Source organism: Shouchella shacheensis, assembly GCF_001484965.1.
Lineage (GTDB): Bacteria > Bacillota > Bacilli > Bacillales > Bacillaceae_D > Shouchella > Shouchella shacheensis.
In genome coordinates, this window is record NZ_LLYY01000025.1 from 1 (window position 1) to 57671 (window position 57671).

55 protein-coding genes and 1 riboswitch (1 of these 56 running past the window's edge) are annotated in these 57671 nt (G+C 48.2%); of the genes, 19 read left to right on the plus strand and 36 right to left on the minus strand.

What is annotated here, in order from left to right; genetic code table 11:
* Positions 1-264 (plus strand): hypothetical protein (locus AVZ68_RS20600; protein ID WP_218970849.1); only part of this gene is annotated, 264 nt, incomplete at its 5' end.
* 211 nt (positions 265-475) lie between these two features.
* Here the strand turns inward: AVZ68_RS20600 and AVZ68_RS14805 are convergent.
* From AVZ68_RS14805 to AVZ68_RS14840, 8 genes are all read right to left on the minus strand, one after another.
* On the minus strand, positions 476-1777 hold the full coding sequence (locus AVZ68_RS14805; RefSeq protein ID WP_059105348.1) for an NCS2 family permease: 1302 nt from the start codon (positions 1775-1777) through the stop codon (positions 476-478).
* A 230-nt stretch (positions 1778-2007) separates the two neighbouring features.
* A riboswitch (purine riboswitch) is annotated at positions 2008-2109 on the minus strand.
* A 253-nt stretch (positions 2110-2362) separates the two neighbouring features.
* A complete protein-coding gene (locus tag AVZ68_RS14810) occupies positions 2363-3211 on the minus strand; it encodes an SDR family oxidoreductase (protein ID WP_059105349.1) in 849 nt (282 codons plus the stop codon).
* 1 nt (position 3212) lies between these two features.
* Positions 3213-4283 (minus strand): mannonate dehydratase, encoded by a 1071-nt coding sequence (uxuA, locus tag AVZ68_RS14815; protein WP_059105350.1) that lies wholly within the window; start codon positions 4281-4283, stop codon positions 3213-3215.
* Positions 4284-4304: 21 nt separating this feature from the next.
* A complete protein-coding gene (locus AVZ68_RS14820; RefSeq protein WP_059105351.1) occupies positions 4305-5324 on the minus strand; it encodes a zinc-binding alcohol dehydrogenase family protein in 1020 nt (339 codons plus the stop codon).
* A gap of 13 nt (positions 5325-5337) precedes the next feature.
* A complete protein-coding gene (locus AVZ68_RS14825) occupies positions 5338-6612 on the minus strand; it encodes a TRAP transporter large permease (RefSeq protein ID WP_059105352.1) in 1275 nt (424 codons plus the stop codon).
* Positions 6609-7091 (minus strand): TRAP transporter small permease, encoded by a 483-nt coding sequence (locus AVZ68_RS14830; RefSeq protein ID WP_059105353.1) that lies wholly within the window; start codon positions 7089-7091, stop codon positions 6609-6611. Before AVZ68_RS14830 ends, AVZ68_RS14825 begins: the two co-directional genes overlap by 4 nt.
* Positions 7088-8095, minus strand: a complete 1008-nt coding sequence (locus AVZ68_RS14835) for a TRAP transporter substrate-binding protein (protein WP_059105354.1) — start codon at positions 8093-8095, stop codon at positions 7088-7090. The genes AVZ68_RS14830 and AVZ68_RS14835 overlap by 4 nt, the downstream gene beginning before the upstream one ends.
* 57 nt (positions 8096-8152) lie before the next feature.
* Positions 8153-8839: a GntR family transcriptional regulator gene (locus AVZ68_RS14840; protein WP_059105355.1), complete on the minus strand. Its 687-nt coding sequence runs from the start codon at positions 8837-8839 to the stop codon at positions 8153-8155.
* Between the two features lie 104 nt (positions 8840-8943).
* On the opposite strand from AVZ68_RS14840, the gene allD reads away from it, so the two are divergent.
* Positions 8944-9957, plus strand: a complete 1014-nt coding sequence (gene allD, locus AVZ68_RS14845; RefSeq protein WP_496196939.1) for an ureidoglycolate dehydrogenase — start codon at positions 8944-8946, stop codon at positions 9955-9957.
* Between the two features lie 431 nt (positions 9958-10388).
* Here allD and pdxA read toward each other — a convergent pair whose 3' ends face one another.
* The 4 genes from pdxA to AVZ68_RS14865 form a co-directional block, all read right to left on the minus strand.
* The gene (gene pdxA / locus AVZ68_RS14850) at positions 10389-11387 is read right to left on the minus strand and encodes a 4-hydroxythreonine-4-phosphate dehydrogenase PdxA (RefSeq protein ID WP_059105357.1); all 999 of its coding nucleotides are present in this window, start codon (positions 11385-11387) and stop codon (positions 10389-10391) included.
* A 3-nt stretch (positions 11388-11390) separates the two neighbouring features.
* The gene (locus AVZ68_RS14855; RefSeq protein WP_059105358.1) at positions 11391-12680 is read right to left on the minus strand and encodes a four-carbon acid sugar kinase family protein; all 1290 of its coding nucleotides are present in this window, start codon (positions 12678-12680) and stop codon (positions 11391-11393) included.
* A gap of 14 nt (positions 12681-12694) precedes the next feature.
* A complete protein-coding gene (locus AVZ68_RS14860; RefSeq protein ID WP_059105359.1) occupies positions 12695-13669 on the minus strand; it encodes a 2-keto-3-deoxygluconate permease in 975 nt (324 codons plus the stop codon).
* 137 nt (positions 13670-13806) lie between these two features.
* Complete coding sequence (locus AVZ68_RS14865) at positions 13807-15399, minus strand: sigma-54-dependent transcriptional regulator (RefSeq protein WP_059105360.1); 1593 nt, start codon at positions 15397-15399, stop codon at positions 13807-13809.
* 235 nt (positions 15400-15634) lie between these two features.
* Here AVZ68_RS14865 and AVZ68_RS14870 point away from each other — a divergent pair, with 235 nt between their 5' ends.
* Both AVZ68_RS14870 and AVZ68_RS14875 read left to right on the plus strand, forming a co-directional pair.
* Positions 15635-16225 carry a Uma2 family endonuclease gene (locus AVZ68_RS14870; protein ID WP_059105361.1) on the plus strand — a complete coding sequence of 197 codons (591 nt, stop codon included), beginning with the start codon at positions 15635-15637 and terminating at the stop codon, positions 16223-16225.
* A 152-nt stretch (positions 16226-16377) separates the two neighbouring features.
* Entirely contained in the window at positions 16378-17490 is a 1113-nt protein-coding gene (locus AVZ68_RS14875; RefSeq protein ID WP_281176631.1) for a CAP domain-containing protein, read from the plus strand.
* 181 nt (positions 17491-17671) lie between these two features.
* Here AVZ68_RS14875 and AVZ68_RS14880 read toward each other — a convergent pair whose 3' ends face one another.
* The 6 genes from AVZ68_RS14880 to AVZ68_RS14905 form a co-directional block, all read right to left on the minus strand.
* The gene (locus tag AVZ68_RS14880; RefSeq protein ID WP_059105363.1) at positions 17672-18958 is read right to left on the minus strand and encodes an MFS transporter; all 1287 of its coding nucleotides are present in this window, start codon (positions 18956-18958) and stop codon (positions 17672-17674) included.
* A 329-nt stretch (positions 18959-19287) separates the two neighbouring features.
* Complete coding sequence (gene guaA, locus AVZ68_RS14885; RefSeq protein WP_059105364.1) at positions 19288-20838, minus strand: glutamine-hydrolyzing GMP synthase; 1551 nt, start codon at positions 20836-20838, stop codon at positions 19288-19290.
* Between the two features lie 196 nt (positions 20839-21034).
* On the minus strand, positions 21035-23227 hold the full coding sequence (locus tag AVZ68_RS14890) for a DUF4129 domain-containing transglutaminase family protein (RefSeq protein ID WP_059105365.1): 2193 nt from the start codon (positions 23225-23227) through the stop codon (positions 21035-21037).
* Positions 23220-24269 (minus strand): DUF58 domain-containing protein, encoded by a 1050-nt coding sequence (locus tag AVZ68_RS14895; RefSeq protein ID WP_180316714.1) that lies wholly within the window; start codon positions 24267-24269, stop codon positions 23220-23222. The genes AVZ68_RS14890 and AVZ68_RS14895 overlap by 8 nt, the downstream gene beginning before the upstream one ends.
* Before the next feature lie 77 nt (positions 24270-24346).
* Positions 24347-25300: an AAA family ATPase gene (locus tag AVZ68_RS14900; protein ID WP_059105367.1), complete on the minus strand. Its 954-nt coding sequence runs from the start codon at positions 25298-25300 to the stop codon at positions 24347-24349.
* 84 nt (positions 25301-25384) lie between these two features.
* A complete protein-coding gene (locus tag AVZ68_RS14905) occupies positions 25385-25948 on the minus strand; it encodes a thioredoxin family protein (protein ID WP_245628153.1) in 564 nt (187 codons plus the stop codon).
* Positions 25949-26083: 135 nt separating this feature from the next.
* Here AVZ68_RS14905 and AVZ68_RS14910 point away from each other — a divergent pair, with 135 nt between their 5' ends.
* On the plus strand, positions 26084-27028 hold the full coding sequence (locus tag AVZ68_RS14910) for a metallophosphoesterase (protein ID WP_059105368.1): 945 nt from the start codon (positions 26084-26086) through the stop codon (positions 27026-27028).
* Here the strand turns inward: AVZ68_RS14910 and AVZ68_RS14915 are convergent.
* Positions 27006-27605 (minus strand): YdcF family protein, encoded by a 600-nt coding sequence (locus AVZ68_RS14915; protein WP_180316715.1) that lies wholly within the window; start codon positions 27603-27605, stop codon positions 27006-27008. The two genes, AVZ68_RS14910 and AVZ68_RS14915, sit on opposite strands and share 23 nt — an antisense overlap.
* A gap of 147 nt (positions 27606-27752) precedes the next feature.
* Between AVZ68_RS14915 and AVZ68_RS20940 the strand changes: the two genes are divergently transcribed.
* On the plus strand, positions 27753-28025 hold the full coding sequence (locus AVZ68_RS20940; RefSeq protein WP_082676663.1) for a hypothetical protein: 273 nt from the start codon (positions 27753-27755) through the stop codon (positions 28023-28025).
* Between the two features lie 174 nt (positions 28026-28199).
* On the opposite strand, the gene AVZ68_RS14925 is transcribed toward AVZ68_RS20940, so the two are convergent.
* The 5 genes from AVZ68_RS14925 to AVZ68_RS14950 form a co-directional block, all read right to left on the minus strand.
* Positions 28200-28511 (minus strand): hypothetical protein, encoded by a 312-nt coding sequence (locus AVZ68_RS14925; RefSeq protein WP_059105371.1) that lies wholly within the window; start codon positions 28509-28511, stop codon positions 28200-28202.
* 68 nt (positions 28512-28579) lie between these two features.
* Positions 28580-30595: a penicillin-binding transpeptidase domain-containing protein gene (locus AVZ68_RS14930; protein WP_059105372.1), complete on the minus strand. Its 2016-nt coding sequence runs from the start codon at positions 30593-30595 to the stop codon at positions 28580-28582.
* 135 nt (positions 30596-30730) lie between these two features.
* Positions 30731-31303 carry a nitroreductase family protein gene (locus AVZ68_RS14935; protein WP_059105404.1) on the minus strand — a complete coding sequence of 191 codons (573 nt, stop codon included), beginning with the start codon at positions 31301-31303 and terminating at the stop codon, positions 30731-30733.
* 140 nt (positions 31304-31443) lie between these two features.
* Complete coding sequence (locus AVZ68_RS14940) at positions 31444-31659, minus strand: hypothetical protein (RefSeq protein ID WP_157404680.1); 216 nt, start codon at positions 31657-31659, stop codon at positions 31444-31446.
* A 413-nt stretch (positions 31660-32072) separates the two neighbouring features.
* The gene (locus AVZ68_RS14950) at positions 32073-32885 is read right to left on the minus strand and encodes an HAD family hydrolase (RefSeq protein WP_059105375.1); all 813 of its coding nucleotides are present in this window, start codon (positions 32883-32885) and stop codon (positions 32073-32075) included.
* Positions 32886-32973: 88 nt separating this feature from the next.
* Here AVZ68_RS14950 and AVZ68_RS14955 point away from each other — a divergent pair, with 88 nt between their 5' ends.
* The 6 genes from AVZ68_RS14955 (at position 32974) to AVZ68_RS20515 (ending at position 39877) form a co-directional block, all read left to right on the plus strand.
* Positions 32974-34641, plus strand: coding sequence for an ABC-ATPase domain-containing protein (locus AVZ68_RS14955; RefSeq protein WP_059105376.1), 1668 nt, complete (start codon positions 32974-32976; stop codon positions 34639-34641).
* A 480-nt stretch (positions 34642-35121) separates the two neighbouring features.
* Positions 35122-36078, plus strand: coding sequence for a glycosyltransferase family 2 protein (locus AVZ68_RS14960; protein WP_059105377.1), 957 nt, complete (start codon positions 35122-35124; stop codon positions 36076-36078).
* Positions 36062-36469 carry a GtrA family protein gene (locus tag AVZ68_RS14965; protein WP_059105378.1) on the plus strand — a complete coding sequence of 136 codons (408 nt, stop codon included), beginning with the start codon at positions 36062-36064 and terminating at the stop codon, positions 36467-36469. Before AVZ68_RS14960 ends, AVZ68_RS14965 begins: the two co-directional genes overlap by 17 nt.
* Positions 36459-39062, plus strand: coding sequence for a YfhO family protein (locus tag AVZ68_RS14970; RefSeq protein WP_180316716.1), 2604 nt, complete (start codon positions 36459-36461; stop codon positions 39060-39062). Before AVZ68_RS14965 ends, AVZ68_RS14970 begins: the two co-directional genes overlap by 11 nt.
* A gap of 370 nt (positions 39063-39432) precedes the next feature.
* Entirely contained in the window at positions 39433-39603 is a 171-nt protein-coding gene (locus tag AVZ68_RS20325; RefSeq protein WP_157404681.1) for a hypothetical protein, read from the plus strand.
* Positions 39604-39703: 100 nt separating this feature from the next.
* Positions 39704-39877, plus strand: coding sequence for a glycine zipper domain-containing protein (locus AVZ68_RS20515; RefSeq protein ID WP_180316717.1), 174 nt, complete (start codon positions 39704-39706; stop codon positions 39875-39877).
* Between the two features lie 104 nt (positions 39878-39981).
* Here the strand turns inward: AVZ68_RS20515 and AVZ68_RS14975 are convergent, their stop codons facing one another.
* Positions 39982-41409: a 4-hydroxyphenylacetate 3-hydroxylase family protein gene (locus AVZ68_RS14975; RefSeq protein WP_059105380.1), complete on the minus strand. Its 1428-nt coding sequence runs from the start codon at positions 41407-41409 to the stop codon at positions 39982-39984.
* A 652-nt stretch (positions 41410-42061) separates the two neighbouring features.
* On the opposite strand from AVZ68_RS14975, the gene AVZ68_RS14985 reads away from it, so the two are divergent.
* Positions 42062-42871: an Fpg/Nei family DNA glycosylase gene (locus AVZ68_RS14985; RefSeq protein ID WP_059105382.1), complete on the plus strand. Its 810-nt coding sequence runs from the start codon at positions 42062-42064 to the stop codon at positions 42869-42871.
* Between the two features lie 74 nt (positions 42872-42945).
* A complete protein-coding gene (locus tag AVZ68_RS14990; protein ID WP_059105383.1) occupies positions 42946-43752 on the plus strand; it encodes an alpha/beta fold hydrolase in 807 nt (268 codons plus the stop codon).
* 40 nt (positions 43753-43792) lie between these two features.
* Here the strand turns inward: AVZ68_RS14990 and AVZ68_RS14995 are convergent, their stop codons facing one another.
* Positions 43793-44041 (minus strand): hypothetical protein, encoded by a 249-nt coding sequence (locus AVZ68_RS14995; protein ID WP_059105384.1) that lies wholly within the window; start codon positions 44039-44041, stop codon positions 43793-43795.
* Between the two features lie 118 nt (positions 44042-44159).
* Here AVZ68_RS14995 and AVZ68_RS15000 point away from each other — a divergent pair, with 118 nt between their 5' ends.
* Complete coding sequence (locus AVZ68_RS15000; RefSeq protein ID WP_059105385.1) at positions 44160-44846, plus strand: queuosine precursor transporter; 687 nt, start codon at positions 44160-44162, stop codon at positions 44844-44846.
* A 257-nt stretch (positions 44847-45103) separates the two neighbouring features.
* Here AVZ68_RS15000 and AVZ68_RS15005 read toward each other — a convergent pair whose 3' ends face one another.
* Positions 45104-45487, minus strand: coding sequence for a VOC family protein (locus AVZ68_RS15005; protein ID WP_059105386.1), 384 nt, complete (start codon positions 45485-45487; stop codon positions 45104-45106).
* 359 nt (positions 45488-45846) lie between these two features.
* Between AVZ68_RS15005 and AVZ68_RS15010 the strand changes: the two genes are divergently transcribed.
* Positions 45847-46476, plus strand: a complete 630-nt coding sequence (locus AVZ68_RS15010) for an N-acetylmuramoyl-L-alanine amidase family protein (RefSeq protein ID WP_059105387.1) — start codon at positions 45847-45849, stop codon at positions 46474-46476.
* 563 nt (positions 46477-47039) lie between these two features.
* On the opposite strand, the gene AVZ68_RS15015 is transcribed toward AVZ68_RS15010, so the two are convergent.
* The 4 genes from AVZ68_RS15015 to groES form a co-directional block, all read right to left on the minus strand.
* A complete protein-coding gene (locus AVZ68_RS15015) occupies positions 47040-47894 on the minus strand; it encodes a manganese catalase family protein (protein WP_059105388.1) in 855 nt (284 codons plus the stop codon).
* Between the two features lie 346 nt (positions 47895-48240).
* Entirely contained in the window at positions 48241-48546 is a 306-nt protein-coding gene (locus AVZ68_RS15020) for a C-type lectin-like domain-containing protein (RefSeq protein ID WP_059105389.1), read from the minus strand.
* 601 nt (positions 48547-49147) lie between these two features.
* A complete protein-coding gene (gene groL / locus AVZ68_RS15025; RefSeq protein ID WP_059105390.1) occupies positions 49148-50788 on the minus strand; it encodes a chaperonin GroEL in 1641 nt (546 codons plus the stop codon).
* A 50-nt stretch (positions 50789-50838) separates the two neighbouring features.
* Positions 50839-51123, minus strand: coding sequence for a co-chaperone GroES (gene groES, locus AVZ68_RS15030; protein ID WP_059105391.1), 285 nt, complete (start codon positions 51121-51123; stop codon positions 50839-50841).
* Between the two features lie 229 nt (positions 51124-51352).
* Between groES and AVZ68_RS15035 the strand changes: the two genes are divergently transcribed.
* The gene (locus AVZ68_RS15035; RefSeq protein WP_059105392.1) at positions 51353-52069 is read left to right on the plus strand and encodes a CPBP family intramembrane glutamic endopeptidase; all 717 of its coding nucleotides are present in this window, start codon (positions 51353-51355) and stop codon (positions 52067-52069) included.
* 1 nt (position 52070) lies between these two features.
* Positions 52071-52274, plus strand: coding sequence for a DUF4305 domain-containing protein (locus tag AVZ68_RS15040; RefSeq protein ID WP_059105393.1), 204 nt, complete (start codon positions 52071-52073; stop codon positions 52272-52274).
* A gap of 139 nt (positions 52275-52413) precedes the next feature.
* Here the strand turns inward: AVZ68_RS15040 and AVZ68_RS15045 are convergent, their stop codons facing one another.
* The 4 genes from AVZ68_RS15045 to AVZ68_RS15060 are packed head-to-tail and all read right to left on the minus strand — an operon-like array spanning position 52414 to position 54886.
* Positions 52414-53223: an STAS domain-containing protein gene (locus AVZ68_RS15045; protein ID WP_180316718.1), complete on the minus strand. Its 810-nt coding sequence runs from the start codon at positions 53221-53223 to the stop codon at positions 52414-52416.
* Between the two features lie 59 nt (positions 53224-53282).
* On the minus strand, positions 53283-54011 hold the full coding sequence (tatC, locus tag AVZ68_RS15050; protein WP_059105406.1) for a twin-arginine translocase subunit TatC: 729 nt from the start codon (positions 54009-54011) through the stop codon (positions 53283-53285).
* A gap of 31 nt (positions 54012-54042) precedes the next feature.
* Entirely contained in the window at positions 54043-54228 is a 186-nt protein-coding gene (locus AVZ68_RS15055) for a twin-arginine translocase TatA/TatE family subunit (RefSeq protein ID WP_059105394.1), read from the minus strand.
* A 19-nt stretch (positions 54229-54247) separates the two neighbouring features.
* Positions 54248-54886, minus strand: a complete 639-nt coding sequence (locus tag AVZ68_RS15060) for a redox-sensing transcriptional repressor Rex (protein WP_059105395.1) — start codon at positions 54884-54886, stop codon at positions 54248-54250.
* Between the two features lie 169 nt (positions 54887-55055).
* Here AVZ68_RS15060 and AVZ68_RS15065 point away from each other — a divergent pair, with 169 nt between their 5' ends.
* A complete protein-coding gene (locus AVZ68_RS15065) occupies positions 55056-56972 on the plus strand; it encodes an ABC-F family ATP-binding cassette domain-containing protein (RefSeq protein ID WP_059105407.1) in 1917 nt (638 codons plus the stop codon).
* Positions 56973-57055: 83 nt separating this feature from the next.
* Here AVZ68_RS15065 and AVZ68_RS15070 read toward each other — a convergent pair whose 3' ends face one another.
* Positions 57056-57671, minus strand: the 3' end of a protein-coding gene (locus AVZ68_RS15070) for a hypothetical protein (RefSeq protein WP_059105396.1). 1445 nt of this gene lie beyond the right edge of the window; the window shows 616 of its 2061 coding nt (coding positions 1446-2061); its start codon lies beyond the right edge, outside the window — the gene reads right to left on this strand; it ends in the stop codon at positions 57056-57058.

Consider the following 57671-nt stretch of genomic DNA (forward strand, 5'->3'; position numbering starts at 1 on the left):
GTATCTCTTTTTTACGCTTGGCTTTTGTTCAGTTTTCAAAGAACTCGTTCTTGCTTGTTGTTTGTGTCGTTTGTTGGCGACTTAGATATAATAACAGGGATTGAAGCAGAACGTCAATGCTTTTTTAAAAGTTTTTTTCGCAAAGCAGATTGGGCATTTTTAAGAATACAAGAATATCGACGTGCGCAGGCGGGTGGCCCAGAAGCGCGAATGTTGAAAGGCTGGACAAAAGAAATCCGATTTAGATTTCGTTGTCAGGGCTGAAAAATCTCGACGCTTCTAACAGCCGGAGCTAGACAATACCGAAATGCGTAGGCGACCTGCTCACGAGCGACAAATTCTGGAAGAACGGCAGCATCAAGCCCGCCTTTGGCTTGACTTGGCGGTCTGAAGAAACCTCGAGCGAGTGGGCGCCGGAGCTAGGCAAAAAGGTCCCTTTTAAAAGAAAGGAACCCCTTTTCTATGCTTCTATCTTTTAATGTAAAAATCCTAAATAGATGATAAAGACAATAAATAGTCCGTACATAATCGGGTGCAGCTCTTTCGCTCGTCCTTTTACGACCATTGTGATTGGGTACATCACAAAGCCTAACGCTATCCCTGTCGCAATGCTGTATGTGAGCGGCATGGTTACCACTGTGAGGAATACTGGAATCGCAATCTCCATCTTCTCCCATTCGATAAAGCGAAGCGATGTTGCCATCATCACACCAACAATAATCAGAGCTGGCGCTGTCACAGCCCCTGTAATAACATCAAGAAGAGGGGAAAAGAAAAGCGCTACAAGAAACAATCCCCCCGTAACGATGGCCGTAAACCCGGTACGTCCTCCGACGGCAACCCCAGATGTCGACTCAACAAAGGCCGTCGTTGTTGATGTACCGATCACAGCACCAACAGTGGTCGCACTAGCGTCCGCAAACAGGGCGCGCCCAGCCCGTGGCAATTTGTTGTCTTTCACAAAGCCTGCCTGTGTCGCCACTGCAAACAAAGTTCCTGCCGTATCGAAGAAAACGACAAAAAGAAACGTAAGGATGATGATAAGCATTTGCCAAGTAAAAATTTCTGCCTGCCAGTCCACATTGAACGCTTGACCAAATGTTGGCGCAAGACTTGGGGCCGAAGCTAGAATTCGTGTTGGCATATCAACGACGCCTGTGATCACACCAGCAATCGCTGTAACAGCCATTCCGTAAAAGACCCCGCCTTTAAACCCTCGAACGACGAAGATTGCCGTTGCCACGACCCCAAACAAAGCAAGGAGCGTTGAGCCGTTCGTTAAGTTTCCAAGAGCGACAAACGTGGCCTCATCTGGAATAATAATTTCTGCATTCTTCAACCCAACAAACGCAATAAACAACCCAATTCCCGCACCAGCCGCATATTTTAGTTCAGCCGGGATGGCATTAATGATCAGCTCACGTATTTTAAAAAGGGTAAGAAAAATAAAAATGACGCCTGAGGCAAAGACTGCAAACAGTGCTGCTTGCCAGGAAACCCCCATCCCGATCACAACCGAGTACGCGAAGAACGCATTCAGCCCCATTCCCGGTGCTAAAGCGATCGGATAGTTAGCCACGAGTCCCATCATGACCGAACCGACAAGCGCCGACACCGCTGTGGCCGCAAAAACAGCTCCTTCATCCATCCCCGCAGCACCAAGGATCTGTGGGTTTACAAATAAGATATACGCCATCGCCAAAAATGTCGTAAGACCAGCCACAGACTCTTGTTTAACGGACGTGTTGTTCTTGCTGAATCCAAAAAAGCGATCCATTTTCCCTACTCCTCCTTCGTTAGACAACAAACCAAGACCAGACAATACCGAAATGCGCAGGTGGGTTGAACAGAAGCGCGAATTTTGGAGACCCGATAAAAGAAATCCCGGTCTTGGATTTCGTTATCGGGGCGAAAAATCTCGACGCTTCTACCCACCGGAGCTAGACATAAAAAAGCTCCGGGAGCACCCGAAGCCAACTACGAAGCATGAAAAATGACCACTATGTAAGAAGTGATCCAATCCATCGTAGTCAAGCCACTTATGGTAGCTTGGTAGAAACGTGCAGACCGTATTTCTGCATTTATACGATACTAAATGTTGTTGTTCAAAATCTACCATGATTGTAGCAAGCAGGGGGGTGTCTGTCAACAAAAAGACGAACAATGAAAACTAACTAACAATCATCATTCGTTATTGATTGTTTATTTGTATTCATTTTTACACTAATTGCTTTCAACAACGTTTAGCCGCTCCGCTGAAAGTCAGCTTCGCAGATATTAAAAAAAACTGCAGACGCGGCGGCAGCCACGACTACAGGCGATCATACAGTTTCATCTCCTATTCTTTTAACCGTTCGTACTCTTACACCCCAGAAAAAGCCATAAACCCACCGTCCACCGGTACGGTCACTCCCGTCACAAAACGAGAGCTTTCTTCATCTGCCAGCCACAGCAGCGTGCCGAGCAAATCCTCCGGCTTCCCGAAACGGCCTTGCGGGGTGTGCGCCACAATTTTCTCCGCTCGCTCGGTGTAGCTTCCGTCTTCATTCGTGAGCAGGGCCCGGTTCTGCTCGGTAAGAAAAAAGCCCGGCGCAATCGCATTCACGCGAATACCCGCGTCAGCAAAGTGAACGGAAAGCCATTGCGTGAAGTTATTGATAGCGGCTTTGGCAGCACTATAGGCCGGTACCTTCGTCATTGGCGATGGCGCGCTCATAGACGAGAGGTTAATCACAGTCGCTCCATCAACATTCAGCATTTGCTTAGCAAAAACTTGTGTCGGCGCAACCGTTCCGAGCAAGTTGAGTTTGAAAACCGAATCAAATCCAGCCATGGTTAAATCAAAGAAGCTCTTAATCTCACTGTTTTCCAGATCACCAGTCCCATAAGATTCCTTCTCGGTAACGGCATCGGGATGATTGCCTCCTGCCCCGTTTATGAGCAGATGACACGGGCCGAACTCAGCTTGAACGCGCTCACTTGCTTCCTTTACGCTTTCTTCATTAAGAACATCGCAAGGAACAGCGATGGCTTTGCCTCCCTGTGCTTTGATTTCTGTGGCAACGGCCGCTCCTTTTTCCTCCGTTCGGTTCAAAATTGCCACCTTCATCCCCTGTCTCGCGAGTTCTTTTGCCATCGCGCTGCACAGCACACCGCTTCCTCCAGTGACAACCGCAACTTTTCCTGCCAAAGATTCATGAATCGCAAGCATCTTAACATCCCCCTTTTTCTACACGGTCATAGGCATCCCAAAGCCCCCACAGATGCATAATGCCGAGCGCGCGGTCATACAACCCATAGCCAGGGCGGCAGTCTTCGTTCCAAATATGACGCCCGTGATCAGGGCGCACATAGCCAGTAAAGCCGTTTTCATGGTATGCACGGACAACATCCGCAATATCGATGGAGCCATCCTTACTACGATGGGAAGTCTCGATAAAGTCCCCATTTTCATAGATTTTCACGTTGCGAATATGAGCAAACGGTATCCGATCGTGAAAGCGGCGGATAATTCTCGGAATATCATTTTCTGGGTTTGCGCCAAGCGAACCGCTGCACAACGTGATATTGTGAGACGGGCTGTCCGAGAGCGAGAGCAGACGCTCGACATTGGCTTCACTCGTAATAATCCGCGGCAAGCCAAAGACTGACCAAGGCGGATCGTCAGGATGAATCGCCAGCTTCATGTCGTGCTGCTCAGCAACCGGTAGCACTTGTTCAAGGAAATACTGCAGATTGTTCCAGAGCTCCTCCTCGCTCATGCCTTTGTAGGCTTCAAGCGAACGCTCAATATCTTTCAATCGCTCCGGTTCCCACCCCGGCATCGTGAACGCACTTCCTGTGGTTTGCTTGATGAGCTCTTGTGGGTCCATCGAATCAACTTTTGATTTTTCATAGAAGAGCGCTGTTGACCCATCTTCCATTTCTTTGAATAGGTCGGTACGAGTCCAGTCAAACACAGGCATAAAATTGTAGCAAATCACCTTTGCCCCGACTTTGGCGACGTTTCGAATGCTCTCCTTATAATTTTCGATATAAGCATCACGAGAAGGAAGGCCGAGCTTTATGTCTTCATGGACGTTGATGCTCTCCACCACGTCAAGATGAAACCCGTGCGCATCCGCTTTCTCCTTTACCGCCAACACATCTTCAAGCGGCCACACTTCTCCAGCCACGCGGTCATGCAGAGCCCAGACAAGACCCTCCACCCCAGGGATTTGTTTGATTTGCTCTAAGGTCACAGAGTCGTTGTCCTCTCCGTACCATCTAAATGTCATCCTCATATTCTCCACGTCCTCTCATTGTTAGTTAAACGTTACAACCACTTTTCGGACATCTTCCGGGTTTGTCTCCAACAACTCAATCGCTTCTTTGATCTCTGTAAAAGAAAACTGGTGTGAGATCATCGCACTTGGATCAAGACCTCCCTTATTGACTTGCTCGATGACGCCTGCAAACTGATGCGTCTGAAGCCTAGACCCAACAACCGTTAATTCTTTTTTCGTAAGAAGGAGCGAGGGGATCTCTGATGGCTGTTCATTAAAGCCGAGTGTTACAACCGTGCCCGCTACCGAAGCAAGAGTGACCGCCTGTTGAAAGGTGAAGGCTGTACCAACCGCATCCATGACAACGTTGACGAGCTCCCCGTTTGTTTTTTCGGCAATGACCTCTTCAATATTGTCCTCCCCTGGGTTCAGCACCTCATCAGCGCCTATGTTACGTGCATACTCCAAACGAGCGACATTAAAGTCAGAAATAAATACTTTCGCTCCTTTTCGCTTGGCCATCATTAGACAAGCAAGCCCCGTTGGACCAGCCCCCATAATGAGGACAGTGCCCCCTGCCTGTACGTTCCCCCGAGAAGTTGCCTGTGCACCAATCGTCATCGGCTCTGCCAAAGCCGCCGCTTCAAACGAAATGCTTGGGTCGACTTTATGCCATTTCTCTTCGGAGGCGACCATCCATTCGCGCATTCCTCCATCCTGGTGGACACCAAACACTTCTAGATCGACGCACACATTGGGGCGGCCGTTTCGGCAGGCGTAACACTTACCGCAATAAGAGATCGGCTCAAGAGCGACCCGGTCTCCAGGCTGAAGCCCGGTTACGCTTTCGCCAACAGCCTCCACTTCTCCAGCAACTTCGTGACCGATGATGCGTGGATAAATGGTAAATGGATTGCTTCCGTGATAAATGTGCATATCCGAGCCGCAGATGCCTGCGGCTTTCACTTTTACGAGAACATCTGTCGGCTGAGTCATTGGCGGTTTTTCCACATCCACAATGTCTAACTTTCCTGGTTCTTTCACTTGAATCGCTTGCACAAATCCTCACTCCTTATTCAAAAAGTCCTGGTAAAAACAGGGATAGAGACGGAATATACGCTACCAACAGAAGCACGAAAATCGCAACGACGAAAAATGGCATGAGTTCTTTCACGGTTTTGCCAATCGGCACCTTCGCAAAACTGGAAGCGACGAATAGACAAACGCCAACTGGTGGTGAGGAGAGCCCAATCATAAGCGCCAAGACCATCACAACGCCAAAGTGTACAGGATCCATGCCTACGCTTGAAGCGACTGGCATCAGTACCGGGAACAAAATAACAAGAGCGGCAATGGTCTCCATAAACATTCCAACAATCAATAGCAAAATGATAATGAGAAGAATGACAAAGAACCCATTTTCGGTGATGGATAAAATCCCGTCCGCCACTAGTAGCGGTACTCCTTCACTGACAAGAATCCAGCCAAACAAATTCGCAAAACCCACAAGCAAAATGATGGAGGCCGTTGAGCTTAATGTATTCACTAGAATTGCAGGCATTTCTCTCAGGTTCAGTTCACGGTAGACAAGCCCACCAATGACGAGCGCATAGATCACAACGACAACGGCGGCTTCAGTCGGCGTGAAATAGCCTCCTAGAATCCCCCAAAGAATAATGATCACCATCAGCAATGCCCAGAAGGCACCAAAGAATGATTTCACAACTACTGGCAACGGCTGACGATCGCCTTTAGGATAGTTCCGTTTAACAGAAATAACATAGGTGACAATCAAAAACCCTAAAGCAAGCAGGATGCCTGGAATCGCTCCAGCTAAGAACAAGTCACCAATCGATACGCTTGCAAGTGTCCCAATAATGATCATCGGTAGGGACGGCGGTAACATCGGGCCAACGGTTGAGGAAATCGACGTGACAGCAGCCGAAAATCCCGGTCCATAGCCTTCCTTTTTCATCGCCGGAATCATAACAGAGCCAATGCTTGCTGTATCCGATAAAGCGGTTCCGGAAATCCCCGCAAACCCGAGGGAGGAAGCAACATTCGTCAACCCAAGACCTCCGCGAATATGACCAACCACCGCGTTCGCAAAATCGATAATTCTCGTTGTAATCCCGCCAGCGTTCATGAGGTTCCCAGCGAGAATGAAGGCTGGAATCGCTAAAAGCACAAACGAATCAATCCCGGCAAACATCGTCTGCGGAATGACCGTAAGCGGAATCCCTGCGATGAGCAAGTACAATAGAGACGCAATCCCCAAGCTAAAAGCAATCGGAATACCGATTATAATAAAGAAAAGAAAGGCTCCTACAAGCAGTAATGCCATCATGTGTGATCACCTTCTGACTGTATGTTGTTGGTTATTCGATCGATGATGTAAATGACAGAATACAGCATGAGAAGCACAGCTAAAACAGGAACCATCGCATAGACATAGCTCATCTGGATGCCCACTGTTGGCGATACAAAATCGAGGCCAAGGCGATAAAAGGTTACACCTTCGACCAAAAGAAACACAGCAAACACAAACACAAGACCAGCGATGACGCTTTCATAAATGCGACGTCCTTTCTCTGGCAGCGCCATGATCAGCATATCGACCCGGATAAACTCATTTTTACGCAGAGCAAGCGGTGCCGCAAAGGCGATTGCATAGACAAACAGATAGCGCGATAATTCTTCCGTCCAAATGGCATTGTAGGGAAAGTAGCGGCTCATGATTTGAATGATGACAACCACTAGAAGTGAAGTGAAAAAGATGATCGTTAAATACGCTAAGATTCGATCAAGCACATGGACTGCCTTCATTCCTCTTCCTCCTCTTCAGCCACCATTTCTAAGTACAGCTCATACTGCTCTTCGCCAAGATTGGCTTCAATCGCAGGCAGCATCGCCTCACGGAACGCCTCTTGATCGACGTCCTCATTAAACTCAATGCCCGTATCCAATAGTCGCTCGGTTACGAGTTCTTCTTCCTCTTCAAAGCGATCTTGAGCGTAGGCTTGCGCTTCTTCTGCGGCTTCAAGCACCTGCTCTCTTTGATCTGCCGGTAGTTCCGCAAGCTGTTCATTCCCAACAACCACATAGATCCATGAGCGCACATGCTCGGTGACATTCAAGTAGTTTTGCACCTCGTAAAAACCATTGCTCGCAAGCAAGTCATTCGGGTTCTCTTGCCCGTCAATCACTCCTTGCTGCAAGCCTGTAAAGACTTCATTTAAGCTAATCACTTGCGGACTTGCCCCGGCTTCTGACCATGTGTCTAAGAAAAGCGGAACGTTCGGAACACGAATGCCGAAACCGCTTAAATCTGCAGGCGTCGAAATCGGATAGTTCGAAGTTAAGTTTCGCGGCGGTCGTTCCATATAAAACAGTGGCGTTAGCCCGACATCTTCTTCAATATCCTGTTCAATCGTGCGCCCGATCTCTCCTTCAATGACGCTGCGCATATGGTCTTGCGTTTCAAACGCATATGGTACCGCTAACAAGATCGCGTTTGGTGTCCAAACTTCCAGAGTCTCCCCAGTAATCGTCACGTCTGTTGCCCCGTACTTAATCGAATTAATGTTATCTACTTCACTGCCAAGTTGGCTATTTGGGTAAATGTCAATCAATACTTGATCATCGGTTTTTTCTGCCACAAGTCGCGCAAACTCTTCAGCCGTCTCATGCCATAAATGGCTGGAATCGGAAATATGCGTCAGTTTCCAGTGAGTCACGTCATCTTCTTGACCACTTGAGTCAACTGCGGAACAACCTGCGACGAGCCATCCACTTGCCGCAGCCAGTAGCCCCCATTTCCCTTTCCTCATCGACGCTCTCCTCCCTCTCTCGTTCGAATACGCTTACATGAAAAGTCTTCAACACCCCTACGCGTTGAAGTAATCTGGGTGCTCTTTCTTTAATTCATACTGATCGACAGACACGAGGCGCAAATGTTCACGCATGATCGCTTCCGCCCGCTCTGCATCTTTTGCCTTAACCGCTTCAAAAATGTCTTGGTGGTGAAGCACAAGCGTTTCCCAGTTGTAATGAGAAACAAGACTGAGCTTCAGCAAACGCTTCAGGTGGCTGTTCATTTGCTGAACGACTTCCCACACTCGCTCCTTTTTGCACCCAAGAGCAATAAGTCTATGAAACTCCTGATCCAGCTCGAACATCTGCTCTTCCTTTTTCGCCTGCTTCATCGCTTGCTGCATGGCGAGGTTCACCTCAAGATCTTCCAGTACACTTTCTTGCATCGTTTCACACGCCAGCCGAACCGCACCTACTTCAAGATGCTCGCGGATGAAACGAGCGTCTTCCACATGATCCAAATCGATGAACGTCACAAAGGACCCTTTCTGCGGGCGAATCTCAAGCAGATCGTCTTGAGAGAGTTTTAAGAAAGCTTCTCGGACCGGTGTGCGGCTCACTTCCAACTCTTCCGCTATTTCTTTCTCGGATATTGAAGAACCAGGCAAGAGCTTTAAATCCATAATTCGAGCTCGAACCGTTTCATAGACGAAGTCCCTTGTTGAGTAATGATTAATGCGCTTTGTATTAGGGTTTGCCATCGCTACACCTCCTTGCAAACTAATACTACCACACTTGTATGGTAGTGTGGTAGTATTAGTTTAGAAAAAATGAAAGCGTTATTTATCTCTTAGGAGGAGGGACTATCATGACAAGCCTTATCACAGAGAAAACATTAAAAGAAAAAACCATTTCCATCTTTAAGGCAAATGGCGTCCGCCAAGAAGAAGCCGAGATCGTCGCTGATGTTTTGGTGCACGCCAACTTGCGCGGCGTCGACTCTCACGGAGTACTGCGGGTGGAGCACTATATCAAGAGGGTCCAACAAGGTGGCTTGCATATTGCTGCACATCCAAGTATGGAGCAAACCACCTCAAGTACGGCCACCTATGACGGCGACAACGGCTTTGGCCACGTCATCTCCAAACGCGCCATGGAGCACGCGACTGAGATGGCAAGAGGCCAAGGCGTCGGCGTTGTTGCTGTCAAGAACAGCAGCCACTGTGGCGCTCTCTCTTATTTCGTAAATCAGGCGGCTGAAAAAGGAATGATTGGCGTTGCGATGGCGCAAACCGACAAGGTCGTCGTTCCTTTCGGCGGAGCAGAGCCTTTTTTCGGAACAAACCCGATCGCCTTCGGGTTTCCTGCCAAAGAGGAGAAGCCCGTCATTCTTGATCTTGCTACAAGTAATGTTGCACTAGGAAAAATTCTCAATGCCCGTGAGTACGGAAAGGACATTCCTCCAGGCTGGGGGGTAGATGCCAAAGGACAAACGACGACCGACCCAAATGATGTTAGCTCCCTCTCCCCGTTCGGTGGTGCGAAAGGCTACGGACTTGCGATGGTAGTTGAGATTTTCTCCGCACTGCTTACCGGCTCTGCCTTCGGTCCACATGTTTCAAAAATGTATGGCGATTACAATCGCAATCGTGAACTTGGCCAATTTTATATGATCGTGAACCCTGAGAAATTCACGATGGCCAGTACCTTTCTAGAGAACATCGATCGAATGGTCCGTGAAATTCGTTCCGTCCCACCCGCCCCTGGATTTGAGCGCGTGATGGTGCCTGGAGAGCCAGAAGCGTTAGAGGAAGAGAAAAGGAAACGAGAAGGAATCCCGTTGCCGGATGGGGTCTGGGCGTATTTGAGCGGGGAATAACGACAAACAAACGCTGGCGAAAGAGCCAGCGCTTGTTATCACCGGAAAATCTGGATGGATTCAAACATAAGAACGCAGTCTCGAGCCATGCTGTACGTCTGGGGTTTAGCAATGTAGCACTAACAAAATAGAGCCGCCCGATTACTTGGAGAAGCAAAACCGTGGCGCAAGAATAAAGAGCGCAAAGTAAGCCTCATTTCTGCAACCTTAGACGCGGGAAGGGTTTCACGACATTTTCACCAGGACGAAAAGGTCGGAATTTCTTTCATAAAAGTGCCTAACGGGTCGGTTTTTCTTCTATAAATAAATCGACCACTTCTTGGCTCTTCTATGTCCATCTTCTTAGCCTCTTGTGATTCATCTCCAATGATGACGCAACAAAATTCGAAGACACGGGAAGCCCCCCGTCTGGTTTTAAACGGCTTGTTCTTTTAGTTCTTCGGAGCAAGCTCGATGGCATCACGGTACGCCGCAAGCAAGCTACGCTCATCGGCAATGTTTTTACCTGCGATATCGAATGCGGTTCCGTGGTCCACAGAAGTGCGGACAATCCCACCTTTAAGACCGACGGTGATGTTCACCCCAGCCTCTAGGCCCATGACTTTAATGGGTACATGCCCCTGGTCGTGGTAGCAGGCCACAACGATGTCAAAATCTCCTCGTGCCGCACGGAAAAACAACGTGTCCGCGGGATAAGGGCCTTCGACGTTGATGCCTTCTGCTTTTGCCTTTTCAATCGCCGGGATGAGCTTTTCTTCTTCTTCCCCTTCCCCGAACAACCCGTTTTCTCCAGCGTGAGGATTAATGCCACACACGGCAATTTTAGGGTTGTTCATTCCCGCGTTTTTCAACGTTTCATCAGCAAGTGTGATCACTTTATGAGTTCTCTCCGGATTAATGGTGTCTATCGCCTTCCGAAGGCCGATGTGAGTGGTTAAATGAATTACTTTTAAGTTCGGCGCTGACAGCATCATGGAAAAATCGACAGTCTCCGTCAGTTCAGCCAATATTTCTGTATGACCTGGATACATATGTCCTGCTTTTTGCATCGCCTCTTTATTTAACGGAGCGGTGCAAATTGCATTGATCTTCTTTTCTTTTGCCAGTGCTACAGCTTTTTCAACGTAGCGAAAGGCGGCGTCTCCGGCTTTTGGGTGGACTTCTCCAAACGGTAGATCAGCGTCAAGAAGGTCGAGGTCTAAAACTTCGATGGTTCCTCGATGAAAGACACATTCCTCTATGCCTTCAACAGCAACAACGCTCACCTCGGCGCCCGTTACCTCGACTGCACGTTCAATGAGACTTACATCTCCAATGACGAGCGGACGTCCGGCTTCAAACATCTCGCCACTCGCAAAGGCTTTGACGATGATCTCTGGACCTACGCCAGCTCCGTCCCCCATCGTGATTCCAATGATTGGCTTATCCATTCGTTATCCCTCCAGGAAAAATTGATGTATCTTTACAAACGTTTCTTCGTTCCCAAAGGCCCCGGCCTTGGTAATCGCATAGCTGTTCTCCAATTGTCCGACGAACTGTGCCACCGGTATGCCCGTTTCAAACTCGTCAAGCAGACGAAGCTCCTCTATGGCAAGTTTTTTGCAAAGGGCTTTGGCCGTGTCTCCGCCAGTCATTACAATCGCTTGAAACGATTGCGCCCTAATCAACGCCTCCCCCGCAACGGCTAGTAGCGACACAATTCGTCGTGCGACTGCATGACGCTCGACCTGGTTCTGGCTCGCATAGTCATGCACGGCCTCAACTTCTGAGCGAGCCGCACCTGAATACACAACTGGAACCCGGCCTTGATGGAGCACTTTTTGAGCGTCAACAATCACTCGCTCGCATTCTCTCGCTCGTACACCCTCGTCCACATGAATCGCTTTTGCCGCGTTAATCTTGATTCCTTGTGTTTGCGGAAGCTTAAGGAGATTCGCTACTTGCTTTTGGCTCACCTCGCTCATGCTACCGACAAGAAACAGAAGCGGATCTTTGGAACGCTGGGGGATAACGAATTTCTTTGCTTCTCTCCCCCGCTCAAATGTTAACGCGGAAGAGAGACCAGCGGAACCCGCAAGAAGGAGGCGAGCTGATTGTTGTTTCGCAAAAGCAGCAAGCCGATTGAGAGTGTGTTCATTTGTCGCGTCACAAATGAAGATCGGCGTCGCTCCTCTTTTTTGTTCATTGATCCATGCAACAATCTCTTGATCCTCTTTCTCCCACAGTTCTTCTGTCACTTCAATCAACGGGCCTTTAAACTGGCGCTTTAAATGATCTCGAATTCTTGAGTCTGCGACCGGGTCCGCTTTGTTCTCTGCAAACTCCGTCTCCCCAATGGGTGAACCATCCACGTAGAGAGTTCCTTCTTTGACAATGCGCTTGTTTTTAGGGAAGCTGGGGGTCAAAAAAACGTACTCCGGTTGCCATACTTCAATCATCGCCTCCATCTCAGCCCCTACATTGCCACGAAGGGTGGAATCGATCTTTTTAAAGACTGTGGAAGGCTGACAAGCCCCAACCGAAGCCATCACTTCATAGATTTTCTCTTTCGCCTGGTGAGGAGGAAGCCCTCGACTGTCGGTATCGACAACGACTGCATCAGGGAGCTGTTCTGACTTGCTTTCTCCATTCAACCAGACGGACGTTTCAAGCCCCGCTTTCGCTAGCTGGACGCCACTGTCGTTCGCCCCTGTTAAGTCATCGGCTAAAATTGCGATTTCCATTCAGAATCCCCCACTTACGTTTGCTCGATCGTCGGTTTCTTTTTTTTCAATCGCTTTGCTAAAAACCCAACAAAAATCGGAAGCAAGATTGACGTTGTCACAACACTGGCCGCTACCTGAACGGTTGCTAACTCCACATTATAGGCAAACGCTGAGCTCGCAGCTGCAATCGCCGCAGGTGTTGCCACTGCATTCCCTGCCGTGGAGCCTTCTGATGCCCCGACAAGCGGATTCCACTTAAAGAGTTTAAAGGCAAAATATCCGCCAAGGCCGGTAACAAGGACCACTAGTACACCGAGCAGCACTCCCGGCAATCCACCTTCTACAATCGATGTAAAGCTAATGTTCATCCCAAGGGCAAAGGCAAAGAACGGAATGAGCATATCGCTCCCTTTGCCAAGAAAGCTGCGCATTTCTTCATCAATATTTCCTAGAACAAACCCGACCACAATCGGAAGCAAAACACCGAGGAATGCGGTGATGGAGAAAAATCCACCTTCAAGCCCCATTGCTCCCACGATAGAGAGAGTCAACATTGTGAACAACGGTCCATCATTCATGGCAAGGACCGAATAGGCAGCCTTGTCTTCGCCTTTTCCGTATTGCCCGGCAAGCGCCACGTACAACCCGCCGTTCGAATTTGTCATAGCCGCAAGAACAGCAATCGGCGCCAGGCCGAGGAACAACCCTTCAGGTCCTCCTGCCAATAAATACACGATCACACCGACAACCCCACCAAACATCCATTTAACCATCAACAACGTGAACCCTTTTCCAAAGGAAACGCCAAAGCTTCGAACGTTAATTTGCGATCCCGCACAAAGCAAGAACAACGCAATCAGAGTAGTCGCCCCGTCTACGAACAGTGCTTCTGTGAAGTTGCCAATCCGTAGCGCCTCTGGCGCGACAGTATTTATGAATGCTCCTAGTAGCAAAGGCACAACCATCATACCGCCAGGAATTTTCTCAATGCTTTGTTTTAATCTCATTTCGCTCCCCATCTCTGTTTCATTTTTAAACAGTATTATAAAAAGAAAACGCTTAATAGTATCGCTTACATGGAGTATCATACTATTTTCTGCTGCAAATGCAAGAGGAAACTAAAATAACGTTGCTATATGCAACGTTATTTTAGTTTCCTCCAAAGAGTGGTTCGATTAATTCCCAGTCGTTCAGCGGCTTTTGACTGGTTGAAATTCTCCTCTTCAAGCACCAGTTGGATGAATTCTTTTTCCAATTCCTCTAATGATTGACGCAAGTTTACCTTGACGTAGCCTTCCTGTCCCCCGTCTTCGTCCATTAAGATGTAAGAGCCCCTGGCCTGCTTCACTTTTTCATAGATGGTTTCTCTTAAATGGAGGATTTGCTCCCCGGGACGGACAACGAGCGGTCCTTTGACCCCAATGACTTGCTTGCCAAAAATTGTATTGGCCTCGGCAATGAATCGGCGTACGAATCCACCCCACTCCTCCTCTCGTTCTTGAAGTTCAGGTAAGACAATCGATGATTCAATCGACCCTCCCACTTCAGAAATTTCCGTGAATAGGACCACTTGCGCTTTGTGCCCTTCCACCTTCTTCAAAACCAGACGCTGTTCTTCCAGGGGGATCCGTTCGAAATGGATGAGATACAAAGGGAGCCTTAACTCAAAAATCGCGGAATAATCCTGACACAGCTCTACATCCACCTCCAAGGCCGTCTCCCCAAGGAATTCTGCAGCTATGCTGCGTTCTCCAGAACCTTTCATTCCCCTAATTACAATAGGGGAATGGCCCTTTTCCTTGCAGCTAGCAAACTGAGACTGCAGAGCGGAATGAGTCCCTAAAACAAGCGGAAGGGAGAGGCCATCCGACTGAAAAAAGGACACCGATGGGGGAAGCGCCCGCTCCACCGGTTGAAAGGAGACGAGGCGAAACGGTTGTGAATCAAGAACGAGGGGTTCCACACTTACGTTTACTCTATCTTTCTCAAATGCAATAAATGGCGAAGTTTCCTTGCTTACCCTGTGAAGCAAACGATCGATGCCTTCTTTGTCGCCCGCCATCCATTCTGTAAATGCTTGGCTCCTAAGGTGAACATGATCGTCTTGATCCACAAGAACATACGGAAGATCGACCTGCTCAGCACACTTCTTAAAGAGCGCTGCTTTCTTGGCTTCCGCAGCTACGTATCCTCCGATTTCTTCCGCTTGTTCAAACGCCTGCCTAACGGACTCCTCCCCTGATGTAATCAATACCCCTTCCAACTCGAATTTTTGCGCGAGTGTCGTAGTAATCGTGTCCCCGACGATCAACTTCCGCCCCTCCGCCTTTGCCTGGATAATGGCCGGCTCCACTTCATTTTCCGCTTCCACGGCCGTAATGGGGATCTCCGTCCCGATCAGCTCAGAAATTTTATTAAAGTTGTGCGAGATATTTTCAAACGCAATGATTTCCGCTTTGTCTTCTTCGGCTTGAATTAACAAGATCGTCCGTAAAATATCATACCCAGAAATCGGAATCTCGATGACCGGCTTGTCTGTCCACTTTCTAATGACATTGGCTGTTCCGCCTCGACTGATAAACAGATCCGCCTTTACTAGCGATTCATCACCCAGCAATGGCACGGCTTCTTCTAAATCAGCCAAATGAACGCTGATGTGCGCATTGGGAAACTCCCGCTCCATGCGTTTCACCGTTTCGATCATCCCCTTGTACGGGGCAATGACTGCTATGTTCATCCTCATCAACTCCCACACTCCAAGTTCTCTTAGCTAACTATATGATTCAAAAGAGGAAGAAGCAAGTGAAGGTTTTCATGCTTACAGTGACTCTTTACTAAGTAACTCAACTTTCTACAAACGTTAGGAATCTGGGCTTTTCCTTAACCTGAGCCAACTGGCCTCGTACAATGCCATGAGTAGCGAATATTCAAATGAAGTGGTACACTACAAACACGGAAAGAGGGAACTGCCAATGACCCATAGAAAATTAGACCTGGAAAAGAACATCATCAAAGAAAACAACCTCACCTACGACGACTATGCTGCGCTGGACGACCAAAAACGCTACGAACTGGCGGGGGGGAAGCTGGAATTGATGAGCCCATCCCCATCGACGATCCATCAGTTGGTAAGCGCTGAACTAAATGAGGCAATAACCCATAGCTGCAAGCCGGACTACTTTATATTTTGTGCACCAATTGATGTCATCTTTTCCTCAAAAGATGTACGTCAGCCCGATATTGCCCTTGTCGACCGTAAGCGAGTGGAGATTCTGACAAACCGCGGTATCGAAGGATCGCCCGATCTCGTGGTTGAAATTCTTTCCCCCTCCTCTTTAAAACGAGATAAAATTGACAAATTAAAGTCTTATGCCGATTACAGTGTTCCCGAATACTGGATTGTCGACCCAAGCCATGGATCGCTTGAACAATATGTGTTGAGAGACAAGAGCTACGACATTATCAACATATTTCAGGACGACGAGACTGTTGCATCACCCACTATCGCCTGCATATCGTTTACCATGAAAAGGGTAATGGACAACATCCCAAGCCTTCGATAAACGCCTGCTTATCTTATCCAAATGGTGACGTATAACTTCAGTTGCTCGAAATGGTTTGATAGGACCATCGACAGCTTGTGCCTTAGCAGTTACCATAGATTAAACATCAAAAGAAAAAGGGTGAGATAGATATTTTAAAGCGATTGTTTTTCGTGCTGTTCATCCTATTACTAGCTTTTTGGACGAAACCCTTTTGGGAAGACCCCGTTCGTGAATTTATTCCTGAAGCCGTTGGCGATACCCTTTATTCTGCACAGGACTTTACTACCCAAATGATCGATGATTTCGATTTTGACCAAGCAAGAGAGCAAGTTACCTCTCTTTACTCTTCAATTATTGATTCTGTACAAGAACCAGAGCAAGAACAAGTAGAGCGGCCCGAACTGACAGCTCCAGACGAGCAGTCCTTTTCCATTGGAAATATAGAGTTAGGCGATACAAGAGACGAGGTTGAAGAAATGTACGGCGAGCCAGCAAGGAAAAGTGAGAACGAATATGGCGTCGATTGGTCCACTTACCATGAAAACTACCAGAACTTTATGATGGTCGCCTATGACGAACAGGACGTTGTTCGTGGACTGTTCACAAATCAGGATTTGCTTTCTTCTCAGTTTGACATTGGATTAGGGGACACAAAAGCTGTCGTGAACGAAACGTTGGGTGAACCAGAAGAAATGATTCGCAATGACTGGTTTAATTATCAAGTCGATAGCGAAGGGGAGTACGATGTTTATCAAATAGATGGGAACTATGTAACGATCTTTTACGATATTCACGAAGGAGATGAGCTGACAGCTATTCAATTAATCGATGAGGACTTGGAAGCTGCGAAAGATACTCTCTATACCCCTGGTAGCGAAGCGTTAAAAGAGGGGTTTGAATATCAATTATTTGACTTAACCAATGCGACTCGTGTGAAGCATGCCCTCCCTGTTTTAGAGTGGGACGAAGATGTAAGAGAAACGGCAAGAAAGCACAGTACGGATATGGCGGAAAATCAATTTTTTGGTCATACGAATTTGCAAGGCGAGTCCCCTTTTGATCGAATGGAAGAAGATGAAATTGCATTTACAAGCGCTGGAGAAAATCTAGCGTACGGTCAATTTAGCAGTGTTTTCGCTCACCAAGGCTTAATGAATTCACTTGGGCATCGTGAAAATATCGTACACAATGGCTTTACTTCGATAGGAATTGGCGTTGATTTTAATGACAACAACCAACCATTTTTTACGGAGAAATTTTTTAGTGATCAGTGGTTATCGTAACCGCAAAATGGAAGGTTGAAGAGGAACCCCCTGTTTTTTTAAGCAGAGGGTTCTTTTTCTTCGTATACGGTTGTGCCATCGTGTAGTAGACTCCTATATCGCGAGTAAAGCCTGCTCATTCCCTCTTCATTTTAAAAAAATTCAGCTTCAAGTACAGTGTATTTGAAGCTGAATTTAACGATTAGCTTGCCGCTCTTTTTTTCCTCCGCTCTTCGTTACCTCTACGAGACCAAATCACGACCGGAATGAGGATTAAGGACAAAACCCCTCCAACTAATGACAACGTTTCGAAACTGGAACCGGCAACAATCATTCCTGACATGGCACCTCCAGATGCTCCTCCTAACGCAATAAAAACATCCATTGTTCCTTGGGTTTTGGCACGAGTTAAAGGTTCTGTTGAATCGACAATTAGAGCTGTACCACTTATTAAGCCAAAATTCCATCCTAATCCAAGTAAAACGAGAGCAACAACCATTAGAAATAACGAATCTCCTGGTGCCATCGCTGCTATGACACCTGAGAGGAGCAATGTCACTCCAGAAGCAATTGCCATCGCAGGTCGCCCAATCTTATCAACAAGAATTCCTGTAAAGAGGGAAGGAAGGTACATGGCACCAACGTGAAAGCCAATAACAAATCCGATAGCGCTCAAACTGTGGCCATGATGCCCCATATGAACGGGTGTCATAGTCATAATGGCCACCATCACAATTTGAGTAAGTACCATAATGGTGGCACCAACGGCAATTCCTTTTTTGTTTTTTCGATGCTCCTCTTGATTCACGTTCGGTTCCGTTTTTTTATTCACATTTATTTGTAACGCTACAATAAATGGGTCAGGGCGCAGCAAAGCAAATAATACAAGACCTGCGGCTATATAAGCGACCGCAGCTAAAATAAAAGGGCCGGCTAGTTCTGGAATGCCAATCGAACGTGCGAAACTCCCCATCACATCCACTAAGTTTGGACCTGCAACTGCACCAAATGTCGTGGCAACCATCGCTATACTAACAGCAGTCCCTCGTTGCTTGTTCGTTGCTAAATCCGTCCCAGCATAGCGAGCTTGTAAATTGGTCGCAGTACCTGCCCCATATATAAGGAGTGAAGCAAGTAAAAGCAATACACTATTTAGGAGAGCCGCAATTACAACACCTACCGCTCCAAGTCCTCCGGTTATAAAGCCTGCTGCAAGCCCCATGCGTCTTCCAAAACGGTTTGAAAGTCTACCTATTGCCAAGGCAGCTCCTGCCGATCCTAACGTAAATAAAGCAGCAGGAAGACCAGCAAATGTGTCTGTTCCAAGCATTTGTTCAGCAATTAATGCGCCAACGGTTATTCCTGCTGCAAGTCCTGCCCCACCAAACATTTGAGAAATAACGACAATGATTAATGTACGTTTGTATAATCTCTTTTGTTTCTCTGGTGAATCTACGTAACTTTGTATGGAATCGTCTCTTGCACTCATTCCAATACCTCCACTTTCCATGGAACTTCTTCCACACGTACTCTTAGCAATAGCTCATACTAATATAATAGAAATGTGTTTGATTTCCAACTGAGTTCTTCACTATTAGTGAAATTTTAAGTATTTTCTTGATTGTACGAGGCGAATCGAGCAAAACAATCATAGTTAGTTAGGGAAGTGATTTTTTCTCTAGCCTGCAAGCATGATTTGAAAAGATAATCCCTACCAAAAAATAAATGGGTAGGGAAATTTAACATTTTTAGTTTGTTTTCTCCGTTTAGATTAGGATAAACACTGTTAAATAGGCGTTGTCACTTCAACTAATGTCATTATTCCCATTCAATCGTCGCAGGCGGCTTGCTCGTGACGTCATACACAATTCGGTTCACGTGCGCCACTTCGTTGACGATTCGTGTGGAGATGATCTCGAGCACATCCCACGGGATGCGCGCCCAGTCGCTTGTCATGCCGTCAATAGAGGTCACGGCACGGATGCCGACGGTGTAATCGTATGTGCGGGCATCGCCCATCACACCGACGCTACGCATGTCCGGAAGAGCGGTGAAGTACTGCCAGATCTCGCGTTCGAGTCCTGCTTTTTTGATTTCTTCCCGCAGGATGTGGTCGGACTCACGCACGATTTCTAGCTTCTCATCCGTGATTTCTCCAAGGACACGAATGCCAAGGCCTGGTCCTGGGAACGGCTGTCGCCAGACGAGTTCCTCGGCGATGCCAAGCTCGGTTCCAAGCGCTCGGACTTCGTCTTTGAACAGTGCATTAAGCGGCTCAATGAGTTCGAAGCTCATGTCCTCGGGCAGCCCACCAACGTTGTGGTGAGACTTGATCGTTTGCGCTGTGTCCGTGCCGCTCTCGATGATATCGGTGTAGAGCGTTCCTTGCGCAAGGAAGTCCATCTTCTTATCTTTCAGTTTCGCTGCTTCTTCATCAAAGACATAGATAAATTCGTTCCCAATAATTTTACGCTTTTGTTCGGGATCGCTCACACCCTCAAGCTTGCCAAGGAAACGATCTTGCGCATCGATTTTCACAACGTTCATCTGGAAGCCTTCGCCAAACGTCGCCATGACGCTCTCCGCTTCCCCTTTTCGCAGAAGGCCGTGGTCGATGAACATGCATGTGAGCTGATCGCCAATTGCTTTATGAATCAGTACGGCGACAACCGAAGAGTCCACACCGCCACTCAAAGCGCAAAGAACATGTCGGTCGCCCACCTGCTCGCGAATTTTGGCGATTTCCTCCTCAATGAAGTTCTCCATCGACCATTCACCTTTGGCACCGCAAATGGAGAAGGCGAAGTTCTTTAGCAAGTCATTTCCGAATTCCGAGTGGCGAACTTCTGGGTGGAACTGAACACCGTACAGCCCGCGAGACTCATCACTCATCGCCGCTACGGGACAAGAAGGGTTGGAGCCATCGACCACGAACCCTTCTGGCGGAGCAACAATTTTGTCTCCATGACTCATCCACACCGATTGTTCAATCGGCAAGCCTCGAAAGAGCTTGGACTGATTCTCAACAGTCAGCAGCGCTTTTCCGTACTCACGATGCGACGCGGCCTCTACTTTTCCACCGAAATGGTGCGTCATCAGCTGAACGCCGTAGCAAATGCCGAGGATTGGGATGTCCAAATCGAAAATCGCTGGGTCACACCCTGGGGCCCCCTCGACGTAGGCGCTGTTAGGTCCACCTGAGAAGATAATGCCAATTGGGTTCATTTGTTTGATCTCTTCAGCCGTAATCCTGTGAGAGTGTAGCTCACTGTACACGCCCAGATCGCGGATGCGACGAGTGATCAGCTGGTTGTATTGACCGCCAAAATCGAGCACGATAATCGTCTCGTGTTGTAACTGCTGCTCCATGTAAAGACCATCCTTTTTTCTTTTATTTGCCTCTATCAAACAAACGGCTACAAGAATACGGAAAGCATCCGCACCCCTGTAGCCGGATTGAATCAATGATCCGGTCGCGCGAATCCCGTCCCTAGCAAGGATTCGCCAAACACGACAAACTATACGCTCTATACGATCCTCATTTTAGCAAGTCGATGTAGGCCGGTCAAGAATTGATTTGGTTCAACATTTTTTGCCAGACGTCCTTGTACCTGTTCCAATCAACCGCTTCTTTCTTCCGCCCATAAAGGAACTTCTCGTACAGAGCCGTTAATTCCTCCATTTGAGCACTCCCAAGGGATTCGTCCACGTTCCGAGCATATTCCCCAAGCGTTTGAGTAGCGGCTCGCTTGTAGCCATGCAGCCGGAGCAGCCAGAGAAGATGCTCGTAGGCTTTAATAAAAGTATCCGGTCTTTCTCTGTTTCGAAAACGGAGCCCTACATAGGCACGCGCTAACGGTTTGCGGAAGATATAGAGGAGCAGGAGCCCAACCACCAGGACGAGGAATGATACCCCATGACCAATTGAAAAAGGAGAGGTTGTCTCCGCTGCATCCTCAGTCCCACTTTCGCTTTCAGGTGCTTCTTCTGACTCTTCGGCTTCAGGTTCGCTTGGCGCTTCGGGTTCTTCCGGCTCTGGAATCTGCGCATCCGGCTCATCCGTTTCAAGCGAAGGTTCTTCAAAATCCACCGTGCTTGTAAACCCTTTTGTTGGTTCAAAGGGAACCCAGCCTGCCCCCTCAAAGTAGACCTCAACCCACGAATGGGCGTTATTGTTCGTGATTAAATACTGCTCCAATTCACCATCTGCACTTGTGAGCTCTTCACTGCTTCCTTCCGTGAACCCTTTCACCCAGCGCGTCGGGACATCCAGCGTCCGAAGCATAACCGCCATCGAGGTCGAGAAATTGTCGCAATACCCGCGCCTGGTCTCAAATAGAAACTGATCAACATAATCTTCACCCTCTGCCGGTACCGGCACATCGGTGGTTTCGTATTCAAACTCAGGACCTGAGAAAAAGCGTTCAATTGCCTTGGCCATATCATAAGGATTGTCCGCATCGGCCTCTTCAACGATCTCCTCCGCAAGCTCATGCACGCGCTCAGGCAGTTCGTCTGGAAGCTGAAGAAATTCAGCAAGGTAATCTGCATTGTTGTCGTATCCTTCCAATTCGCGAAGCTCCTCCACGTTATAGCTTGGGTGATAAAACTCAAGCTCATACCCGTCCAGAATGGGGCCGTCGCCCTCGGTTTGTAGAAACGCCTGGTCGGTATAAGGATCAAGCAGAACTGGATCATCCCCAATCGTATCCGATAGCAGTTCCCCTGGATAAAAGACTCGGGTGGAGGTCTGAGGCGATTCATTCACGAAACGCACGCTTGCCTCTTGCTCCTCTAGCTCTACTCCCGATCGATCCATGCTTGCATTTAAGGGCGGGGTCACTTTTTCACTGTCTTGGGGCCATTGGTCCCAGCCTGTTCCTGTATAGAGATTCTTCGTCTCGCCCTTCCAGTAGTGTCCCTCCTCTACTTCCGCCACAAACACAGGGCTGTCATCCTGCACAAATCCTCCCCCGAGGTTTGAATCATCAACACTGTAGCCAATCCGCTGCGCATTTGGGTTGGTCCCCGCACTAAAACCAAAGGCGGACTGGAGGTAGGGAATCGGGTCCGGCCACTGTGGCTCTGGCTTCGGCATCGCAAAGGCGACTGATCCGGCAAATGCCGCACAGAGAAGAAGCAGCGCGAACATTCGTGTTAAAAAACCAAAAGACGCGAACGTTGCTCCGTTTTGCTCCGCTCGTTTGATGAACGTGAGAATGCCTAATAAAAAGAGCCCAATTAGAAATGTTCGAATGATTGACCATGTCCCGTCATAAGTCGTGAAGGTATCAATGGTTCCTATATAAATGAGACTTAGTAAGAGAAAGAAGAGAATCCGCCTAGCGTAGACAATCCAGTAAAATAAAAGATAGCTTAAAATCGCCAACAACACTAAGAAAAGAAAGCTACGGTGCATCTCCGTTAATTCGGTAAAATTCCCCGCCAGCATCAAAAACAAATTGTAAAAAAGATCATCAAGGAAATACGAGAACCACGACTGCACCGTATCATTCGTTGGAATCAGCCAGTAGAGCGTTCCCACAACGACGAGCCCCCGTAATAAAAAGCCAACGATAAGGGGCGATTGAAGAGCGGTTAGGATAAAAAAAAGCGCCGTTGCTACAATAAAAAACTCGATCGAGGCTGTATCCGTAACATATGGGACTGGATACAGCCATTCAAGCAGTAGTAGAAAACCGAGTGCATATAAAAAGAAATCGCGAAAGAAACGAACCTTCTTCTTGGTTTTACGCATGGATTCCCCCTCCTCTACTGCTCGGAACATACAAGGTCGCGCCAACTTGGCTCATTTGATGTCGCTCTACCTGCGAAGGCTCCTTTGCGCTGTAAACAACGACTTGCGTGCGCTTGCTTGCCAGTGTGCGACAGAGATCGTATACCGCAGTGCTCAGCACAGGCGTGACAAGAAACACAATGCCGCCATGAATGGTGCTGGCTACCGCTGGCGGCAGCCCTGGTTCCCCTGTTGCTTGCTCAACCTCTGCCAGCGCCCTGAGCGTTCGCTTCCACGTGATGGTTTCCACTGAACGTTCATGCCACTGGCGATGGTGAATCAACAAATCGAGGGGAATGCCCCCTTTCACAAGAGTGGCGGCAATCGAGGCCGTCTGACTCATTGCTGTCTCAAACTCATGCTCCGAGCTGTCCGTAGGCATGTTGATCACAACGACTCTATCGCTTTGGTCCGTCTCGAACTCTTTGGTCATCAACCCAAGCCCTCCCGCCGAGCGTTTCCAATCAATGCTCGTCGGGCGATCCCCAGGCGCATACGAGCGAAGACCGGCAATGGAGTGAGCTTCCTGCTCTTTTTTCGAACGTTTGGCAAGCTGAGACGAAGCAAAGGTAGAAGGTAGATTGTTAAGAAAAGAATAATTTGGATAAGCAAACACCTGGCTTTCACAGCGCAGCTTTCGCCTCAGGCGGTATAGCCCGAATAAGTCATGTCCGTACACATGAATCTGACGAAAGGAATGCCCGCCCCTCTTTAGCACCTGAGCCTCGTACGTGTACGAGTATGTTTTCGCAAACGAAAAAAAGAAGAACCTCCCTTCGTTTGTACCTTCTACCTTTGCAGGGAGACGATCAAAAACTTCATAATAGAAAAACGGAACAAGCCTTGGCTTGGAAAGCGTCACCGTTACTTGAACGTGATCTCCAGAGGAAAGTTCTGCTGTTGATACATGTCGCTGAGCTTCAAGCCCGATCATTGAAAGCAGAGCCAGAAACGAAGAGACAAGCAACATCATCACAACGGCGTAAAAAAGAAACCAGCTCACGAACCCACCTTGAAACATAGCGAAGGAGAAGGTAGTCGACAATATCATTGCGGTGACAAGCCAACGAAAGAGCTGTATCACGCCAACCCTTTTCGAACGACAGGAACGTGAATATGGGTAAGAATATCATCGAGGACTTGCACGGGATCTGCATCAGACATCAGTGAATCGTTTCCAAGGCGTATGCGGTGAGGCAGAACAGAGGGAGCGACCTCTTTAATGTCGTCAGGCTTCACATAATCCCTCCCCGACACAAACGCATATGCCTGAGCCACGCGCATAAGAGCAATGGCGGCCCGAGGGCTCGCCCCAAGCTCAATGTCACGGCTTGTTCTCGTCGCATGAATGATATGCAGCAAATACGTTTTCACATGCTGATCGACAAAAACGGCGCGCACCATTCTTTGCAGCTCCACGACCTCTTCTGGCTGGACCACTGCCTCTATTTGATCGATCGGATGACTCTGTTCGACGCGCGTGAGAAGCTCAAATTCTTGTTCTAGTGTCGGATATCCCATTTCAATTTTAATTAGAAAGCGATCGAGCTGAGCTTCAGGGAGCGGAAAGGTCCCTGCGTACTCCACTGGGTTCTGGGTAGCCATGACAAAAAAAGGCTGCTCGAGCTTCATCGTCCGCCCATCAATAGTGACATTCCCTTCCGCTAACGCTTCAAGTAGCGCAGACTGTGTTTTTGGAGAGGTGCGGTTAATTTCATCAGCGAGAACCACATTCGCCATGACCGGGCCCTCCCTGAACTGAAATTCCTGCAGCTTTTGATTGTAAATGGATACGCCTGTCACGTCCGAGGGAAGCAAATCCGGCGTGAATTGAATTCGTTTAAACGAGCCGCCTATCGTCTTCGCCATTGCTCTCACAAACATGGTCTTCCCAACGCCAGGAACATCTTCAAGCAAGACATGGCCCCCCGCCAATAACGCCACCAGGCTTAATTTAATTTCTTGCTCTTTGCCAATGACGACTCTTTCGACATTTTCTATTATTTGGTTCAATTTTTCCATACGCTGCTGCATTTTTGACCACCTTCCTTCGGCCCCTAATCAACATCCTGCCCTGATTGTATCATTGAATCGGGTTCACTGAGGATTACAGTTCATTTACGTTAAGCGTTTCATGACCTCCAGCAGATCGGCCTGAATTTCTGTACGAATGGATTCGTCTTGAAACAACGTTCTGGCCTTTGGCAAAAAGTCCACTTTAAACGCTTCTTCATAGCCGTCTGTATCTTTCTCCGGTAACCCTTCTTTCAGCTCTGTTATTTTCTGCTCCACAAACGCTGCGCGCGGTCCCCACTTGCCGATTTCTTTGCCGTCTTTATTCATGAAAACAAAAATCGGAATCGAGCGAGCCCGCCCGTTGGTTAAGTATTGATCCATCAGTTCGAGATTCTCATCCCGGTTTAAATACCGCACCTCAATGAGCGCAAGATCTGCGAATTTCATGAGAATCGGAACATTCACCATCGCATCTCCGCACCAATCGGCGGTCAGGACAACTACCTGAATGCCCTTCCCTTGAAGCTCGGTAAGTGCTTGGTGGGTCGCTTCATCTATCGTCAAGTCGTTGTATATCTTGAACAGTTCCTCTTGATTGACGTTCATTTGTTCCGCATAGGCTTGCTTGGTCAGTCCTTGTTGAAACCATTCCTTTAACGTCCTCACGTGCGTCCACTCCTTTTATAAAATCCTATCATGATTGTTTGCATCCGAGCAAAGCATTGCCTACCTGAGCGACCGTGGGTTCGCATAATTTTCGGTTTGTTACAGATACTAGAAAAAAAAGAAGGAGGGGTGGCCGTGAAACCAAGGAAGGCACGAACGCTAATACTCATCTTATTCGTCTCCCTTAGCGCATTTATCGGGCCCACTGAGCACTCGCTCGCGAAAAGCAATAAGCCTTTTACCATGGCTTGGATGTCTGATACACAGTACTACTCCGAAAGCTACCCCTACATTTTCGATCAAATGACGCAGTGGCTCGTGGATAATCAGCAAAAGGAAAACATTAAATACGCCTTTCATACCGGTGACATTGTCGATAAGATGAATGATGATTTTCAATGGACACAGGCCGACCTTGCTCTCAACCGGCTGGATGAGGCCAAATTTCCTTACGGCGTGCTTGCCGGCAATCATGACGTTGGCCATGACAAAGAGGATTACTCAACATTCGGTTCGCTTTTTGGTGATAAGCGCTTCGCAGAGGCTCCCCATTACAAAGGTTCCTTTGAGAACAACCGCGCTCACTATGATCAAATGTCCATTGGCGGGCACAAATTTTTGATGCTTTACATTGGTTGGGGCTTAAATGATGAGGTTCTGCATTGGGCGCAGACCGTGCTTGATGCCCATCCGAAGCATGCGGTGATTCTCAGCACTCATCGATACTTGCAAGAAGACGGAAAACGCTCCGACGATGGCGAGAAGCTCTTTCGCGAGCTCGTCGTTCCTTACCCTGGCGTCCAACTTGTTCTCAGCGGCCATTTCCACGGCACAAGCCAGCGATTTGATAAGCTTGATGATGACGAAGACGGTGTCAATGAGCGAACGGTTGTACAAATTTTGTCCGACTACCAAGGGTATCGCGATGGCGGCAATGGGTTTATGCGTTTGTTCACCTTTCAACCCAAATCACAGTCTGTCATGATTCGTACGTACTCTCCCTATACAGGGGAAGACGCTGTAAGGGATGAACATTTTAGCAAGGCTCCGTCTTCATTCAGCTTTCCGATGTCTTTCTAAGGCATGGGAGGCTTTTTTGCAAATAATAATAGGCGATCGCTGCGTATTCTCGAATCCAGGCAATAGATCGAATTTCCCTCGGCGTCGAGGCTGGCATTCCCACAACGTCCAGGCCGTAATCCTGCGCTAAGGAGCTCGCTCGATAAAGGTGAAAAGAGTTCGTAACGATCACTCCCCTGGCGGAAGGGTCTTTAAGCTGTCGTTTAGAAAAAGCCACGTTCTCCCTTGTCGATGTCGAGCAACCCTCCACGACGAGACGCCCAGCGGCTATTCCTTCAGCGATCAATCCATTTCGAATCGCCTCTGCCTCGGCTATTGGTTCGTCGCTTCCTTGGCCACCTGAACAAACGATCGTTGCTTCTTTATGCTTGAGCGCTAAGCTTGCGGCCGTTTTGATCCGCTCCTGGAGCGCAAGGGATGGACCTTTTTCGTTCACTTTCGCTCCGAGTACGAGGATATAGTCTACTTCGTCGATTTCCTTTTCTTTCGCTTGCGCCACTATTTTCCAACTCACAGTTGCTATATACGCTGCCGCAACCACTAGTCCTGCTCTTGCCAACCCTTTCATCCTTCCCATCTCCTCGTACCCCCTTTTCCTCATTATCTCTCGCTTTTTATTTTCTCACAACACTAACCCCTCTTCTCGCCCAAATTTCCTGCTCCTTTCACCTTTTATTTCTTGTACCCATATCTTGTAGTAGACCAGAAAGGTGGTGCATGATACATGGACTATTACGGAGGAGGTTATCAACAATCGTATGGCTGCTGCCCACCGCCGTCCTGCGGTGGATATAGCGGATATGGCGGATATGGCTATGGAGCTGGTGGCTACGGACCTGGATCTGGCGGGTACGGACCAGGACCCGGCTACGGCGCTGGGCACGGCGGATTTGGCGGCGCAGGTGCTGCCATCGCACTCGTTGTTGTACTATTTATCTTAATCATCATCATTGGAGGAGCAGGATTCTGGGGCGGCGGCAAAGGCGGATTTTATTAAAACGGTTAAGGATTAACGAAAAGGACAGCTCCATTCGAGCTGTCCTTTTGTCTAGCTGCGGCGGGTAGGAGCTTCGAGATTTTTCGCCCTGACAACGTAATCCAAAACCAGGATTCCTTTTGTCAGACCTCCAAAATTCTCGCTCCTCACCAACCCGCCTTCGCTTTTCAGTTATTAGTAGTAATAGGGATAGCCGCCGGCATACGGAGGAGGATACGAACTTCCACCGCCATACCCACCGTAGCTCCCGTAGCCGCCCGCGCCATAACCAGCTCCGTAGCCTCCGTAACCACCTTGGGCGCCATAGCCACCAAACAGCAGCGGGGCAACAAGGGATCCTCCTAAGCCGCCGATGAAGCCACCGAGTACTGGGCTTGCAAAACCGCCGCCATGCCCGTAAGGCGGTCTTCCGCCCCAGCCGTAGCTATGGGGTCTTCGCTGATGAGGATAACCGTAATAGCCTTGCTCTCTCCTATAAGGTTGCAAGTTGTTCCCTCCTAAGACTGTGATTCCACATCGTATGCACCCATATGGCGGGCTGTGCGGGGAAGCAATCAGTCTGAGAAGTGGTCCGCAAACAGACGATCCATTTTCTCCACGACGTAGCCGCTGCCACCATGATCTTCAACGTTCTCGCTCATCAACGTCATAAGTAGCTCAGGCTCCTCGTTGTTATAAGCGACGATCCAACCAAGTTCTGCGCCGCCTTCTTCCCCTTGGGTGTCAGACAGTTCCGCAGTTCCCGTCTTGGCAGCCACGGATAGACCGCCCTGCTGCATCGCACTCGCCGTGCCAAGCTGATCTTCCACCGTCTGTGTCAGCGCGTCGTCAATTAGGGAGGCGTGCTCCGCCGACATCGCTTCAAGCCAGGTCTCCCCTGTCTCCTCTTCTTGTTCCAGCACCGGCGTTATGATGTTCCCTTCGTTCACTAGGGAGGTGTACATGGTCGTTAAATGAACAGGACTTACAAGCATCGCTCCCTGCCCGTATCCTGTGTCCGCTAGCTGAATTTCACTTGAAAACCCATCTTCGCCTGTAAGCTGAGAAGCAGGCACTGGGTACGTGTACGGCAGTGATTCGCCAAACCCAAAACGCTCCGACTGCTCCTCCATAACCTCCTCGCCCATGTCAAGCGCTGCCCGAGCAAAGTAAATGTTATCGGAGTAGACAAGCGCTCGCTCCAAATCCACCGGTGAACCATGATCACTTACACGTCTCACTTCATAGTCACCCCAGTCCGAACCCTCCGGCTGCCAGCCGAGGCCGTCAACATCAAGCGTATCGGCTGGATCAATCGTTCCCGTCTCAAGCCCGTAGGCGGCCGTCATCGCTTTAATTGTAGAACCAGGCGAATAGCGGCTCGAGAAGCGATTTAGAAACGGAGCCCCCTCGTCATCCTCGAGCTCTTCTCGCTCTTCTGCTGAAAGGCCGAGCGAGACCTGATTTGGATCATACGCTGGCGCACTGACAAGCGCGAGCGTCTCTCCGGTGAGTGGGTTCATAGCGACCCCTGTCCCTGGCTCTTCATCAAGCTCGTTGTACATGTCCTCTTGCAAACCGGCGTCAATCGTTAGATGAACGTCCTCCCCGTCTACGGGTTCCGTTTCAGCAACCGTTTCCTTCCGTTCGCCCTCCTCGCCAGTCGTAAAAATCTCGGCTCCGCCTTCTCCGCGTAGCCGCTCTTCAAGAACAGCCTCAAGGCCCGTCTGCCCAAGCACATCGCCTTGACTGTAGCCCTCATCGGCTAATTCCTCAAGCTGCTCCGCATTGATCGGACGAATATAGCCGACAAGGTGAGCCGCCGCTTCTCCAACAGGATACACGCGCCCGTCCACCTCTTGATAACTTGCCCCTGGGATCTCTTCGTTTAACTCATCCGCCCAGTCCATTTCAGAAGTGGATACCGTATGCATGGCAACAAAATGCTCGGGCTGAACCCAGTCCTGCTCAAGCTGACCACGGATGGATTCTTCTGTCAGCCCGGTCTCCTCGGCAAAAGCTTCAATCGCTTCCTCCTCGTCCTCCATCTCTCCGGGAACAAAGCCGACCTCCAGCACGCGCCCGTTCTCCGCCAGCGCCTCTCCGTTCACATCCAAAATTTCCCCGCGCTCAGGGGCGGAGGTGGTTACTCGCACCGAATCTCCCTCCTCCAGTTGCGGGAAGATAAGTTGGGGCTTCCAATCCACTCGCCACTCATCCTCTTCACTCCGCACCATGGGTAAGCTTTCTTCGAAGGCCACTTCCCCTGCAATCGTATCCATAGACACCGATACCGGGATCATTTCCTCGTCTTCTCCGTCAAATTCTTCCGGGAGCGTCGCCTCAAGCGCCAATTCCTCTACTTGCGCCGCGTCGTAGATGGTTTCATGGCGCTCTACAAATGCGTCCTCATCGATCTCTGCCTGTACCTCGGGGGACAGAGCCCCGTACATCGCAGCGAAGTCTTGACTTTCCCAGTTCTCCAAATAAGCATTCAGCGGCTCTTCCGGGGTTTCCGCTGAACAAGCGGCGAGAGCTAAAGCGATCCCGCTAAATGATGCTATGTATCTCGCTTTCTTTGCTCGTTTCATAGATGGTTGCTCCTTTCTCGCTCTTTTCTTTTAACCTTAGCATAATTTCCTAGGTTTTTAGAAGTATAGAAGCGCAGAAGTCAACAAAAAAACCGACGGCAGAAGCGCATTCCACCGTCGATTCGTTTGCCATTTTCACTTGTTCTCAATGACCGTAAGCTTGTCCTTAATGGACGTTCGTTCCTTTGCCTCAGGAACGAATTCAGCGTAGCCAATCATGAGCGTGGCAATAATTTTTTCCCCGGCCTTCACGCCAATCGCCTCTCTGAAAACAGGGCTATAGATCCAGTCGTTCGTACGCCAGATCATGCCAATCCCTCGGGCCCAGGCAGCAAGCTGGATGTTTTGAATCATGGCACTCGCTGCACCGTAGTCCTCATCCCAGGTTTTTTGGCGGGGGTCTTCAGGCATGACGACGACGAGATGCAGCGGAATTTGGCGAAAGTACGCCGCCTTTTTTTCAGCCTTTGGCGGGATCTCTCCCTCCTTCGCTCCCTGGGACTGGAGGTAGGCATTGATAAATTGCTCCTTGCCTTCTCCGCTAAAAAGCAAAAAGCGCCACGGTTCGGTTAGTTTATGATTAGGTGCCCATTTGGCCACCTCTAGAATGTCGATCATTTCTTGGATAGCCACTGACTTGCTTTGAAATTTCTTGATTGAACGTCGTCCAGTAATCAAAGCATCGATCAGGCTTGCTTTATCACTCATTATGATCACCCTTATCGGAAAACTCTTTGCTTCTAGATTACCGGATTTCCGAACCAGGTGCAAGGAATGATTCTCATTTTCAATTAATAGAGAGTAGCGGGTGGAGAGGCCCTCCATCACCGCTCTCCCCCTGACCGGTTTTATTCAAAGTCCCGCTCTTTTCTGCTTACGATGCGCCGTAATTTGGAGAGAAACATAAGCACAAGTGAAACCATAACGCCGAGGAGAAAGGCAACTATGAGCACGAGCGCAGACGGCAGGCCTCCAGGCGTATACCAGGAAACGAGAATGGTCACCATCACACCAAATAAACCAGCGAACACAGAAACGAAGAAAATTGGAAAGAATGTGCGCACCTTTAGCCCCCTAATCACCATTTCTTCTACGTATACTATTCCTTTTTCCTGCATTTCAAACCGCAAAACGTGAAAAAAGCAAACCGGCGAAGCCAAATATGGCCTCATGAGCATGGGACACGGGGCAAAAACACCCAATTAAAAAGCTGGAACCGGTGAAGAAACATTTATCCGCGCATTTAAGGTAAGCGCAGATTGAGAGTTTCACACACACATTTCAGCCTGTCATCCGCCCTCCTCTCACTCACATTCGCGCCCCTCTCACTCACATCCGCCCTCCCCTCACTCACAACCCCCCTTCTCACGCACATCCAGCTCCTGCCACCTAAAAATACACCGACTCCCCCGCGCCAAACACAAAAAGACCCACTCCCTCCCTCGGGAATAAGGCCTTCCATCGTGCTTCTCCGTTATTAAAAACAATCCGTCACACTTGCCACTACCTGCACACCTGCTTTATCGATCACAGGCTTTTGCGGGTGAATGTACACCGCATCCATCCCAAGCAGAACGGCAGGAGCAATTTCATTAATGAAGTTATCGCCAATACTTACTGCTTCTTCCGGCTGCACATCGTAGTGCTTGAGAAGATGCGCGAGCTGCGCGTCCGTTTGAGAGGGTTTCGTTGCTGAGGTGATGCTGTGCTCGAAGACGCCTTCCAACCCCAGCTCTTTAAAAAGTCGCCCGACGTCGTCATGATCACTATTGGTCATGAGCACGATTTGGCTACTGTTCTTAAGCTGAAGCAGGTTTTCACGTAACCCTTCCAACGGCTCAAGTGTAAATTCATCGGAAACCATGTATTCTTTCGTTGCCAAATAACTGGAATAACAGTCACGAACGCCGTGGTGCTTCGCGCAAACAAACGGGTACCACCAACCATCGCCGATCGCGATCATATCCTCAAAGTTAAAGGAGAGTCCCCCGGGGTATGTACGACTTGCCTCCTCCTCGGACCAGCTCTCTCCTTCCCAGTCATGTACGGCCGTCACTCTCAACGTCATCGGGTCAATGGAAAGCACCGCATCGCGCTGGACGTCGTAGGCTTTTCCAATTTGAACGACATGGTTGCCCGCTTTCATGGCCTCATAATCAAGTTGAAACTCAGCCTTGTCCCTTTTGGCTACGTTCGCTTTTAAATGGTCGGCATAGAAATCAAAGTGATCGGTTCCTTCATAAAGCGTGCCGTCTAAGTCAAACACGACAAGTTTGTATCGATCGAGCATATGCGTTTCCTCCTCATTGTTCTGTTTCTATTTTAGCAGATACAATGATACCATAGCAGGAGACTTTTAGATAAAGGTGTGTTATCGATTGAAGAATCTTCAAGCACAGTTAAAACGAATGGACCAAAAAGGCTACAAGGCGTACAAGGACATTACCGGAAGCTACTCGTTTCCTTCGTTCACGCTATTTGTCGATCACATACAAGCGGACCCGTATGCCCCACCTTCTCGCCTACGCGTCCGCTATGATCTGCAAAAACTACCGCTTCAAAAAGAGTGGCTGCAGCACTCCTTTAGCGCTGAGGTGATTGGCGATTTTCTTGCAAGAGGGCTAAAGCGCGCATTAACGTCCTCCCGTGCCCTCACTGTGGACGCGCCAGGTCAGGAAATCCTCGCGCGCACAGCAGTAGCGATTACCGATCAGTTTCTCGAGTTCCGCTTATCCGTCAGTCTGCCAGCAGCGGGGCGCAAAATCCTTGGCAAGCAGGCGAGTCAAGTGTTAACTGCTGACTTGCCAAAAGCGTGTGACCAAACGGCGTTTCAGTTTAATCAAGAGGATCTTGTGGCACAGCTCGAATGCACGGCCAACCAGTTCGCGATTCGGAAGGCGATGACAGAGAACGGCTGGGTAGGTTTTGTCGCCAACAGCTCGATTCTCCCAAGAGTGAGCGGCGTCAGCAATAAGCCTCTGGCTACCGGTAAAGTCGTCAGCTTTCAAGCACCCAAAGAGCGGGAGAGAACGGTAACGGTGCCGTACGGAGAACCCATCAAAGGAATGGCGATCGAAAAAGGCGTTACCGTCATCGTCGGGGGCGGCTACCACGGGAAAAGCACGTTGCTGAAGGCGCTTGAGCGTGGAGTTTACAATCATATTTTAGGAGACGGCCGGGAATATGTGCTTACCGACGACAGCGCAGTAAAGGTCCGAGCAGAGGACGGGCGTCGAATTGAGAAGGTTGACATTTCACCGTTTATCTCCAACCTTCCTTTCGGCAAAACAACGACAGCCTTTCAAACCGAAGATGCGAGCGGAAGCACTTCTCAAGCCGCAAGCATCATTGAGGCGATCGAAGCAAAAGCGACGACCCTCTTGCTGGACGAAGATACGAGCGCCACGAATTTCATGATTCGCGACGCCCGCATGCAACGTCTCGTGCACAAAGACAAGGAACCGATCACTCCGTTTATCGATCAAGTCCGCCCTCTTTCTACCGAACTTGGTGTATCAACAGTTCTCGTTGTCGGCGGGGCAGGCGACTATCTCGATGTTGCTGATACCGTGCTGATGCTTGATGAATACAGCGTTTTTGATGTGACAGCCCAGGCGGGTGTTGTTGCCGAGGAGATTCAAACCACACGGACCAAAGAAAACAAAGAGACGCTCAAGCGGCCTACAGAGAGAAAAATGGGGCTCACCTCCGTTCAGTCATCCGACCAACGAAAAGGAGCAGCTGCGAAAGGGCTTCACACCATCATGCATAACAAACAAGCACTCTCTCTTTCCTTCGTGGAACAGCTTGTCGACACTTCCCAAACGCGAGCGATTGCGGCGTGCGTCAATACGCTGGCCAGTCAGGAAGCTTCCAGCTCCAAGTCAATAGCTGAACTCATTGATTCGCTTTATGAAACGATTGAGCAAAAAGGCCTAGATGGCCTCAGCTCCTTCCGCGGTCACCCGGGGGACCTAGCGAAGCCGCGCAAACAAGAGCTTTTCGCCGCGCTGAACCGCCTGCGTTCGCTTAGAGTGAAGAATTGATAGAAAAGCGCAGGCGGGTCGCTTAGAAGCACGGATTTTGGAAGGCCTGTCTTGGGCTTGATCTAGCGGCGTGAAGAAACCTCGAGCGAGGGGGCGCCGCAGCTAGACAATACCGAAAAATGAAGGCGGGTTGGTCAGGAGCGAGAATTTTGGAGACCTGACAAAAGGAATCCCGAACTCGGATTACGTTGTCAGGGCGAAAAATCTCGAAGCTTCTACCCGCCGCAGCTAGACATAAAGGACTGCCTTCAAAACCGAGGCAGTCCTTTCTCACTCCCCCCTCTACACTCCCTTACGAAATTCGTACCACTTCGTCAAAAAACGCACCTCTTTTTGACTACTCTTTTAGGTCTCCCCACACTTTTCGTTAATTTTTAATCCCTACGTAACGGTTGTTTTCGCTAAAATCGGGTATCCTAATGAGAGATTGCTCCTTTTATGTTTTTAAAAAGAGACATGAACAGCATGGAGGCGTAAGACATGGATAAACCTTTATTATCAGTCATAGTTCCATCATATAACGAGGAACAGAACGTTGAAGCGTTTTATTTTGCCCTGCGTGACGTTCTCGCAACCACCCATTACCGGTGGGAAGTGATTTTTGTCGATGATGGCAGTTCGGACGAAACGCTCCCTTTGATCCAGCGTCTGTCTACGTGGCATTCGTCCGTCAAATATGTATCGTTCACTCGCAACTTCGGAAAAGAAGCAGCGATCTTGGCCGGGTTTCAGCATGCCAAAGGCGACTGCGCCGTGATCATCGATGCGGACTTGCAGCACCCAGTGGAGCTCATCGGAGAGTTGCTTCAAGGCTATGAAGAAGGATACGATCAAGTGATTGCTTGCCGCGACCGCAAAGGGGAGAGCTTAGTACGTAGCGCCGTTTCCCGGCTGTATTATAAGTTGATCAACCGCGTCGTAGACGTTACACTTGAAAATGGCGCTGGCGATTTCAGGTTGCTTTCAAGACGCGCAATGGATGCACTGCTGGTTATGAGTGAGGGGAACCGTTTTTCAAAAGGCCTCTTCTCTTGGATCGGCTTTGAGCAAAAAACCGTGCATTATGAAAACGTTTCTCGTAAAAACGGGGATTCGAAATGGTCCGCTTCGAAGCTGATCAACTACGGAATTGACGGTATCATTTCCTTTAACATGAAGCCCCTTCGCCTTTGCTTGTACGCTGGTGGCTTTATCCTCACGATCGCGATGCTCTACATCTTTATCATGTTCATTCAAATCTTGCGAACGGGCGTTGATGTGCCTGGCTATTTCACGATGATTTCAGCGGTGCTCTTCCTCGGAGGAATCCAGCTCGTATCGCTTGGCATTATTGGCGAATACATCGGAAGAATTTATAATGAAACGAAACGTCGGCCGCATTATTTGGTGAAGGAAACCAATTCAAGCAGAGAGAAGCACTATGAGCATGTTCAGTAAGCTCGCATCCAACGAGATCATTCGTTTTGTCATTGTGGGCGGGATTAACACGGGAACGTTCTACGTGCTTTTCCTGCTCTTTCATCATGCCTTGGATTTGTTTTATTTAGCGGCGCACATCCTGGCCTTTCTCCTAAGCATGGTGGGCTCTTACTTTCTAAACGTGTTTTTCACATTCGGCGTGAAGCCTTCCTGGAAATCATTTTTCCAATTTCCGCTGACGCAAGTGGTCAATTTATCGGTATCCAGTGCACTTGTATTCGTTCTCGTGGAGTGGGTTTCGCTGCCCGCAACGTTCGCACCGATCCTTGCTGTCTTTTTTACCGTTCCAATCACCTTTATCATCACAGCTAAAATTCTAAAACGAGATGGAGTTCAACATGAGGCGTAATCACTGGCTACTCATACTTGGAGGAAGCGTGCTATTTGCCTTTTTGGCGCACGCTTTTTTCTTCTATGAATGGACAAACGACCGATTTATGGTCGGACCCAACGATGGGATGGCGCAAATGCTTCCCTTCAAGTACTTTCTGTATGAACAATACAAAATCGGCGAATTTTTTTATTCCTTGCAGTTTGGCCTTGGCGGAGGCATCTATTCGCAGCTCGCCTATTACTTTTCCACAAGCACGGTCTTTTTTCTTACGTTTCTTGTTGTTTTCCTCGGTGAGTTCGTGGGCCTGTTTCAGGACATCGATACCGTTTTTTGGGGGCAGGCGGCTGTCTTTGTGAACGCAATTCGCCTTGCTGCGGTTCTGTTGATTTCCACCTATGTGTTTCGTTACATAAAAATCAAGTGGCCGTATGCCTTTCTCGCGGCTTGTTTGTACGGAGCGAGCGTCATGTATTTTCGCCACGCCTCGTTCTGGGAATTTTTCGCTGACGCTTATCTTTGGCTTCCCCTTTTGGTCCTTGGCGTTGAAAAGTTGATTCGGGAGAACAAACCGTTCTGGCTTATTCTCGCGATGAGTCTCTCCCTCATCAACAATTTCTATTTTGCCTACATGAATTTTATTTTCATCGCCATCTATGCGCTCCTTCGATGGGTGATTCGTCTGCCAGAGGATCGTTTGTCGATTCCAAAACAAGTGAAGTCCTACATCCCGATTGTGTTGCTAAGCTTTGCGATTGGAGCGATTAGCTTCATTCCAGCCGTCTACGGGTATTTAAGCAATCACAGGCCGCCATTCACCGACGAGATAGAGCTCTTTGACCTCCATGATAACATTCTCTATGCAAGCAGGCTCTTTCTTTTGCCGGCATTGTTCGTGTTCTTTGCGTTTATCAAGCGCTTGTACCAAGACCGGACCTTCGTGCTTTTTGCCTGCCTGGGCTTCCTGTTTATCGTCTTTCACTACAGCCCATTTATAGGCAGTGCGTTTAACGGGTTTTCCGCCCCTCAGTTTCGGTTTGAATATATGGGCTCCTTTGCTGTCGCTGGTGCTGTAGGCGTTGGTCTTCAGATGCTGAAATCCGTTCCGAGAAAACAGTTGGTTACCGGGCTTGCGGCGATGCTACTCCTGTATGCACTCGTCTATCTCATGGATGATTTTTCGCTCTCTGTATTGAACCCAGCGCTCGCCTTTTTCGCTTGGGCGCTAACGGTGGTCGTTGGTGTTTTGCTTCTGTGGCTTGGGACAGCCAAACCAGCCATGATTACGCTCGTGACAACGACCCTAGTCTTTCAGCTTATCGCTGCCAATGTCGGGCAAAAAGAGTTTCTTTCCGAGAATGGAAACCTCCAAGATTCGACGCGAGCCTTTATGGAAAGCGAGGACTACAATGAGGACGAACAGCGCTCGCTTATTCATGCGGCCTTAGAGGAAAATGAAGACCCACTCGCCCGGGTGGAGTGGGTGGCGGACTATCGCAACAATACGCCGCTTGTGCAAGATTTTTACGGCAACAGCGCCTACTCAAGCGTCTTGAACGATCAACTGCTGTTCTTGTACTACCATGATTTAGAGATCGACATGGGCAGAGAAAGCGTTAGCCGCTATTCAGGGTTCGGTGACCGTGCCAATCTCCACAGCATGCTGCAAGTGCGCTATAAGCTTGTGGCCAAAGACAGCGACGACCCGATTCCCTACGGCTTTACGCTCCACTCTGAAAACGAAACATACGAGCTCTATGAAAACGAAAACGTTCTCCCTTTCGCTAGAACGACTTCCACCGTCTACTCAAAGGAAGACCTAGAAGAAGTGAGCCCATTAACCCGCGAACATGCGATGCTTGATGGGATGATTTCAAGCAATGAGAGAGCAACGAGCACACTTGAGGACCCACCGGATTTAATGGAACAAGCCGAGATTGAAGCCGTTGGCGGAACCTATGAGAATGGAACCCTTGAGGTGACAGAAGAAAAAGGAGGCATCGACATCATCCTTGGCGAGCGAGACGACGCAGTCCAAGACGATTATCTCTCGTTTTTCCTACTGAATAATTCAGAAACGGCTCCACTTTTTTCCCTGAAGGTCAACGAATTTAAAACTTCTCGGAAGTCGTTAGAGTCGATTTACCGAACGAACGTCAACGACATTACCATTCGCGTAGAATCTAGCGACATCCTCTCCTTGCGGGTACCTGAAGGGAGCTACACACTCACAGATTTAGAGCTATATAGTGAGACTTATGACCCCCTCCAGCAAGCTGTCCAAGAAGGCAGCGAAGAACCTATTGAGACAAGCGTTGACGGAGGAGAAATTAGGCTTCAGTACGACAATACGACAGACGACACCCATGTGGTTCTTCCTGTTCCTTTTGAGAAAGGATGGGAAGTTGAAGTCAACGGAGAAAAGCAGCCGGTGGAACAGCTCAATTACGCCTTTCTTGGCACACAGCTTGTCCCTGGCGAAAACGACATTACGTTTTCTTACCTGCCCCCGTACTTCCGGCTCTCCCTCTCCTTAACGGTCGTTGGTCTTCTAGCCACAGGAGGATGGGCGTACTATCGTCGTCGAAAAACCCCCCGCAGTCGCTCTTAGGACCTGCGGGGCTTCCTTCTTCGCTTCTAAGCTGTACTGAAATGAACGTCGGGGCTCCTGCTCACTGAAAAAACCCTTGCATGAATAGCTGCTTTATGATATATTATTTGTTAAACCCTTAAACGAGCGTTTGGACAATGAAACTAGGAAAGCAGGAAAGACTCACTTATCCAGTAACAGAAACCTGAATTTTCTTCTTTTTAAAAACCCTCCTCCGGCTCCCGACACACATTTTTTACAAAAGAACCGTCATGAAAACTGTTTTGCTGCATAGACTAGTCAAATAGCTCTTTTTATTGTTCACACTGTGGTTACGTTTAACAACGACACTTCCAGGTCTATTTATTCATTATGTAAAGGAGGGATCTCCATGCATTTACGCTATCTATTTGTTGTATTTGTGCTTGTGCTCCTCGTAGCAGGTGCTGCTATGCTGCTGAGCGGTTTTTCTGAAGCTGTTACAGCCGGTATGCTCTTTGTTTTATTTCTCGCAGGGGCCACAACTACACTGTTACTAAAGCCAAAGAAAGCCAGGGGCTAACGAAAGATCGTCGATGCCAAGACGTTTGTCTTTAACCAATGCCGCTGATTCGCTACAATAATGACAGAATCGCAGATAATGCAATCAGGAGGATACAACAATGTCTGATAAGAAAACCGAACCGACCAACGAATCCCTAGGCATTATTATTGGATTGGTTGTCGGAGTCGGCCTCGGCGTCGCTCTCGATAACATTCTCATCGGGATCGTCCTCGGAATCCTTCTCGGGACGATGATTAGTTTCTTTCAAACCAAAGACAAGAACGGCACATGAAGCAGCGACTCGAAGAAAAGACGGGTCGCTGTTTGTTTGTATGAGATGCTCCCTACCTTCTTTCAAAACCCAAAAAGCCGACCAACCGCCGGATTTTGATAGGTTTATACATCCTCTAAAAACGAAGCTATCCAATCCGTAAACGGTTTTTTTTCAAAATAGTAATATAGAGCAGATGCGGTTCTTACCGGGTCTCCAAAGAAATACCTTTCATACAATGTTTGCCGTGTGCCAAATTCACTCATCGAGAAATCACGGGCAAGCCGAAGAAGAGCGACTTTCTCCTTCGCCGTGTGATGCTCGGCACGCAAAAACCTCTCAAGCAGCTTTCCCACAGGCGAGTCGAAATCCTTCTCGCTCGGGGCTGCAATGAAGCCACTCGCCCCTAAAAGCTGTAGGATCTCGACCAAGCGTGGGTACGTCGATTGGTAGTAACAAACACAGGCCTTCATTGGCGCAAGTTTCGGTACAAAGAAGCCGTATTCGTTTTTTTCTGCTTGCGTTTCTGCGGAATAAACAAACCCACGCATCGCTTCAAGGGCCACGATAATTTCTGAGACTTTTCCTTGAACATGCTGAAACTGGCGGATGTTTAACATATCCACAATCGACTCGGCCATACCAAGGATCCACTCGGTTTTCGCAATCTGGCGGTTGGCTGCTTGAAACAGAATGAACGCTTCCCCACCGGTCTCAATCAATGCCCCTTCCGTCAGCGCCTCATTTCGGTAGAGAAAAACGCGCTCCCACGGAACCAGCACATGGTCAAAGACGACAATCGCGTCGCCTTCCTCGAAGGAAGAAGAAAGCGGATAGTCATACGCCGAGTCTTTCCCAAACGGTGGCCGTGATAAAAACGTGATCCCTTCCGTATCTGAAGGAATGCAAAAGCCGTACAAATACGCACTGTCCTGAAAGGCTCCTGTTGGCAGCACGAGAACTTCATCCGTGATCCCACCTTGCGTGGCGAGCAAACGCGCTCCGTCGATCACAATGCCTTCCTTTGTCTCCTCCACAATTTTAGCGGCAATCGCCTGTTCCGTGATGCCGTCCGGATAGAACGGTTTGCGGCTGATCGGCGGATTCACGAATGTATGGGTGAACGTCAAATCCAGCTCCTTGGCACGAGTATAAATTGCTTCAATACTCTCCCCGTACTCCGTCCCCGCCTGGGCAAAGTAGTCTTTCGCTCCCGCTAAAACGGTAATCAGCGTATTCACATACTCTGGGGAGCGGCCAAGCACCCCTGCGTTCTCCCTCGCCCACACTTGTGTCGCTTTACGTCTTTTTCCAAGATGGTCTCTTGTCGTTGGCAGTTCATACGAGAAGTTGGACTCTCCATCGTCCGACTGCAGTAGCTTCGCGTACTCTGGGTCATGAACCATGTCATAGAGCGCGGCCTTTTGCTTCAGGACAGCACGGAAGGCCGGATGCTCTGTTACATGGCTGGAGACACGCTCTCCTTCCATCCATACCGTGCTGTTCAGCCGGCTCACCCTCTTTAGAAATTCCTTCCCCGTCACAATTCCCACTCTTTTTCCCTCCTTGCTTTTAACGTATGCAAAAGAAAGTCACTCGGGCACTCCCTTCAAACGCATAGCTAGAGCCAACCTCGAACAAGCTATACCGAAAAGCGGAGGCGGGTTGGGCAGGAGCGAGAATTTTGGAGACCTGACAAAAGAAATCCCGGTTTTGGATTACGTTGTCAGGGCGAAAAATCTCGAAGCTCCTACCCGCCGCAGCTAGACAAGAAAAGCGGAGACGTCCTGCTCACGAGCGACAAGTTCTGGAAGACCGCCAGATCAAGCCCGCCTTTGGCTTGATCTGGCGGTCTGAAGATATCTCGAGCGAGTGGACGCCGCAGCTAGACATCGAAAAGCGCAGGCGGGTTGGGCAGGAGCGAGAATTTTGGAGACCTGACAAAAGGAATCCCGGTTTTTGGATTACGTTGTCAGGACGAAAAATCTCGTAGCTCCTACCCGCCGCAGCTAGACAAGAAAAGCGGAGACGTCCTGCTCACGAGCGACAAGTTCTGGAAGACCGCCAGATCAAGCCCGCCTTTGGCTTGATCTGGCGGTCTGAAGAAACCTCGAGCGAGTGGACGCCGCAGCTGGACATTGAAAAGCGGAGGCGAGTCATCAAAAATTTGCTCGACCCAACCGCCATGTCCGAGGAGGAACCCCTATGCCTGAACTACCCGAAATGGAAACGTACCGCCGCCTTCTGAGCGAACGTATCTTACATCAACCGATTTCTAGCATTATTGTCAACCGGGAAAAGTCGCTAAATGTATCCACTCGTGTATTCACCGCTTACGTTCAAGGTCAAACGATCACCCGCCTCGCACGCAGAGGCAAACACCTGCTGTTCTACCTTTCAAACGGCCGTGTGCTCCTGCTTCACCTTATGCTTGGAGGCTGGATGTACCTTGGCACAGAGGAAGACGCTCCAGATCGAACCAAGCAAATTATTCTCTCCTTTGAAGATCAAAACTTATATTTCATAGGCCTCAGGCTCGGCTATTTGCACCTCCATGACGAGGAGTCACTACAAGAGGCGCTTCATTTGCTCGGCCCAGAAGTGTTCCTGCCGCCGCTTTCATTTGCTTCGTTTGACCAACTGATCGGCAACAGCCGTGCCCGCATTAAATCGTTTTTCACAGATCAAAAGCGAATGGCTGGCGTTGGCAATCTCTATGCCGATGAGATCTGCTTCTCTGCCCAACTCCTTCCCACCCGAGCGCTCAATAATTTAGGAGAAAGCGAGCGGCAAGCCCTCCACGCAAGCATTTCGTCGGTCTTTCAAGCGGCGATTGAGAAAGGCGGATACATGGAGGACCGACTATATAAAGAGGATGCGCTGACAGGAGGCTACCGCAATCATTGCCGCGTGTACGATCGCGGAGGCGAGAGATGCCAGCGCTGCGGTTCAACAATTATCCAGGAAGAGCTTTCGAAAAGGAAAGTGTTTTACTGCCCCGGCTGTCAGTTTTAAGAGAGAGGTTCTTATGTTTGAATTTCAAGCGTAGGGGAATAGGGCTCTAAGAGCATATTGAAGGAGTGATAGAAATGACACATTTGATTGAAGTAGAAGGTGGTACAAACATTTTCGTCGAAGATACTGGAGCAGGGCAACCGGTGATTTTGCTTCATGGCTGGCCGGTCAATCATAAGATGTTTGAGCACCAAATGACCGCTCTTCCGGAAAATGGGTACCGCTTCATCGGTGTCGACTTGCGCGGCTACGGTCGGTCCGACAAACCTTCCTATGGCTACGACTACGATCGCATGGCCGATGATCTAAAGGTCGTGATCGACACGCTTGGACTTAAAGATGCGGTTCTCGGCGGCTTCTCCATGGGCGGCGCAATTGCCATTCGCTACATGGCCAAACACGGAGGTAAAGGCGTTTCAAAACTCGCCTTACTTGCTGCCGCTGCCCCTGTCTTTACTCGGCGAGACGACTTTCCATACGGGCTCCCCGCGGAAAATGTCGACGATTTAATTGAAGGCGCCTATAGCGACAGAGCTCAAATGCTTGCTGACTTTGGTGAGCTGTTCTTTGGGCAAAAGCCGAGCGACGCCTTTAATGGCTGGTTCCACTCTCTTGGAATGGAGGCTAACCCACTCGCAACCATTGAATCCGCTCGTACGCTAAGGGACGCGGATCTCCGAGCAGACCTTGCGTCTATTTCCGTTCCAACCGCGATTTTGCATGGCAAGAACGATCAGATTTGCCCCTTTGACCTAGCGGAACAAATGAAAGCCGGTATTAACGATGCGACCATTGTGCCGTTTGAGGAAAGCGGCCACAGCTTATTCCACGATGAGCACGAGAAGTTTAATGAAGAGCTTTTAGCGTTTATCAAAAGATAACCGCTCAAAAAGCGCTGATTTCCACAGAAATCAGCGCTTTTTACACGAGAAAGGCAACAACGACTACGAACATAATCCCAACGGGCACAAGCAAAAAATACAGCCACGATAATTGGTTTAAGCTCTTTTCGCTACTGTACGTTTGATCGTCCTTTCCAGCCAGGAACAGCGTTAAAGCCAGTGCTACGGCACAAACCACAAACGCGATGATAATCAGCGTCCCCACAAACACCCTCCCCCCTAAAAGCACCTCGTCCCTTTCACTATAAAGGCAGACTAACCGTGCCATGAGTTTCCACCTTCTCTTTCTAGAACAACTGTGATATAGTGTAGCACATTGCCGATCTACTCTCGCAATGCCGCAGTTCGAAACTTCCTGCGTTATCAAAACTAAGGAGAGGATTGTTATGCCGACAGAAATCTTCGGCCTCATGGTTGCCCTTATTAATTTTTCGATGCTTGTCTTGTTCTACAAATGCTTTGGCAAGACAGGCCTGTTTGTGTGGATCGGCTTTGCGACGGTCCTGGCCAACCTCCAAGTCGTGAAAACCATTGAAATACTTGGGTTGATCGTCACACTTGGAAACGTGATGTATGCCACCACCTTCCTGGCGACAGATCTACTCAATGAAAAATACGGAAGACCGACAGCAAAACGCGCCGTTTGGCTCGGCTTTGCCACGCTCCTGTCCGCCACGGTCATCATGCAATTGGCGCTTCAATTTGAGCCACACTCAGAGGACATTGCCCAGGAACATCTCGCCTTTATCTTCGAATTGATGCCGCGAGTGGCCGCCGGGAGTCTTGCTGCCTATTTAACCAGCAACTTACTAAATGTCTACATTTTTTCGTTCTTTAAAAAGCTGCTGCCAAACCCATCACTGCTCTGGGTTCGCAACAGCGCCTCCAGTCTGATCGGGCAAGCCTTTGACACGCTTATCTTTTGTTCGATTGCGTTTCTAGGCCTGTACAGCATGGACATTTGGGTTGAAATTGCCCTCACCACATATATCATGAAATTCCTTGTTTCCTTAATTGGGATTCCGTTTATTTACTGGATGAGAGCGATGAAACCGGTGGTCCATCAGAACTAGAAGACAAGACTCCCGACACAAAAAGCGAGAGAAACAAGCCCTCTCGCTTCTTTGATTACACTTTATCTTTCCACATTTCTTGTTCAAACTCTTTCAGTTGATCTTCGACCATTTTTCCGATCATATACTTAGGGTCGCATTGCTGTTCTAGAATTTTTTCTTGTTCCGCGATCGATTCCCGGCTTGTGAAATTGCTTTCCTTATCATACCATTTCTATTTCTTCTCAAGCATCCGATCAATGCTCACTAACCATTCGTTACTTCTGCGCTATCTGTATAAGGTTTCCGCAAGTATCGTCGAAGACAGCTATTGTGACTTCCCCCATTTCTGTCGGCTCCATAATAAACTTCACGCCGTGTTCCAGCAAACGGTTATATTCTTTGTGAACATCTGCCACGCCAAACATGGTTGCTGGGATGCCTTCGGTAAAAATTTTCTTTTGATACTCTTTAGCGGCTGGGTTGGCGTTCGGTTCGAGCAAGAGCTCCGTACCATCTTGATCATCAGGAGAAACAAGAGTGATCCACCTAAATTCTCCGACGGGAACGTCATGCTTTTTTACAAAGCCTAGCGTTTCTGTATAAAAGTCTAATGCCTTGTCTTGGTCTTGAACGAATACACTGGTAACAATGATTTTCATAACTCCTCCTAATGGTCATTCTGTGTAGTATTATTTGCCTATATCTAAAAGTATAAGCATTATCACTCTGAAAATTGGTGCATTTTGGATTGGTTATGATAGTATGGCGAAAACAGACCTTAGGTTTTATACTAATCCATTATAAAACCTGTTATTCAATATGCGTATGATCTTTCACCCCTTTTGCCCCCATTTCATTTATCCTACAAAAATCAGCTCACTATATTTGTAAATCCATTATTCACACAACCATATTCTGTAATCTCGTACTCTTATTGTAGTGTTTTGTGTCGAATCTATTGTTTTATCATTTGCACTCTCTTAAAATTGTGACATGAAATGACAAAGAGAGGTGTATTATGGTGAAAAGAATCTATGTCCAGTATTGCATGCTAGCTCTACTAGCGATTGCCTTCCATACGCTCTTTGTTTCCGATTCGGAAGTCTCTGCAAGTGTCCGTGATCAAACGATTGTGATTGATGCCGGACATGGCGGCAGTGATTTTGGGGCTGTAGCTAATGGACTGTATGAGAAGGAACTTGTGTATGATGTAGCACACAGAACAAGGGGACTCCTTGAAAGTTCAGGGGCGAACGTGGTTATGACGAGAACCGGCGATTATTTTGTTGCACTGGAGGAGCGTTCCCGCATTGCGAATGCGAACAATGCTGACTCCTTTGTTAGCATCCATGCAAATGCAGCAGCACAAATAAGCGCGAATGGGACAGAAACCTATCATTTCCCCACAAGTGCGGCAGGACGATCACTCGCCACCTCGTTGCAACAAAATATGGTTGCTACATTTAATAGCAGGGATCGAGGCGTAAAAGCAGCCAACTTCAGCGTCCTTCGCAATACGGAAATGCAGGCGGCCTTGGTCGAATTAGGATTCGTTACGAATCAAGCAGAAGCAGAAGTAATGAAAACAAACGCCTTTCGTAATCAAGCAGCAAGCGCAATTTTCAATGGACTAAATGAAAACCATTAAAATCTCATTTAGTCAGAGAAGATCTCTTGTTCTCTCTTAACCACGCCAAAATATCTTTGAGAAGGTATCACGCAGACATATACTTAGTTTTCAAGACCTCAGAAGGGCGTCACAGATGCCTTTCTTTTGGTCCCGCGCTTCTGCCCTGGACTGAACTCCTCTTTCACATTTCTTGACTATTACAGATTTCCCTCCCTTAGTGATTGAACAAACTGGCCCTATGGTTTATTTAACTTTATTGAGTACTTTTTGTCTTTCTCACTCAACATGTCAATTTCCTTAATAATTGTACTGGATTAGACATATGATACACCTCCATTAAGCTGTACTCTTATTATACCTTCTATTCGATCCAATCTAAAGTGTTCGACGGCCCACGTACGGAGGAATGCTCCCAACCTTCTTCCCGATAAGCGCTCCTTTGATTCATTCTCTTCTCCACTCTCAACGGTGTGTAAACATTGACAGATCGTTCTGCTCGTTGTTTTTCGCAAACAAAACACCCCAAAAGCGAGTTTCGTCACTAGCTTGTGAGGCGCAAAGGGGGGCGGGGATCTTTTGAATTAATTGTTCATGTCACTAAGTCCAGGACTGTGCTCGTTAGGCATAGAAGGTAACTGCGGTACTGGAGAGCCTGCCGGGGGAGGTGAGACCGATAATTCGCCGCCATTTCTACTTGGAGATTGTCCTTGAAGAATCTCTGCCATTCGAGTTTCGTCCAGTCTGAAATTGAATTGTGTGTTATGATACCCCATATCCACAAATTTTCTGCATTCAGGATACTTGTTGATATCGTAATTAGGGATTGGGAACACCTTCCCCCATTCCACCCCAAGAGTTTCAAGTGCTTTAGCAAAAGCATTCTGATGGGCATTATCACGAACAATTAAAAAGCCAAGTGTCTCTCTGAAAGTTGCATTAGAACTCATTTCGTAAATCCTTGTTTTTTGCAGTACACCAGTGGATTCAAGTGCAACGTTATTCAGTAAATCAGCCGCTAAGTTTCCGTGACTGTACACCCATGAGCCGTTCCAAGGATTCCCTGAAGCATCTACTGGTAGAGAGGCTTGTGCCCCGATAATATAATGATGAGGATTGGCATCTTCTGCTGCGGTATCCAGTGGAGCATTATTTGAAGCTTGATTTCCTACACCTGGCTCACCGGACTCGTCAAGTAGTGCGTTAATGGTATTTTGAACAAGCTCGACATGTGCAATTTCTTCCAGAAACACCCCCCGTAACAAATCACGATATTGCTTTTCTTTCCCTCTAAAATTTGAACTTTGGAAAAAATATTGCATCATCGTTCGCATTTCTCCATAATGTCCCCCAAGAATTTCTTGTAAAACTTTCGCTGCCGCTGGATCAGGCTTATCCGGTTTTATGATATTAATCAATTCTTCTTTGTAATAATACAAGGCTCTTCCTCTTTTCTTTTTAAAGTATCTTTACGACCTTTTTTAGTTTGAACACTTTTATAAAAAGAATACGAAGCGATTAAATACGCTTTTCATCGCAAAAGAAATCATTACTAAAAAACCATCTGAACCCTTTATGAACAGCAAAAAGTGATTAAATTTTATTCATCCAAAAAAAAAGCCACATCCTTTGAAAGAATGCGGCCCACAAAGAAGACGAACTGTTCGTTTTTCACCTATTGTGTATGTAGATATTGCCAACTAAACTCTGTCGTTACTCGCATCAATTCCGATTTCTGTTCCTCTACTTTTTCTTTCGTGTTCGGCATGATACACATCCCCTATATTAAAAGGGTAACTCCTCATCTGAAATCTCGCGTTTTTCTGGATAAGACTCCCTTTTTTCCTTGCTGCTTGATTCTTTGATTGCTTTTGTTTTTTCTAACAAACGTACTCTTCCAAACTTTTTTTCGTATAAGTCACGAATCCAAACCTTTACGGGTGCTTTCCATTGTTGAGTAGGTGAAGGGATATTTTTCAGTAAGCTTTTCGGTTTCATACCAAGCTCTTTTGCCATTTGTATGTCAGCCTGATTTAGACGACAACGTTTTTTAGCTTCTACCCAATTGGAATTCTGGTTGTTCTTTCCCATTACTTTTAATTCCTCTCGATAAAAAATGATTATAGTAGAACCCCCACATATTGCAAGCAACCGCTGGCGAAGTTCGGCTGCCCAGCCGATACATTAAAGTGTGCGTTGTAACCATACACAAAAATGGACGTTGTAATATAACTATTGGCATAAAAGGACAGAAGCTGTCAAGGCCGTTTTGAGACTTTAGAAGAAGCTATCAAAGCTAGAAAACTCGCGGAAGAAAAGTTCCATAAGCCTCACTTGCTAGGGTAAAAATTAAGACTTTGATCTATCGACCGCCTCTAGTAGAAACTCATATGAAGCGTTTGCTAGAAATCGCTGAGCTTGATCCTCCATATGCGTCACACCCTTGCAACGATGCCTAGGAAAAGCGTAACTTAGGTTAGGTCATTCAACAGGGTCGGCTGTTACAACTGGAACATACATTCACCAGTTCGAAAAACTAAAAAAGAAGCCTCCGAAAGAATTAACACTCTAACGGAAAGCTTCATTTTTCACCTCGAAACAGGCTTTTTGAAAAGATGGCCAGGTCAAAAGGGTCATTCAGTACCTTTTATACCCCTGTAACCCTTGGTGTGTCTAACTTACACCAATTAGATTACATCATGCCGCCCATTCCGCCCATGCCACCCATTCCGCCCATGTCAGGCATGCCGCCGCCTTCGTTTTCCTCAGGCTTATCAGCAATAACAGACTCGGTCGTTAGGAACATCGCGGATACGCTTGCTGCGTTTTGCAGCGCATAGCGCGTCACTTTAACAGGGTCAAGGATTCCTGCTTCGACCATGTTGACGTATTCGCCTGTGGCGGCGTTGTAGCCAATACCAACGTTTTCGGTTTTCAGACGCTCAACGATGACAGATCCTTCAAGGCCAGCGTTGTGAGCGATTTGGCGTACAGGCTCTTCTAGGGCGCGAAGAACGATGTTGACACCTGTTGATTCGTCCCCTGAAGCTTCCACGCCACGTACGGCTTTAAGAACATTAACAAGCGCTGTTCCACCACCGGCAACGATGCCTTCTTCTACGGCTGCACGTGTAGAGTTCAATGCGTCTTCGATGCGCAGCTTACGCTCTTTTAGTTCTGTTTCTGTGGCTGCGCCGACTTTAAGTACGGCTACGCCGCCAGAAAGTTTCGCAAGGCGCTCTTGTAGTTTTTCTTTGTCAAATTCAGACGTCGTTTCTTCAACTTGTCCTTTGATTTGACCCACGCGTGCGGAGATTTGGTCTGGCTCACCCGCACCTTCAACGATCGTGGTGTTCTCTTTTGTGACAACGACTTTTGCAGCGCGACCAAGAGAATCGATCGTTGTTGCTTTAAGATCTAGGCCAAGGTCTTCAGTGATGACTTCACCGCCTGTAAGAACGGCAATGTCTTCAAGCATCGATTTACGACGGTCGCCGAATCCTGGAGCTTTGACAGCTACAGCGTTGAATGTGCCGCGAAGCTTGTTCACCACGAGTGTCGCAAGAGCTTCTCCTTCAACGTCTTCAGCAATGATCAAGATCGGACGGCTTTGTTGAACGACTTGCTCTAGCACAGGAAGAACTTCTTGGATGTTGGAGATCTTCTTATCTGTGATTAAGATGTACGGGTTCTCAAGCACGGCTTCCATTTTGTCGTTGTCAGAGACCATGTAAGGAGATGCGTAACCGCGGTCGAACTGCATGCCTTCGACGACTTCTAGCTCTGTTGAGAAGCCTTTCGATTCTTCAATCGTAATAACGCCGTCATTGCCTACGCGCTCCATCGCTTCTGCAATGATTTGGCCTACTTCGTCGTCGCCAGAAGAGATGGAAGCGACTTGGGCGATAGACGCACGGTCATCGATTGGGTTTGAAATTGAACGCAATTCTTCCACTGCGGCTGCTGTTGCTTTTTCAATTCCTTTGCGGATGCCCATTGGGTTCGCACCGGACGTAACGTTTTTCAGACCTTCGCGAATCATTGCTTGTGCAAGAACCGTTGCTGTCGTTGTACCGTCCCCAGCGATGTCGTTGGTTTTGCTTGCAACTTCTGCCACAAGCTTGGCACCCATGTTTTCAAATGCATCTTCAAGCTCAATTTCTTTGGCGATGGTCACCCCATCATTGGTGATTAACGGCGAACCGAATTTTTTCTCAAGAACGACGTTACGTCCTTTTGGTCCAAGCGTTACTTTTACTGCGTTTGCGAGTGCATCCACACCGTTAAGCATGGAACGGCGCGCGTCTTCACTGAACTTAATTTCTTTAGCCATGAATGTCAGCCTCCTAGTATGTTGGTCGTTTCTACTTGTTTCCAAACTTTTTAGCCGATAACAGCTAGAACATCGCTTTCGCGAAGAATAAGATAGTCTGTACCTTCATACTTTACTTCTGTACCTGCATATTTTGAGAAGATGATGGCATCTCCTTCTTTCACTTCTAGCGCTACTTTCTCGCCGTTGTCTGTTACACGACCTGTGCCTACAGCAACCACTTTCCCTTCTTGTGGCTTTTCTTTTGCGGAGTCAGGAAGTACAATCCCACTCGCTGTTGTTTCCTCTAATTCGATTTGCTCGATCACAATGCGATCACCTAATGGTTTTAACAAGGAAAACACCCTCCTTTGAAGAGTATGTAGGTTTTTATTAGCACTCGACATGAATGAGTGCTAACACAATTATTATGATAATCATTCCCGGGAGGTTTTGCAAGTGATTTGATTGACTTTTTTTGTCGAATGGACAAATTTTCTCGAAGAGCTGAGATCTGAATTTCTGGGCAAACTATGATATAGTAGAAAAAAATTGAACACGATACTTGAAAAAAGGAGCTTCACTGTGACCTTACGCTACGTTTTTATTTTGCTTACTTATGCGATCGTGCAACTGGGACTTCCTTTTCTGATTGTACCCGTCCTATTAATGCTTGGCTTTAACACGGAAGCCGAGCTTCTTGGAATCACGACCGTCTTTAGCTTTACCGTCGGGTTGATTGTGATCTTGATCTTATTAAAGCCAGAACGCGAACTTGGCGGTGGACTGCGCAGAACGAAATCAAGTGCCGGGATGACGATTGTATGGTCGATTGTTGGGGTCTTCCTTGTCTTCTTTGCCCAATATCTGGCTGCGATCATCGAGCTTCTTCTAGGAATTGATCCTGGCAGCGAGAATACACAGCAGCTTGTGGAGTACGCACGTGCCTTCCCTCTTATTATTCTGGCAATCGCGGTTGTTGGTCCCATTCTGGAGGAAATTGTTTTTCGAAAAGTGTTGTTCGGCTGGGTGTATGTGCGCACGAATTTTTGGGTGGCAGCCTTATTCAGTTCATTAATCTTTGCGGTGGTTCATTGGGACTTTACGCATATTCTCATCTATACGGCCATGGGCTTTTCCTTTGCGTTCCTGTATGTCATTTCAGGACGCCTGATTGTTCCAATCATTGCCCATGTGGCGCTGAACTCTTTTGTGGTCCTGACACAGGTCGTGTTTTACGACGACATTCAGCGCTTTCTAGAGGAGTACGATCAAGTGGTTCAACTTATTTTAGGGGTGTAATATGAAGGTTTCGCCAACGATTTTTGGGTTTCTGTTTTCGTTTATGGGAGTGGTATTTGTCTTTCTCGCGTTTCGGCGATTCGAGGATATGGGAGAATGGGATTTTCTCTCTTATTTGTTTGTTGCTGTAGCGACATATGATTTTCTGACCGCCTTTCGTTTCTTTCGTCTTGGGGCTCTTATTCGTAAGAAGAACAACAAATAATCATTTTAAGTCAAAAAACACCGTCAGCGTTGACGGTGTTTTTTGGCTACTCCGGCGGGTAGAAGCTCACGATGTTTCAGTCCTTCCCTGAAATCCAAGAGCGCGATTTCTAGTTCGCTTCTGAGCAACGCCTGCTTGCTCATAGATCGGTTTCTAAGGCATCCGCGAGGGAAGGCCGAATGGAGATTGATTCAAAGTTAATCCCTAGCTGAACAGCCGTCTGTGCAATTTCGGGACGAATGCCGGAGAGCGTGGTTCGCACACCAATGATTTTCAGCGCTTCGAGCAGCGTAAAAATCTTCTGAGCGACCATGGTGTCAATAATGACAACCCCGGATAAGTCGACATATAAATGACGGACCTTTTTTTCTGAGCACTGTTCGAGTGTACTCTCTAATATGATCTTCGCTCTTGCTGTGTCAATATCGCCCACAAGCGGCAGTAGCGCCTTATGATCTTGAAGCAATATGACCGGTGTGCTCAGTTCATTAATCATTTCTTTCTGTGCCTCTAACTGCTTTGCGGTCGTATCATTCGTTTTGGCGATAACGATTTGAAGCGTACGATCAAAAAATTGAGTAACCCACACCTTCCATCCATCCAACCGCTCGTAAGAAAAGGCATCAGGCCTCTCTCTGCTAAACCGGTCCACATACCGCAAGTAATGATCTCGGGTGTTGGCAAACTCGCGAAAAATGTATTCGAGCCTAGTGAACATGTGGCCGCTATCTTTTCCAACGCTTTCCACCCAATCGTTGAACACAGGTAAATAGTTTTCTTCCTCTTCTACTAATGTGCGATTGACTAAGCGAATATACTCTAAATTTTTCATACGTAATGCCCCTAAAACGGCTGGGTCCTCTTCATCAAGGGCCTCAAACCACTCACGATTCACGTCTTTCGCGTGGTTTTCCATATACTCGAAAAGCAGCTGACTGTCTTGAATCACCCAATCTTCCTCCTTATAGTCGTGAGGTTGAGTTGAACCCATGCTAAGGGCTACAGGAACTACACCTCTTTTTCGTTCTTAGACACTTGTTGGTACCGTCTATATGTGAAAACAGAAATCGCAATGCTTACTTCATATAAAATGAACAACGGCACGGTTACGAGCAAATGAGAAAAAAGTTCTGGCGGCGTGATCAGACCCGCAATGACGAGTAAGACAAAATAGGCGTATTTGCGAATTTGACGTAAGAAAGCAGGAGTCACCAAGCCAATTCTCGTTAAAAACATAACCACGACTGGCAATTGAAACAGAAAGCCAAACGGGAGGGTCAATTGAAACAGAAACGAGAAATACTCGTTAATGCCGTACTGCTCGGTAATGTTTAGCCGCTCGGAAAGCCGACTCATAAAGTTGATGATATTTGGAAATAAAATGAAATACGAAAAAGCCAGTCCACCTAAAAATAAGAGGAACGCAATCGGGATATAGGCAAGCGTTGCTTTTCGTTCATTCTCATGAAGCCCAGGAGCAATAAAGGCCCAAAGTTGGTACAGAATCACGGGGATAATGATAATGACTCCGACTGCAAGCGAGAAATTCATAAAGATCCGGAAAGGGTCGGTCATTCGAAACGCGTTCATCGGCAAATCCTGCGCTTGGGGCGCTTGCTGCAGGAACGTGATAATCGGTGTAGAGAGGAAAAAGCCGCCAATGAGAGCGAGCACAAAAAAGACGAGGACAATGATAATCCTGCGCCTTAATTCCTCCGCATGGTCCATTAAGGACATGTCCCCAAACGGGGCATGCCCTTGTTTTACGTTACGCTTTTTCTTTTTGTGTGTTTGGTTTTTCATCGTCATCATCCGCTAATCCTTTAGTGGCGTTTTTAAATTCGCGTAGCGTGCTTCCAGCAGCCTTCCCAAGCTCCGGCAGCTTTTTCGGTCCAAAAATCAAGAGTGCGACAATGGCAATCAGGATTAAACTTCCACCGCTTAATGGTCCCATGGTTGTGGCCTCCTTTTCTTTATGATAACGGATAGTGCTTAAGAAAGTAAACAAGCGCCTGCAATTCGATCGCTAAATCAATATGATGGACGCGTATATGATCCGGCACCGACAAACGAACAGGTGTGAAATTGAGAATACCGCTAATTCCCACTTCAACCAAACGGTCGGCAATCTTTTGCGCTTGCCCAGCCGGAACGGTTAAAACGGCAATGGAAACATCCTCCGTACTGCCTTCACTTATCTCGTTCCAATTTAGAATGGGGACGCCGCCCACTTCAGTCCCAATTTTTTCAAGGTCGATGTCGTACGCCTTTGTAATTTCCGTACTATTGTTTTTCGAAAAATTATACTGCAGAAGCGCCGTCCCTAGATTACCCACCCCAACAAGCATCACATGGGAGCGCTCGTCCTGGTCGAGCTTTTTTCTAAAAAAGGAAAGCAGGTAGGAGACGTTATAGCCGTATCCTTTTTTTCCCAGATCCCCAAAATAGGAAAAATCCCTTCTGATCGTTGCAGAATCCACCTTTACCGCATGGCTCAGCTCGGTTGATGAGACCCGCTCTTTTCCGGACGCATGTAAGTTCTCCAGAGAGCGATAATAAAGCGGCAGGCGTTTTGCTGTTGCCTGTGGAATCTTCAGTTGTTCAGATTTCATGTCTGCCCCTTTCTGCTTCCCCCGGACAGCCTCCGCTTGGATTCTCTTCTATTGTACACTATTTTGGCCAAAATGAAAGAGCGATCACCCCTCCGATGCTTGGGATTTCATTCACTTTGATGTAAACTAAGGAGAGTTACGAATACTGTTTATAGGGATGGACGTCTTTATGATTGTACTACAATGTGTGAATGTCACCAAAGCGTTCGGCGCAGAACCAGTGCTAGAGCGTGTGAAGCTAGAGGTTTCCTCCAAGGATCGCGTCTCTCTCGTTGGTCGAAACGGGGCGGGCAAGTCTACGCTTCTCAAAATTATTGCTGGCGAGCTCTCTCATGATAGCGGTGAAATCATGCTCCCGAAAGATGTCGAATTTGGCTACCTGGCTCAACACACGGGTCTTGATTCGAAGCGCTCCATTTGGGAGGAGATGCTCCATGTCTTTGATCATCTTCGAGGAATGGAGAAGACGCTGCGCTCGCTTGAGGAACAGATGTCAGACCCTTTGGTTCTTGCGGATCACACACGCTATGAAAAACTATTAAGTGAATATGATCTTCTACAAGTCGCCTTTAAAGATCAAGGTGGCTATCAATATGAAGCCGATATTCGCAGTGTCCTTGCCGGTCTCCATTTCCAGGACTTTGATTATACCACCACGATTGACTCTCTTAGCGGCGGGCAAAAGACGCGGCTTGCGCTGGCAAAGCTGCTTCTCTCGAAACCGGATCTCCTCATCCTCGATGAGCCTACCAACCACTTGGACATGGCGACGCTCTCCTGGCTGGAGCAGTATTTATCCGGTTACCCCGGGGCGCTCTTGATCGTCTCTCATGACCGTTACTTTCTTGACAAGCTTGCGACAAGCGTTGTTGAACTGTCAAGACAGCGTACGATTCGTTTCCCAGGAAACTATAGCGCTTATCTTGACGAAAAAGCGAGGCGCTATGAACAAGACATGAAACTTTACGAGAAGCAGCAAGAAGAAATCACCAAGCTCGAGACGTTTGTGGCCAAAAATATTGTTCGCGCCTCCACAACGAAGCGTGCACAGAGCAAGCGCAAGCAGCTTGAGAAGATAGACCGGCTTACGCGCCCGGATGCCGAGGAAAAGTCCGCCTCCTTTTCTTTTGACATCAAAAAACAAACCGGTCATGAAGTTCTTCGCGCGAGCGACCTAAGCGTCGCCTTTTCGGACGTGCCCGTTTTTTCCCATTTAAACCTAGCGCTGACTCGTGGTGAGAGCGTCGCTATGATTGGCGAAAACGGAGCCGGAAAGTCGACGCTCCTCAAAGCAATCGCTAAGCAACTCACTCCGGCCTCCGGCGAGATTTTTCTCGGAAGCAACGTCACGGTTGGCTACTATGACCAGGAACAGGCCAAACTGACAAGCAAGAAGACCGTGCTCCATGAACTATGGGACGAGCATTCAAGCATTGCCGAAAAAGACATTCGCTCGGTCCTTGGTCAGTTTTTATTCAGCGGAGATGATGTCTTCAAGCCTGTAACGGCACTCAGCGGCGGAGAAAAAGCGAGGCTTGCCCTTGCCAAGCTCATGCTTGAGAAGGCCAATCTTCTCATTCTTGATGAGCCGACCAACCATCTGGACCTAGACGCCAAAGAAATTCTCGAAGCCGCTCTTATTGACTACCCGGGGACAATTCTCTTCGTCTCCCATGACCGCTACTTTGTTAATCGCATTGCCAGTCGCGTGATCGAAATGGCGGCAGGAGAGGCCACTACGTATCTTGGCGATTATGATTACTACGTTGAGAAAAAAGCGGAAATGGCCGAGCGCGCGGCATTGGTGGAAGAAGAGACAGTGCCAACCGAAAGCAAGAGCGAAAAGACGAGTTTTCAAGAAGACAAAGAAACAAAGCGACTGCAACGACAAAAACAGCGCCGCATCGCCTCCATTGAAGAGGAGATGGAATCGCTGGAGAAAGCAATTGTGGAGTCGGAAACGGCGCTGACCCACCCTGATATTTACTCCGATCATGTGCGTGCTGCGGAACTTCAGAAAGAAATCCACGCCCAAAATGAAGCGCTTGAAGCGCTGATGGAGGAATGGGAAGAGCTTCAGCAGTGAGTTGCACCGGCCGAAGACCGTATCAGGAAGACTGCTCTTATTTAGTCAAGGCTGTAACATAAGCCCATTATGTTACAGCTTTTTTATGGTAGTTTCTCCCGTCCGGCTCGTAACAACCACCAATAACTATACACAGAAACCAGCGTGTACATCGCTCCCGCCGCTGCAACAACGCCAGAATCATTCAGAAGCAGTAGGCCAATGGCGCACGCGACGCCCGTTTGCAGAAAGAGCCGCTCGCTCTGGTTCAGAAACGCCACTCCTCTTCTCCATCTTAAAAGGAGGAGCAGAAGCACACTGACGACAAGCAACAAGGACCATCTTGAGTGAAGAAGCAACTTTGCATTCAATGACATTTTCCGGACCATCGTATCCCAAATATACGACCAATCGCCGCTCGCCATCCGGCCGAACCCCGCAGCAATATGCGTAGGAGCCCTGCCAAACTGTAGCAAATACAAGCCCCCCAGTAGTGCAAGCCCCCCGCCCACTCCCCATAGGATCCACCATCTCCCATTTCCCATTTTCCAGAACAAGAAAAGCACACTCAGCCCGAAGGCCAGCATCGCCCCCGCGTTCGCGCCAAGTGAATTGGCCCCGAGTACGACGAGCAGCAAAGTGGCAAGCACAGCCTTGCTTCCTCTTCTCCGCAAACAGCCAAGCACAAAAAGTCCAGCCACACAGAAAAATCCTGCGTAC

Bases quoted from the DNA above. Each gene is read 5' to 3' on its own strand.
- AVZ68_RS14900 (WP_059105367.1), bottom strand. From the start codon at position 25,300: ATGCAGCAGCGTATGGAAAAATTGAACCAAATAATAGAAAATGTCGAA.
- AVZ68_RS20325 (WP_157404681.1), top strand. From the start codon at position 39,433: ATGCATTTACGCTATCTATTTGTTGTATTTGTGCTTGTGCTCCTCGTA.
- AVZ68_RS14890 (WP_059105365.1), bottom strand. From the start codon at position 23,227: ATGCGTAAAACCAAGAAGAAGGTTCGTTTCTTTCGCGATTTCTTTTTA.
- pdxA (WP_059105357.1), bottom strand. From the start codon at position 11,387: ATGGATAAGCCAATCATTGGAATCACGATGGGGGACGGAGCTGGCGTA.
- AVZ68_RS14930 (WP_059105372.1), bottom strand. From the start codon at position 30,595: ATGAAACGAGCAAAGAAAGCGAGATACATAGCATCATTTAGCGGGATC.
- groL (WP_059105390.1), bottom strand. From the start codon at position 50,788: ATGGCTAAAGAAATTAAGTTCAGTGAAGACGCGCGCCGTTCCATGCTT.
- AVZ68_RS14830 (WP_059105353.1), bottom strand. From the start codon at position 7,091: ATGAAGGCAGTCCATGTGCTTGATCGAATCTTAGCGTATTTAACGATC.
- AVZ68_RS14935 (WP_059105404.1), bottom strand. From the start codon at position 31,303: ATGAGTGATAAAGCAAGCCTGATCGATGCTTTGATTACTGGACGACGT.
- AVZ68_RS20940 (WP_082676663.1), top strand. From the start codon at position 27,753: ATGGACTATTACGGAGGAGGTTATCAACAATCGTATGGCTGCTGCCCA.
- AVZ68_RS15010 (WP_059105387.1), top strand. From the start codon at position 45,847: ATGGTGAAAAGAATCTATGTCCAGTATTGCATGCTAGCTCTACTAGCG.
- tatC (WP_059105406.1), bottom strand. From the start codon at position 54,011: ATGTCCTTAATGGACCATGCGGAGGAATTAAGGCGCAGGATTATCATT.
- AVZ68_RS14805 (WP_059105348.1), bottom strand. From the start codon at position 1,777: ATGGATCGCTTTTTTGGATTCAGCAAGAACAACACGTCCGTTAAACAA.
- AVZ68_RS14970 (WP_180316716.1), top strand. From the start codon at position 36,459: ATGAGGCGTAATCACTGGCTACTCATACTTGGAGGAAGCGTGCTATTT.
- AVZ68_RS14860 (WP_059105359.1), bottom strand. From the start codon at position 13,669: ATGAGATTAAAACAAAGCATTGAGAAAATTCCTGGCGGTATGATGGTT.
- AVZ68_RS20515 (WP_180316717.1), top strand. From the start codon at position 39,704: ATGTCTGATAAGAAAACCGAACCGACCAACGAATCCCTAGGCATTATT.
- guaA (WP_059105364.1), bottom strand. From the start codon at position 20,838: ATGGAGCAGCAGTTACAACACGAGACGATTATCGTGCTCGATTTTGGC.
- AVZ68_RS14835 (WP_059105354.1), bottom strand. From the start codon at position 8,095: ATGAGGAAAGGGAAATGGGGGCTACTGGCTGCGGCAAGTGGATGGCTC.
- AVZ68_RS14880 (WP_059105363.1), bottom strand. From the start codon at position 18,958: ATGAGTGCAAGAGACGATTCCATACAAAGTTACGTAGATTCACCAGAG.
- AVZ68_RS14870 (WP_059105361.1), top strand. From the start codon at position 15,635: ATGACCCATAGAAAATTAGACCTGGAAAAGAACATCATCAAAGAAAAC.
- AVZ68_RS14960 (WP_059105377.1), top strand. From the start codon at position 35,122: ATGGATAAACCTTTATTATCAGTCATAGTTCCATCATATAACGAGGAA.
- AVZ68_RS15020 (WP_059105389.1), bottom strand. From the start codon at position 48,546: ATGGGAAAGAACAACCAGAATTCCAATTGGGTAGAAGCTAAAAAACGT.
- AVZ68_RS14855 (WP_059105358.1), bottom strand. From the start codon at position 12,680: ATGGAAATCGCAATTTTAGCCGATGACTTAACAGGGGCGAACGACAGT.
- AVZ68_RS14985 (WP_059105382.1), top strand. From the start codon at position 42,062: ATGCCTGAACTACCCGAAATGGAAACGTACCGCCGCCTTCTGAGCGAA.
- AVZ68_RS14990 (WP_059105383.1), top strand. From the start codon at position 42,946: ATGACACATTTGATTGAAGTAGAAGGTGGTACAAACATTTTCGTCGAA.
- AVZ68_RS15000 (WP_059105385.1), top strand. From the start codon at position 44,160: ATGCCGACAGAAATCTTCGGCCTCATGGTTGCCCTTATTAATTTTTCG.
- AVZ68_RS14825 (WP_059105352.1), bottom strand. From the start codon at position 6,612: ATGATGGCATTACTGCTTGTAGGAGCCTTTCTTTTCTTTATTATAATC.
- AVZ68_RS14995 (WP_059105384.1), bottom strand. From the start codon at position 44,041: ATGGCACGGTTAGTCTGCCTTTATAGTGAAAGGGACGAGGTGCTTTTA.
- AVZ68_RS15065 (WP_059105407.1), top strand. From the start codon at position 55,056: ATGATTGTACTACAATGTGTGAATGTCACCAAAGCGTTCGGCGCAGAA.
- AVZ68_RS14840 (WP_059105355.1), bottom strand. From the start codon at position 8,839: ATGGCAAACCCTAATACAAAGCGCATTAATCATTACTCAACAAGGGAC.
- AVZ68_RS15055 (WP_059105394.1), bottom strand. From the start codon at position 54,228: ATGGGACCATTAAGCGGTGGAAGTTTAATCCTGATTGCCATTGTCGCA.
- uxuA (WP_059105350.1), bottom strand. From the start codon at position 4,283: ATGAGGATGACATTTAGATGGTACGGAGAGGACAACGACTCTGTGACC.
- AVZ68_RS14810 (WP_059105349.1), bottom strand. From the start codon at position 3,211: ATGCTTGCGATTCATGAATCTTTGGCAGGAAAAGTTGCGGTTGTCACT.
- AVZ68_RS14950 (WP_059105375.1), bottom strand. From the start codon at position 32,885: ATGCTCGATCGATACAAACTTGTCGTGTTTGACTTAGACGGCACGCTT.
- AVZ68_RS15060 (WP_059105395.1), bottom strand. From the start codon at position 54,886: ATGAAATCTGAACAACTGAAGATTCCACAGGCAACAGCAAAACGCCTG.
- AVZ68_RS15005 (WP_059105386.1), bottom strand. From the start codon at position 45,487: ATGAAAATCATTGTTACCAGTGTATTCGTTCAAGACCAAGACAAGGCA.
- AVZ68_RS14865 (WP_059105360.1), bottom strand. From the start codon at position 15,399: ATGAACATAGCAGTCATTGCCCCGTACAAGGGGATGATCGAAACGGTG.
- AVZ68_RS14965 (WP_059105378.1), top strand. From the start codon at position 36,062: ATGAGCATGTTCAGTAAGCTCGCATCCAACGAGATCATTCGTTTTGTC.
- AVZ68_RS15040 (WP_059105393.1), top strand. From the start codon at position 52,071: ATGAAGGTTTCGCCAACGATTTTTGGGTTTCTGTTTTCGTTTATGGGA.
- AVZ68_RS14915 (WP_180316715.1), bottom strand. From the start codon at position 27,605: ATGGGAAGGATGAAAGGGTTGGCAAGAGCAGGACTAGTGGTTGCGGCA.